At 72.7% G+C, this 55,663-nt stretch carries 53 protein-coding genes and 2 pseudogenes (1 of these 55 cut by a window edge); 12 read left to right on the forward strand and 43 right to left on the reverse strand.

Annotated elements, in window-relative coordinates; genetic code table 11:
- From ACFYE1_RS10850 to ACFYE1_RS10870, 5 genes and pseudogenes are all read right to left on the reverse strand, one after another.
- Window positions 1-185 (reverse strand): annotated as a pseudogene (locus ACFYE1_RS10850) (GTP 3',8-cyclase MoaA); the annotation flags it as partial.
- Window positions 182-1,036 carry a xanthine dehydrogenase accessory protein XdhC gene (gene xdhC / locus ACFYE1_RS10855; protein WP_387742628.1) on the reverse strand — a complete coding sequence of 285 codons (855 nt, stop codon included), beginning with the start codon at window positions 1,034-1,036 and terminating at the stop codon, window positions 182-184. The pseudogene ACFYE1_RS10850 and the gene xdhC, both read right to left, overlap by 4 nt.
- Before the next feature lies 1 nt (window position 1,037).
- The gene (xdhB, locus tag ACFYE1_RS10860; RefSeq protein ID WP_387742630.1) at window positions 1,038-3,413 is read right to left on the reverse strand and encodes a xanthine dehydrogenase molybdopterin binding subunit; all 2,376 of its coding nucleotides are present in this window, start codon (window positions 3,411-3,413) and stop codon (window positions 1,038-1,040) included.
- The gene (locus ACFYE1_RS10865; protein WP_387742631.1) at window positions 3,410-4,921 is read right to left on the reverse strand and encodes a xanthine dehydrogenase small subunit; all 1,512 of its coding nucleotides are present in this window, start codon (window positions 4,919-4,921) and stop codon (window positions 3,410-3,412) included. The genes xdhB and ACFYE1_RS10865 overlap by 4 nt, the downstream gene beginning before the upstream one ends.
- Window positions 4,918-5,601: a hypothetical protein gene (locus tag ACFYE1_RS10870; protein WP_387742635.1), complete on the reverse strand. Its 684-nt coding sequence runs from the start codon at window positions 5,599-5,601 to the stop codon at window positions 4,918-4,920. Before ACFYE1_RS10870 ends, ACFYE1_RS10865 begins: the two co-directional genes overlap by 4 nt.
- Before the next feature lie 396 nt (window positions 5,602-5,997).
- On the opposite strand from ACFYE1_RS10870, the gene ACFYE1_RS10875 reads away from it, so the two are divergent.
- Together ACFYE1_RS10875 and ACFYE1_RS10880 are read left to right on the forward strand one after the other, a co-directional pair.
- Window positions 5,998-6,495 (forward strand): nucleoside deaminase, encoded by a 498-nt coding sequence (locus ACFYE1_RS10875; protein ID WP_387742637.1) that lies wholly within the window; start codon window positions 5,998-6,000, stop codon window positions 6,493-6,495.
- 157 nt (window positions 6,496-6,652) lie between these two features.
- A complete protein-coding gene (locus ACFYE1_RS10880) occupies window positions 6,653-8,254 on the forward strand; it encodes a nucleobase:cation symporter-2 family protein (RefSeq protein ID WP_387742639.1) in 1,602 nt (533 codons plus the stop codon).
- 258 nt (window positions 8,255-8,512) lie between these two features.
- Here ACFYE1_RS10880 and ACFYE1_RS10885 read toward each other — a convergent pair.
- The 10 genes and pseudogenes from ACFYE1_RS10885 to ACFYE1_RS10930 all read right to left on the reverse strand — a co-directional run.
- Window positions 8,513-8,728 (reverse strand): annotated as a pseudogene (locus tag ACFYE1_RS10885) (8-oxoguanine deaminase); the annotation flags it as partial.
- 36 nt (window positions 8,729-8,764) lie between these two features.
- A complete protein-coding gene (allB, locus tag ACFYE1_RS10890; RefSeq protein ID WP_387742808.1) occupies window positions 8,765-10,084 on the reverse strand; it encodes an allantoinase AllB in 1,320 nt (439 codons plus the stop codon).
- 365 nt (window positions 10,085-10,449) lie between these two features.
- Window positions 10,450-11,646, reverse strand: a complete 1,197-nt coding sequence (locus ACFYE1_RS10895; RefSeq protein ID WP_387742641.1) for a glycerate kinase — start codon at window positions 11,644-11,646, stop codon at window positions 10,450-10,452.
- Between the two features lie 45 nt (window positions 11,647-11,691).
- Window positions 11,692-13,467, reverse strand: coding sequence for a glyoxylate carboligase (gene gcl, locus ACFYE1_RS10900; RefSeq protein WP_387742642.1), 1,776 nt, complete (start codon window positions 13,465-13,467; stop codon window positions 11,692-11,694).
- A gap of 76 nt (window positions 13,468-13,543) precedes the next feature.
- Window positions 13,544-14,572 (reverse strand): 2-hydroxy-3-oxopropionate reductase, encoded by a 1,029-nt coding sequence (locus tag ACFYE1_RS10905; protein WP_387742644.1) that lies wholly within the window; start codon window positions 14,570-14,572, stop codon window positions 13,544-13,546.
- A complete protein-coding gene (locus ACFYE1_RS10910; RefSeq protein ID WP_387742646.1) occupies window positions 14,545-15,339 on the reverse strand; it encodes a hydroxypyruvate isomerase family protein in 795 nt (264 codons plus the stop codon). The genes ACFYE1_RS10905 and ACFYE1_RS10910 overlap by 28 nt, the downstream gene beginning before the upstream one ends.
- A 241-nt stretch (window positions 15,340-15,580) precedes the next feature.
- A complete protein-coding gene (locus ACFYE1_RS10915; RefSeq protein WP_387742648.1) occupies window positions 15,581-16,402 on the reverse strand; it encodes a bifunctional allantoicase/(S)-ureidoglycine aminohydrolase in 822 nt (273 codons plus the stop codon).
- Window positions 16,399-17,757 carry a DUF6986 family protein gene (locus ACFYE1_RS10920; protein ID WP_387742650.1) on the reverse strand — a complete coding sequence of 453 codons (1,359 nt, stop codon included), beginning with the start codon at window positions 17,755-17,757 and terminating at the stop codon, window positions 16,399-16,401. The genes ACFYE1_RS10915 and ACFYE1_RS10920 overlap by 4 nt, the downstream gene beginning before the upstream one ends.
- Window positions 17,754-19,370, reverse strand: coding sequence for a malate synthase A (gene aceB, locus ACFYE1_RS10925; protein ID WP_387742652.1), 1,617 nt, complete (start codon window positions 19,368-19,370; stop codon window positions 17,754-17,756). The genes ACFYE1_RS10920 and aceB overlap by 4 nt, the downstream gene beginning before the upstream one ends.
- A 55-nt stretch (window positions 19,371-19,425) precedes the next feature.
- Window positions 19,426-20,868, reverse strand: coding sequence for an NAD-dependent malic enzyme (locus tag ACFYE1_RS10930; protein WP_387742654.1), 1,443 nt, complete (start codon window positions 20,866-20,868; stop codon window positions 19,426-19,428).
- A gap of 190 nt (window positions 20,869-21,058) precedes the next feature.
- Between ACFYE1_RS10930 and ACFYE1_RS10935 the strand changes: the two genes are divergently transcribed.
- Window positions 21,059-21,823 carry an IclR family transcriptional regulator gene (locus ACFYE1_RS10935; RefSeq protein WP_387742656.1) on the forward strand — a complete coding sequence of 255 codons (765 nt, stop codon included), beginning with the start codon at window positions 21,059-21,061 and terminating at the stop codon, window positions 21,821-21,823.
- 122 nt (window positions 21,824-21,945) lie between these two features.
- On the opposite strand, the gene ACFYE1_RS10940 is transcribed toward ACFYE1_RS10935, so the two are convergent.
- The 4 genes from ACFYE1_RS10940 to uraD form a co-directional block, all read right to left on the reverse strand.
- Window positions 21,946-23,517, reverse strand: coding sequence for a nucleobase:cation symporter-2 family protein (locus ACFYE1_RS10940; protein WP_387742658.1), 1,572 nt, complete (start codon window positions 23,515-23,517; stop codon window positions 21,946-21,948).
- A gap of 242 nt (window positions 23,518-23,759) precedes the next feature.
- A complete protein-coding gene (gene pucL, locus ACFYE1_RS10945) occupies window positions 23,760-24,671 on the reverse strand; it encodes a factor-independent urate hydroxylase (protein WP_387742660.1) in 912 nt (303 codons plus the stop codon).
- 86 nt (window positions 24,672-24,757) lie between these two features.
- Window positions 24,758-25,084, reverse strand: coding sequence for a hydroxyisourate hydrolase (gene uraH, locus ACFYE1_RS10950; protein ID WP_387742662.1), 327 nt, complete (start codon window positions 25,082-25,084; stop codon window positions 24,758-24,760).
- Window positions 25,081-25,578, reverse strand: coding sequence for a 2-oxo-4-hydroxy-4-carboxy-5-ureidoimidazoline decarboxylase (gene uraD, locus ACFYE1_RS10955; RefSeq protein WP_387742664.1), 498 nt, complete (start codon window positions 25,576-25,578; stop codon window positions 25,081-25,083). Before uraD ends, uraH begins: the two co-directional genes overlap by 4 nt.
- Window positions 25,579-25,772: 194 nt before the next feature.
- Here uraD and ACFYE1_RS10960 point away from each other — a divergent pair, with 194 nt between their 5' ends.
- Window positions 25,773-26,555, forward strand: a complete 783-nt coding sequence (locus ACFYE1_RS10960; RefSeq protein ID WP_387742666.1) for an SDR family oxidoreductase — start codon at window positions 25,773-25,775, stop codon at window positions 26,553-26,555.
- Window positions 26,556-26,628: 73 nt separating this feature from the next.
- Here the strand turns inward: ACFYE1_RS10960 and bcp are convergent, their stop codons facing one another.
- From bcp to ACFYE1_RS10980, 4 genes are all read right to left on the reverse strand, one after another.
- On the reverse strand, window positions 26,629-27,096 hold the full coding sequence (gene bcp, locus ACFYE1_RS10965) for a thioredoxin-dependent thiol peroxidase (protein WP_387742668.1): 468 nt from the start codon (window positions 27,094-27,096) through the stop codon (window positions 26,629-26,631).
- Between the two features lie 73 nt (window positions 27,097-27,169).
- Window positions 27,170-27,352, reverse strand: a complete 183-nt coding sequence (locus ACFYE1_RS10970; RefSeq protein WP_387742670.1) for a hypothetical protein — start codon at window positions 27,350-27,352, stop codon at window positions 27,170-27,172.
- Window positions 27,353-27,484: 132 nt separating this feature from the next.
- Window positions 27,485-28,315: a RibD family protein gene (locus ACFYE1_RS10975; protein WP_387742671.1), complete on the reverse strand. Its 831-nt coding sequence runs from the start codon at window positions 28,313-28,315 to the stop codon at window positions 27,485-27,487.
- A 4-nt stretch (window positions 28,316-28,319) separates the two neighbouring features.
- Window positions 28,320-28,856: a hypothetical protein gene (locus tag ACFYE1_RS10980; protein ID WP_387742673.1), complete on the reverse strand. Its 537-nt coding sequence runs from the start codon at window positions 28,854-28,856 to the stop codon at window positions 28,320-28,322.
- 188 nt (window positions 28,857-29,044) lie between these two features.
- Between ACFYE1_RS10980 and ACFYE1_RS10985 the strand changes: the two genes are divergently transcribed.
- Both ACFYE1_RS10985 and ACFYE1_RS10990 read left to right on the forward strand, forming a co-directional pair.
- Window positions 29,045-29,308, forward strand: a complete 264-nt coding sequence (locus tag ACFYE1_RS10985) for a DUF3072 domain-containing protein (protein WP_344122979.1) — start codon at window positions 29,045-29,047, stop codon at window positions 29,306-29,308.
- 27 nt (window positions 29,309-29,335) lie between these two features.
- Window positions 29,336-30,367 (forward strand): NAD-dependent epimerase/dehydratase family protein, encoded by a 1,032-nt coding sequence (locus ACFYE1_RS10990; RefSeq protein WP_387742675.1) that lies wholly within the window; start codon window positions 29,336-29,338, stop codon window positions 30,365-30,367.
- A gap of 114 nt (window positions 30,368-30,481) precedes the next feature.
- Here ACFYE1_RS10990 and ACFYE1_RS10995 read toward each other — a convergent pair whose 3' ends face one another.
- From ACFYE1_RS10995 to ACFYE1_RS11055, 13 genes are all read right to left on the reverse strand, one after another.
- The gene (locus ACFYE1_RS10995; protein ID WP_387742677.1) at window positions 30,482-31,822 is read right to left on the reverse strand and encodes an MFS transporter; all 1,341 of its coding nucleotides are present in this window, start codon (window positions 31,820-31,822) and stop codon (window positions 30,482-30,484) included.
- A 69-nt stretch (window positions 31,823-31,891) separates the two neighbouring features.
- A complete protein-coding gene (locus ACFYE1_RS11000; protein ID WP_387742678.1) occupies window positions 31,892-32,782 on the reverse strand; it encodes a hypothetical protein in 891 nt (296 codons plus the stop codon).
- Window positions 32,779-33,483, reverse strand: coding sequence for a response regulator transcription factor (locus ACFYE1_RS11005; RefSeq protein WP_387742680.1), 705 nt, complete (start codon window positions 33,481-33,483; stop codon window positions 32,779-32,781). The genes ACFYE1_RS11000 and ACFYE1_RS11005 overlap by 4 nt, the downstream gene beginning before the upstream one ends.
- A complete protein-coding gene (locus ACFYE1_RS11010) occupies window positions 33,483-34,904 on the reverse strand; it encodes a sensor histidine kinase (RefSeq protein WP_387742682.1) in 1,422 nt (473 codons plus the stop codon). The genes ACFYE1_RS11005 and ACFYE1_RS11010 overlap by 1 nt, the downstream gene beginning before the upstream one ends.
- A 105-nt stretch (window positions 34,905-35,009) precedes the next feature.
- Window positions 35,010-35,483: a hypothetical protein gene (locus tag ACFYE1_RS11015; RefSeq protein ID WP_387742684.1), complete on the reverse strand. Its 474-nt coding sequence runs from the start codon at window positions 35,481-35,483 to the stop codon at window positions 35,010-35,012.
- Between the two features lie 330 nt (window positions 35,484-35,813).
- Entirely contained in the window at window positions 35,814-36,035 is a 222-nt protein-coding gene (locus tag ACFYE1_RS11020) for a hypothetical protein (RefSeq protein ID WP_387742686.1), read from the reverse strand.
- Window positions 36,036-36,192: 157 nt separating this feature from the next.
- Complete coding sequence (locus ACFYE1_RS11025) at window positions 36,193-37,068, reverse strand: urease accessory protein UreD (RefSeq protein ID WP_387742687.1); 876 nt, start codon at window positions 37,066-37,068, stop codon at window positions 36,193-36,195.
- Window positions 37,065-37,718 carry an urease accessory protein UreG gene (ureG, locus tag ACFYE1_RS11030; protein WP_387742688.1) on the reverse strand — a complete coding sequence of 218 codons (654 nt, stop codon included), beginning with the start codon at window positions 37,716-37,718 and terminating at the stop codon, window positions 37,065-37,067. Before ureG ends, ACFYE1_RS11025 begins: the two co-directional genes overlap by 4 nt.
- 53 nt (window positions 37,719-37,771) lie before the next feature.
- The gene (locus ACFYE1_RS11035; RefSeq protein WP_387742690.1) at window positions 37,772-38,494 is read right to left on the reverse strand and encodes an urease accessory protein UreF; all 723 of its coding nucleotides are present in this window, start codon (window positions 38,492-38,494) and stop codon (window positions 37,772-37,774) included.
- Window positions 38,475-38,963 carry an urease accessory protein UreE gene (locus ACFYE1_RS11040; protein ID WP_387742691.1) on the reverse strand — a complete coding sequence of 163 codons (489 nt, stop codon included), beginning with the start codon at window positions 38,961-38,963 and terminating at the stop codon, window positions 38,475-38,477. Before ACFYE1_RS11040 ends, ACFYE1_RS11035 begins: the two co-directional genes overlap by 20 nt.
- A gap of 98 nt (window positions 38,964-39,061) precedes the next feature.
- Window positions 39,062-40,774, reverse strand: coding sequence for an urease subunit alpha (gene ureC, locus ACFYE1_RS11045; protein WP_387742693.1), 1,713 nt, complete (start codon window positions 40,772-40,774; stop codon window positions 39,062-39,064).
- Window positions 40,771-41,133: an urease subunit beta gene (locus ACFYE1_RS11050; RefSeq protein ID WP_387742695.1), complete on the reverse strand. Its 363-nt coding sequence runs from the start codon at window positions 41,131-41,133 to the stop codon at window positions 40,771-40,773. Before ACFYE1_RS11050 ends, ureC begins: the two co-directional genes overlap by 4 nt.
- Before the next feature lie 25 nt (window positions 41,134-41,158).
- Window positions 41,159-41,461, reverse strand: a complete 303-nt coding sequence (locus ACFYE1_RS11055) for an urease subunit gamma (RefSeq protein ID WP_387742698.1) — start codon at window positions 41,459-41,461, stop codon at window positions 41,159-41,161.
- A gap of 143 nt (window positions 41,462-41,604) precedes the next feature.
- Between ACFYE1_RS11055 and ACFYE1_RS11060 the strand changes: the two genes are divergently transcribed.
- Entirely contained in the window at window positions 41,605-42,519 is a 915-nt protein-coding gene (locus ACFYE1_RS11060) for an alpha/beta fold hydrolase (RefSeq protein WP_387742699.1), read from the forward strand.
- A gap of 129 nt (window positions 42,520-42,648) precedes the next feature.
- Here ACFYE1_RS11060 and ACFYE1_RS11065 read toward each other — a convergent pair whose 3' ends face one another.
- From ACFYE1_RS11065 to ACFYE1_RS11095, 7 genes are all read right to left on the reverse strand, one after another.
- Window positions 42,649-43,203 carry a hypothetical protein gene (locus ACFYE1_RS11065; RefSeq protein ID WP_387742701.1) on the reverse strand — a complete coding sequence of 185 codons (555 nt, stop codon included), beginning with the start codon at window positions 43,201-43,203 and terminating at the stop codon, window positions 42,649-42,651.
- A 202-nt stretch (window positions 43,204-43,405) separates the two neighbouring features.
- Entirely contained in the window at window positions 43,406-44,989 is a 1,584-nt protein-coding gene (locus ACFYE1_RS11070; protein ID WP_387742703.1) for a thiamine pyrophosphate-binding protein, read from the reverse strand.
- A 75-nt stretch (window positions 44,990-45,064) separates the two neighbouring features.
- Window positions 45,065-46,468 carry an NAD-dependent succinate-semialdehyde dehydrogenase gene (locus tag ACFYE1_RS11075; RefSeq protein WP_387742704.1) on the reverse strand — a complete coding sequence of 468 codons (1,404 nt, stop codon included), beginning with the start codon at window positions 46,466-46,468 and terminating at the stop codon, window positions 45,065-45,067.
- An 83-nt stretch (window positions 46,469-46,551) separates the two neighbouring features.
- The gene (locus ACFYE1_RS11080) at window positions 46,552-47,208 is read right to left on the reverse strand and encodes a cyclase family protein (RefSeq protein ID WP_387742706.1); all 657 of its coding nucleotides are present in this window, start codon (window positions 47,206-47,208) and stop codon (window positions 46,552-46,554) included.
- Window positions 47,195-48,673, reverse strand: a complete 1,479-nt coding sequence (locus ACFYE1_RS11085; RefSeq protein WP_387742708.1) for a purine-cytosine permease family protein — start codon at window positions 48,671-48,673, stop codon at window positions 47,195-47,197. The genes ACFYE1_RS11080 and ACFYE1_RS11085 overlap by 14 nt, the downstream gene beginning before the upstream one ends.
- On the reverse strand, window positions 48,670-49,134 hold the full coding sequence (locus tag ACFYE1_RS11090) for a YybH family protein (RefSeq protein ID WP_387742709.1): 465 nt from the start codon (window positions 49,132-49,134) through the stop codon (window positions 48,670-48,672). The genes ACFYE1_RS11085 and ACFYE1_RS11090 overlap by 4 nt, the downstream gene beginning before the upstream one ends.
- Window positions 49,131-50,615 (reverse strand): sodium:solute symporter, encoded by a 1,485-nt coding sequence (locus tag ACFYE1_RS11095; protein WP_387742711.1) that lies wholly within the window; start codon window positions 50,613-50,615, stop codon window positions 49,131-49,133. Before ACFYE1_RS11095 ends, ACFYE1_RS11090 begins: the two co-directional genes overlap by 4 nt.
- A gap of 163 nt (window positions 50,616-50,778) precedes the next feature.
- Here ACFYE1_RS11095 and ACFYE1_RS11100 point away from each other — a divergent pair, with 163 nt between their 5' ends.
- The 5 genes from ACFYE1_RS11100 to ACFYE1_RS11120 all read left to right on the forward strand — a co-directional run.
- Window positions 50,779-51,345 carry a helix-turn-helix domain-containing protein gene (locus ACFYE1_RS11100; protein WP_387742712.1) on the forward strand — a complete coding sequence of 189 codons (567 nt, stop codon included), beginning with the start codon at window positions 50,779-50,781 and terminating at the stop codon, window positions 51,343-51,345.
- A 58-nt stretch (window positions 51,346-51,403) separates the two neighbouring features.
- Window positions 51,404-52,465, forward strand: a complete 1,062-nt coding sequence (gene speB, locus ACFYE1_RS11105) for an agmatinase (protein ID WP_387742714.1) — start codon at window positions 51,404-51,406, stop codon at window positions 52,463-52,465.
- Window positions 52,462-53,685: an aminotransferase-like domain-containing protein gene (locus tag ACFYE1_RS11110; protein WP_387742716.1), complete on the forward strand. Its 1,224-nt coding sequence runs from the start codon at window positions 52,462-52,464 to the stop codon at window positions 53,683-53,685. The genes speB and ACFYE1_RS11110 overlap by 4 nt, the downstream gene beginning before the upstream one ends.
- 356 nt (window positions 53,686-54,041) lie before the next feature.
- Entirely contained in the window at window positions 54,042-55,559 is a 1,518-nt protein-coding gene (locus tag ACFYE1_RS11115) for an ABC transporter substrate-binding protein (protein ID WP_387742718.1), read from the forward strand.
- Window positions 55,560-55,602: 43 nt separating this feature from the next.
- A protein-coding gene (locus tag ACFYE1_RS11120; protein WP_387742720.1) for an ABC transporter permease crosses the window boundary here: on the forward strand, window positions 55,603-55,663 show its beginning. The gene runs 881 nt beyond the window's last position; only the first 61 of its 942 coding nucleotides appear in the window; the start codon lies at window positions 55,603-55,605; the stop codon falls past the right edge of the window.

The raw sequence follows: 55,663 nt of genomic DNA on the forward strand, positions 1-55,663 counted from the left end.
GGCAGCCAGGGCAGCCCGTGAGCGGGCATGCAGTAGGTGCAGCGCAGATTGCACTTGTCGATCACCGACAGCCGCAGATCCGTGGCCCGGCGCCCGTACCGGTCCACCAGCCCCGCCCCGGCCGGGGCCGGGCTGGGACCCGGACCGGTGCCGCGGATCTGGGGCAGGCCCAGGGGAATGCTCATGTCACCGCCTCGGTGGTTGCGTCCGGGCGTCGGCCGCCCCGGGTTGCGGGACCCGCTGGGGCACAGAACCTCCCGAGCAGATCGGCGGCGACGCTGATGGCGATCACCGCCGGTGCCTTGCCCGGGATGCCGGGGAGCCCGATGGGGCAGGTGATGCGCTCGAGGGCGGCGTCGCTGTGCCCCTCCTCCCGCAACCGCGCCCGGAACCGCGACCACTTGGCCCGGGAGCCGATCAGGCCCACGCTGCCTAGGTCGTCCCGGCGCAGCGCGGCGTCGCAGAGGATGAAGTCCTCAGCGTGGTCGTGGCTCATGATCAGCACGTGCGCACCGGCCGGCAGGGCGGCGAGCGCTGCCTCCGGTGCGGGGACGGCGTGCACGTGGACCTGCGCGGTCCCGTCGGTGACGTCGGCCAGCCGGGCGGGGTCCAGCTGTCCCGACCGGCTGTCCACCAGGTGCAGGTGCAGGGGCAGCCGGGACAGCACCCGGGCGAGTTCGTGCCCCACATGGCCCACGCCGAACACGGCGACCACCGGCCGGGCGACCTGGGGTTCGAGCAGGACACTGACCACGCCCCCGCAGCACTGCCGCCCGTGCTCCACGGCGGCGTGCTCGTTGAGCGAGAAGGTCATCGTCTCCGGATCCGCGGCCCCCGTCGCGAGGAGAGCCCGCGCCCGCTCGACCACGGTCGCCTCGAGGTTGCCGCCGCCCACGGTGTCCCAGGTGCCGGTCTCGGCCACGACCATCTTGGCCCCGGCCTCCCGGGGGGCGTGCCCGCGCACCTCGGTGACGGTGACGAGCACCCCCGGCGCACCCCCCGCGCGCAGGTGCTGCAACGCGTCCAGCCAGTCCACGTCAGTGCGCCGCCGAAGCGGCCGGAGCGGCGAGGTCCTCCGCGGGCAGGGCGCGGCGCGCCTCCTGGACCGCCCAGAACACGGCCTCCGGAGTGGCGGGACTGTCGAGCTCGGTGCTCCGGCCGCGGGGACCGAACGCGGCGGCCGCCTCGCGCAGCGCCTCGCGCACGCTGAGGGCCAGCATGAGGGGCGGCTCGCCCACGGCCTTGGAACCGTAGACGACGCCGCTCTCGGTGGCCTCCTCGAAGAGGTGCACGGTGAACTCCTCGGGCATCTCCGAGAAGCTCGGGAGCTTGTAGGTGCTGGCGGACTGCGTGGCCAGCCGGCCCCGGTGCGGCCCGTCGGACTCGTCCCAGCGCAGCTCCTCGAGGGTGAGCCACCCGGCGCCCTGGACGAAGCCGCCCTCGATCTGCCCCACGTCGATGAGCGGGGAGAGGCTGTCGCCCACGTCGTGGACGATGTCCGTGCGCAGCAGCCGGTAGGCGCCGGTGAACCCGTCGACCTCCACCTCGGAGACGGAGGCGCCGTAGGAGAAGTACTTGAACGGCTCGCCCTGCATCCGGGAGCTGTCCCAGTGCAGCCCCTCGGTGCGGTAGTAGCCGGCCGCCCACAGCGAGATCCGCTGGAAGTAGGCGTCGTGCGCGAGCTCGGCGAAGGACATCTCCCGGTCGGAGAAGCCGATCCCGGTCACCGTGCCGTCGACGAACCGCACGTCGTCGGGATGGATGTCGAACTTGCGGGCGGCGACCTCGGCCAGCCGGTCACGGATCTGCTCGCACGCGTTCTTGACGGCCCCGCCGTTGAGATCCGCCCCGGAGCTCGCGGCCGTCGCGGAGGTGTTGGGCACCTTGTCCGTGCGGGTCGGCGCCAGCCGGACGGCCTCCAGCGGCACGCCGAGCGCGGTGGCCGCGACCTGGCGCATCTTGGTGTGCAGGCCCTGCCCCATCTCGGTGCCGCCGTGATTGATGAGCACGGACCCGTCCTTGTAGACGTGCACGAGCGCCCCGGCCTGGTTGAAGGCCGTCAGGTTGAAGGAGATGCCGAACTTCACGGGGGTCACGGCCAGTGCTCGCCGGGTGTCGGGGTGCGTCGCGTTGAACGCCGCGATCTCCTCGCGCCGGCGCTCGACCTCGGCCCGGTCGAGCAGCTGCGTCCAGATGGTGCGCAGCCGCTCGGCGTGCCGGACGGGCTGGCCGTACGGCGTGGACTGCCCCGGGACGTAGAGGTTGCGGTGGCGCAGCTCCGTGGGATCCAGGCCGAGCAGCGGGGCGCACCGGCCCAGCACCTCCTCGATCACGAGCATGCCCTGCGGACCGCCGAAGCCGCGGAAGGCGGTCTGGGAGGTCTTGTGGGTCTTCGCGATCCGGCCGTGGACCTGCACGTGGGGAATCCAGTAGGCGTTGTCGATGTGGCACAGCGTCCGCTGCAGCACGGGTTCGGAGAGGTCCAGGCTCCAGCCGCCGTCGCTGGTCACGGTCGCCTCCAGGGCCTGCAGGCGACCGCCCTCGTCGAAGCCGGCCTCCCACCGGGCGTGGTACGGATGGCGCTTGCCGGTCATCGTGATGTCCTGGGTGCGGTTGAGCCGCAACCGGACCGGCCGTCCGGTCAGGACCGCGCCCAGCGCGGCGACGGCGGCGAAGCCGTGCGGCTGCATCTCCTTGCCGCCGAACCCACCGCCCATGCGCAGGCACTGCACGGTGACCTCGTGGCTGTGCAGGCCCAGGACATGGGCGACGATCTCCTGGGTCTCCGTGGGGTGCTGGGTGCTGCAGTGCACCAGGACCTGCCCGCTCTCGTCGACGTAGGCGAAGGACGCGTGGGTCTCCAGGTAGAAGTGCTCCTGGCCGCCGAACTCGAACTCCCCGCTGAAGCGCTGGGCGGCGGCGCCCAGCGCCGTGCTCGCGTCCCCGCGGCTGACGGTGGGCTGACCACCCTGGAAGCTGCCGGCCTTGACGGCCTCCGCCACGGTGACCAGCGACGGCAGCGGCTCGTAGTCGACCTCGACGGCGTCCGCGCCCAGCCGGGCGGCCTCCTGGGTCTCGCCCAGCACCCAGCACACGGTGTGCCCGTAGAACATGATTTCGGAGGGGAACAGCGGCTCGTCGTGCTTGGTGCCGGCGTCGTTGACACCGGGCACGTCCGCCGCGGTGAGCACCCGGACCACCCCCGGGATCTGCAGGGCCGGTGCCGTGCGCACATCCCGCACCCCGGCGTGGGCGTGCGGGGCCTGGACCGGCCAGGCGTGCAGCACGTCCTGGTGGCGCACGATCAGGTCGTCGGTGTACAGGGCCGTGCCGGTGACGTGCAGGGCCGCGCTCTCGTGCGCCACGGGCACGCCCACCACGGGGTCGACGGGGCGGTCGGCGAGGGACTTCATCGGGACACCTCCGGGTCGGGGGTGGGCGCGTTCTGCGCCCAGAACTTGAGCAGGGCCTGCTCGAGCATGGCCGAGCGGTAGCGGGCGCTGGCCCGGTGGTCGTCGATCGGCGTGCCCTCCCCGGCCAGCGCGGCCGCCGCGGCGAGGACCGTGTCGCGGTTCCACGGCGCACCGCTCAGGATCCGCTCCGCGCCGTGCGCCCGGATCGGTGTGGCCGCCACGCCGCCCAGACCGATCCGCACGGACGAGACCGCTCCGGCCTCCACCTGCACGGCGATGCCGACGGCCACGCTGGAGATGTCGTCGAAGCGCCGCTTGGCGATCTTGGAGAACGCGCAGTGCTCGGCGAGCGGCAGGGGGATCCGCACAGCGCGGATGATCTCCCCGGGGCGGCGGACGCTCTGCCGGTACCCCGTGTAGTACTCGTCCAGGGGCACCTCGCGCTCACCCCCGGCGGAGGCCAGCACCACGGACGCGCCCAGGGCCAGCATGGCCGGGGCCGAGTCGCCGATGGGCGAGCCGGTGCCGAGGTTGCCGCCGAACGTCGCGGCATTGCGGATCAGGCGGGAGGCGAACTGCGGGAAGAACTGGTCGAGCAGGGGCACCCGCCCGGCGAGGCCGCGTTCGACCTCGGAGAGGGTCAGGGCCGCACCGATCTCGATCCTCTCCTGATCCACCTCGAGCGTGCGCAGCTCCTCGAGCCGGTCCACGGCGAGGGCCAGCTGCGGGCGGGTGTGGCGGATGTTGACCTCCACGCCCGCGTCCGTCGACCCCGCGATCAGCTGGGCCTCCGGTGCGCGCTCCAGGTGCTCGTAGAGCTCGTCCATGGAGCCGGGACGGACGAACCGTGCGCCGGCGGTCTCCACCCGGGTGGGTGGCGCGGGCTGCGCGGGCCGTTCCTGGCGCTGGAGCAGGGGGTCGGCGTCGGCCGGAGCCCCCAGGGCGTAGGCGGCGTCGCGGATGGGTCGGTAGCCGGTGCAGCGGCAGAGATTGCCGCTCAGGGCGTGCAGGTCGAAGCCGTTGGGCCCGCACTCGTGGTCGGCCGCGTGCTCCTCGCCGGTGACCTCGGTGCCGGTCTGCGCCTCGTCGACCGCGCCGGAGGCGTCGCGCTCGGGGCGGTAGTACTCGGCGGCCATGGAGCACACGAACCCCGGCGTGCAGTAGCCGCACTGAGAGCCTCCCCGGAACGCCATCTCCTGCTGGACGGGGTGCAGCGCTGCCGGCGCGCAGGCCCCGGGGGCGGCCCCGAGCCCCTCGGCGGTGACGACCTCCTGGCCGTCGAAGGCGACGGCGGGGGGCAGGCACGCGTTGACCGAGGTCCACCGGCTGCGCCCTTCCCCGTCCGGCCGGGCGACCAGCACCGCGCAGGCACCGCACTCGCCCTCGGCGCAGCCCTCCTTGGCCCCGGTCAGCCCCTCGCCGCGCAGCCAGTCCAGCAGCCGGGTGTGCGGGCCGGCCCCGTCACAGCTCCGGGTCCGACCGTTGACCGTCACTCGGATGTCACTCATGCCTTGTGCTCCTCCATGCCTTCACGTGCACGGTTGTCCCGACGGGCACGGGACAGCCGCTCCTCGGTGCTCGGGGTCTGCGGATCGTGCAGGGTGCGGGCCGCGCCGGCGGCGTACCGGGTGACCGGGGTGGCGCGGCGGAGACCGGTGGCGCCGCGGGCGGCGTCGGCCACCGCTGGGACCACGGGCCCGAACGGGAATCCGCTCGTCGAGTCGACTCCTCGGGGCTCCGGGGACTCGTCGGTCCCGGCGACGAGCACCCCGCCGCGCGGGACGTCCGCGGGACGCGGGTGCGCGGTCCTGACGGAGGACGTCGAAGCTGACGCGGGCGGTGCCGAAGCCGACGCGGCCGGTGCCGTCACTGCGGATCTGCTCGTGGAACGCCGCGCTGCTCGTCCGGCGGTGTCCGCCCAGGTGGTGCCCGTGGCCCCACGGGCGGCGGCATCGTCGAACCGGTCGGCGGACCCGGACGCGCCGGTGCGGTGTCCGGCGAGGACGGGAGCGGACCGGCACAGGATCACGTGGTGCGCCGTCGTCCGCGGACCGGCGGCCACGAACCGGGGATGCACCGTGGACACGCCGTCGCCGAACTCGGCTGTGCCCACGCACGCCCGGTGCGGACCTCCCGGCAGCAGGTGGACCCGGTTGTGGCGACCACGTGGCGGCTCGATGTCGATCATGGCGGTGAACTCCTCGGTGCGTGCCGTTCGCCGCGACGTGGAGTCAGGTGGTTCCCCGGGTGTACCGGGAGCTCTCTGGCGGCGGACCAGCGCGATTCGTAGTTGCTCGCCCGGTAGATAGTCCGGTGAGGACCCGCCGTAGGCTGAGTCACACCCTAACCACGCCATGACGCGGCCGCAAGAGATCGCTCACCGCCACCGGCTCACACGCCCACGTGGAAGAATTATTCCACAATGTGTTGTACCTCACGTCGAACTGCTCTACGTTGGCCTCAGCCAATGGCGGGTCCCGGTCGGGCGGGGCTATCTACCGGGCATGATCTGACAGCCGGGTGGGCCCGCCGACGGACATCAGCCGTTCTCCGGGTCCCCCACGATCCGTGAGGACTGAGCATCATGTCGACCGTTCACGAAGAATCCACGCACACCCAGACCTACCTCCAACATGCCGTCGACCTCGCGGCGGAGAACGCCGCTGTCGACGGCGGACCGTTCGGCGCCGTGGTCGTGACGGCTGACGGGCGGGAGTTCTCTGCCGTCAACCGCGTCACGGCGGACAACGACCCCACGGCGCATGCGGAGGTCATGGCGATCCGCAGTGCCTGCCGCGAGCTGGGGACCTTCGAGCTCAGGGGGGCCGTGCTCTACACCAGTTGCGAACCGTGCCCGCTGTGCCTCTCGGCCTCGCTGTGGGCCCGGCTGGACGCGGTGTACTTCGCCGCCGACCGGCACGACGCGGCGGCCGGCGGTTTCGACGACGCGGAGTTCTACGAGTTCTTCGCCCAGGGCGCGGAGAAGCGGGACCGGGCCCTGCCGGTCCGCCACGTTCCGCTCGCCACGCGCACGGATCCGTTCGAGGCCTGGGCCGACAACGCCCACCGCACCGAGTACTGACCCGACCACCGCCGCGCCCGGTCGGCTTCCACCGGGACCACAAGATCTGGACACTTCACGGGGGACCCGCCGGCACCGGGCGGACCCGGGAAAAACAGAGGATCGCCGGACCTTGCGCTGCAGAGCCGACGCCTGCGCGCTGAAGGAGGCTTCTTCCATGTCATCGACCACATCTGGCCACCCGACCACAGATCGCACGACCCGCCGTGGACGCCCAGCGCGCCCAGCACGCGCGCCCGGCCCGGAGGACGAGCGGCTTCCCCTGGGACGGACCACCGCCTACGGCTTCCAGCACGTCCTCACCATGTACGGTGCCATCGTCGCCGTCCCCCTCATCATCGGGCAGGCCGCCGGGCTCTCCGGCGAGGAGATCGCCCTCCTCATCAGCTCCTGCTTGCTCATGGGTGGTGTCGCCACCGTCCTGCAGAGCTTCGGGGCCCCCTTCCTCGGCTCCAAGCTGCCGCTCGTGCAGGGCGTGTCCTTCGCCGGGGTCGCCCCGATGCTGGCGATCCTGGCCGGGGGCAACGACCTGACCACCATCTTCGGGGCCGTTCTCGTCTCCTCGGTGGTCGGCTTCCTGCTCGCCGGCGCGTTCTCCCGCATCCTCCGGCTGTTCCCGCCCGTGGTCACGGGAACGGTCATCACGGTCATCGGCATCTCCCTGCTGCCGGTCGCGATCTCCTGGGCCGCCGGTGACGGGGAAGGCGGAGCGGCCGATCCCCGCAGCCTGATGCTGGCGGGGATCACCCTGCTCATCGTGCTGGTGCTGTCGAAGGTGGGCGTCGGGATGATCTCCCGCCTGTCCATCCTGCTCTCCTTCGTCCTCGGCACGGCGATCGCCCACGTGCTGGGGATGGTGGACTTCTCCGGCGTGGGCGAGGGCGGCATCGTCACGTTTCCGACGCCCCTGGCCTTCGGGCCTCCGACCTTCGAGGTCGCCTCGATCATCTCGATGCTCATCGTGGTGCTCGTGACGATGACCGAGACCACGGCGGACATCCTCGCCGTGGGGGAGATCACCGGGGCCCGGGTCGACTCGAAGCGCGTGGCCAACGGCCTCCGGGCCGACATGCTCTCCTCCGCGGGGGCGCCGGTGTTCAACTCGTTCACCCAGACGGCCTTCGCCGCCAACGTGGGACTCGTCGCGGTGACGGGCGTCCGCAGCCGCTTCGTGGTCACCGCCGCCGGGGTCATCATGGTCGGGCTGGGCCTGTTCCCCGTCATCGGGGAGGTCGTCGCGGCCATCCCGACCCCGGTCCTCGGCGGCGCGTCGATCGTGCTCTTCGGCACGGTGGCGTCCTCCGGCGTCCGCACGCTGGCCAAGGTGAACTTCAGCAACTCCATGAATCTCGTCATCGTGGCGGTCGCCTTCGCCTTCGGCCTCATCCCCGTGGCCGCACCACAGTTCTACGCCGGTTTCCCGTCCTGGACGCAGACCATCCTCGGCTCGGGGATCAGCGCCGCGGCGCTCGTGGCCATCGCCCTCAACCTCCTGTTCAACGAGCTGACCGTCGGCAACTCCCGGAACCAGTCCGTCATGGCGGCGGCGCCGGTGCGGGTCGTCCGGGCGGACGTGCTCGCGCACCTGGAGGAGGGCGACCGGATCCAGGACGGTGCCGTCGTGAACAGCGACGGGGGCGAGGTCGCGGTCGTTCCGGGGCACCGTTTCGACGACGTCCGGAAGATGATCGACTCCGGGGAGATCACGCACACGGGCCAGATCCTGCAGGTGATCGGACAGAAGGACGAGGCCTCCTGAGACCCCGCACGTCCGGGGAATCCCCCGGGGGTCCGGTCAGGGGCGTCCTCCGCCCGCTCCGGCGACACGCCGGAGCGGGCGGAGGACGCCCCTGCATCGTCGTGCTCGCCGCGGGGAGCGGCCGGCGCCCGGGGCACCGATGCGTTCCCGGGCACCGGCTTCTCCCGCGAGGACGGAGAAGCGGCCGGGACGGTGTCTCAGGCGTTCACCAGGCGGTGGGGCCGCCGCGGAGTGCTCGGCAACGAGCCTCCACGTCCGGACCGGTGATCGCGCCGTGTTGGAGGCGGACCCCTCCACCCCCGAGCCCCACGGGGATCCCGCGTCCTCGAGCTCGACGGCACGGCATGTCCGGGATGCCGGGCGCATGGTGGGCGTGGGGCAGTGGGCCACGCCCACCCCGGCCGCACCCGGGCGGGCCACCTCGGCGTCGTCGAAGTGGATGCCGTGGGCTAGCCATGTCCGGGCGGCGTCCCACGGACCCGTCCGTCGGCGAACCCGCACGGCGTCCGGTCAGCTCTCCCCGCGCCGGACGAGCCGGCCCCGCGGCGTCTCGAAGTCCACGGCGGTGCCCCGCACGAAGGTCTTGCGCACCTTTCCCGACAGCGCCTTGCCCTGGTACGGGGTGATGGGGTTCCGGTGGTGCAGCCGCCCGGCGTCGACCACGAACGCGTCGTCGGCCGCGAAGACCACCAGGTCCGCGTCGTAGCCCAGGGACAGCTTGCCCTTGGTGCGCAGGCCGGCCCGCTGGGCGGGTTTCGTGGACATCCACTCCACCACGCGGCCCAGCCCGACACCCCGGCGGCGGGCCTCGGTCCAGATGAGGGAGAGCCCCAGTTGCAGGGAGGACACCCCGCCCCACGCCACGCCGAAGTCCCCGTTGTCCAGGTCCTTCAGGTCCAGGGTCGAGGGGGAGTGGTCGGAGACGATGAAGTCGATGGTGCCGTCGAGCAGTCCCTCCCAGAGGAGCTCGCGGTTGCCGACCTCCCGCACGGGCGGGCAGCACTTGAAGGCGGTGGCCCCGTTGGGCACCTCCTCGGCGAGCAGGGTGAGGTAGTGCGGGCAGGTCTCCACCGTGATGTCCAGGCCGTCCCGCTTGGCGGTGGCGAGCATGGGCAGGGCGTCCGAGGAGGACAGGTGCAGGATGTGCGAGCGCGCCCCGGTCCAGCGGGTGCGTTCGATGACCTCGGCGATCGCCAGGTTCTCCGCCCCGCGCGGACGGGAGGCCAGGAAGTTCTCGTAGACGTCCCCCTCCGGGTGCGGGGCGCGGTCGATGGCCCGGGAGTCCTCGGCGTGCACGATCATCAGCGAGTCGAAGGTCTTGATCTCGGCGAGGTCCTCCTCCATCTCGTCGGCCTCGAGGTGCGGGAACTCGTCCACGCCGGAGTGCAGCAGGAAGCACTTGAAGCCGAAGACGCCGTCGTCGTGCAGCTCGCGCAGGTGGGGCTTGTTGCCGGGGATCGCCCCGCCCCAGAAGCCGACGTCCACGAAGACGTGGTCCTGGGCGAAGAGCCGCTTGTACTCGAGGGCCGGCACGTTGACCGTCGCGGGGATCGAGTTGAGCGGCATGTCGAGGACCGTGGTCACGCCCCCGGCCGCGGCGGCCCGGGTCGCGGAGGCGAAGCCCTCCCACTCGGTGCGGCCGGGCTCGTTGATGTGGACGTGGGTGTCCACCAGCCCGGGCAGCAGGGTCTCGTCGTCGGCGAGTTCCAGGACCTCGCGGCCGGTCAGGCCGGCGCCGAGAGGCTCGACCGCCACGATCCGACCGTCTCGCACGCCGATCTCCCGGGAGAAGAACCCGGTGCCGCAGGAGACGTTCCTCCCGCGCACCACGAGATCCAGGTCCCGGTCGTCGCTTCCGCGTGCGCCGTCCCGGCTCGCCCTGGGGGCGGGCTGCGGGAGCCCGTGCTCCTGCCGGTACGCCTCGATCATGCGGCGCACGCGCTCGGGGTCGTTGACGTCGTCGCTGACGTGCAGCCGGCGCTCGTGCTCCGCCTCGAACGCCTGCTGGGCGCGCTCCGCCTTCGTCACCGAGCGCGCGGAGTCCTCCTGCGCGATGCTCCGGGCGGTCTCCTCCGGGCTCTGTGCCGCCGTCGGCTCAGCGGCCGGGTCCGCGGCGGGTCCCGTCTGCGGGGAGCCCGCGCGGTCGGTCCGCCGCCGGTCCGCGGGGTCCTGGTCGTCCGGCTTCTTCTGGTCGGTCACGAAGGGTCCTTCCGGTCGTCGTCGGCGTCGTCGGTGCCGGGCGCGGAGAGCAAACCGGGGAGCTCACGGGCGAGCTGGGCGCCCACCTGCTCCAGCAGCCGTCCGGCCTCCCGCATGCACGTGCGCGGATCCGGCTCGAGGTCGGTCAGCGCGTAGGTCCGCAGGAACCCCGCCTCCCGCAGGACGCGCGGGGCCAGCGTGGTCCGTCCGCACACCGCCACGGCGGGCACATCCGCGGCCCGGGCGGTGTCGAGCACCCCGAGCGGGGTCTTCCCGCCGAGGGACTGCTCGTCCAGGCTGCCCTCGCCGGTGACCACGAGGTCGGCGCCGGCGAGCCGGTCCGAGAGGCCCACGAACTCGAGGACCACCTCGACGCCGGGGCGGCGGCGGGCGCCGAGCACGGCGAGCGCCGCGAAGCCGACGCCCCCCGCCGCGCCGGCGCCCGGGGCGTCGGCCGCGCGCCGGGCGGTCTCCCCGAGGGCGTCGGCCAGCCGGTCCCGCAGAACGGTCAGGGCGGTGTCGAGCTCGCGCACCTGAGCGGGCCCCGCGCCCTTCTGGGGTCCGAACACCGCTGCGGCGCCGCGCCCGCCAAGCAGCGGGTGGTCGACGTCGGCGGCCAGGACGAACTCGGTGCCCGCCAGCCGCGGGTCGAGGCCGGCGACGTCCACACGGTCCAGGCGGGCCAGGGCGGCTCCGCCCCGGCCCAGCTCCTCGCCCGCGGCGTCCAGCAGCCGGGCCCCCAGAGCCTGCAGCAGCCCGGCCCCGCCGTCGGTGCAGGCGCTGCCCCCGACGCCCAGGACCACGCGCTCGGCGCCGGCGTCGAGCGCGGCGCGGACGAGCTCGCCGGTGCCGCGGCTGGTCGCGCCGCCGGCGTCGAGGACGGGCTCCCCGCGCTCGTCCACGGGCAGGGCGGCGAGCCCGGAGGCGAGGGCCATCTCCACCACCGCGGTGCGGTCCCGCAGGGCGAACTCCGCCTGGACCGGCCGGCCCACGGGACCGGTCACCGTGACGGGCCACGCGGTGAACCCGGCGCCGAGGGCGGCCTCGAGGGTGCCCTCGCCGCCGTCGGCCACGGGCAGCCGGACCACCTCGGCCGAGGGATCCACCGCATGGATGCCTGTCTCGAGGGCCGCGGCCACGTCGGGGGCCTCGAGCGAGCCCTTGAACTTGTCCGGGGCAACGACGATGCGCACGTCGGTCCTCCTGTCCTGGTCGGGTGCCGGCACGGGGCCGACGGGTCAGTCGAGCAGGGCGATCGCGGTGGGGGCGTCCTCGCCGCGTTCGGCCAGCTCCTCGAACTCCACCACGCCGTCGATCTCCGTGCCCATGGAGATGTTGGTGACCTTCTCCAGGATGACCTCCACCACCACGGGCACGTTGAAGCGCTCCAGCATCTCGTGGGCCTCGGCGAAGGACTCCTGCAGCTTCTCCGGGTCGGTCACCCGCACTGCCTTGCAGCCCAGCCCCTCGGCCACCTTGACGTGGTCCACACCATAACCCTCCGTCTCGGGCGAGTTGATGTTCTCGAACGCCAGTGACACGTTCTGCTCCATGGAGAACCCGCGCTGGGACTGGCGGATCAGGCCCAGGTAGGAGTTGTTCACGACCACGTGCAGGTACGGCAGGTTGAACTGGGCGCCCACGGCCAGCTCCTCCACCATGAACTGGAAGTCGTAGTCCCCCGAGAGGGCCACCACGGTCTGTCCCGGCTTGCCGCGCACCACGCCGAGGGCCGCGGGGGCGGTCCAGCCCAGGGGACCGGCCTGGCCGGCGTTGATCCACTGCCGGGGGCCGTAGGCGTGCAGGAACTGACCGCCGGCGATCTGGGAGAGCCCGATCGTGGAGACGTAGGTGACGTCCTTGCCGAAGGCGGTGTTCATCTCCTCGTACACGCGCTGCGGCTTGATCGGGACGTCGGGGAAGTGGGTCTTGCGCTGCAGGGCGCCCTTGCGCCGGGCGCAGTCCAGCACCCAGCGGTCCCGGTCCGGGACCGCACCGCGGTCCTTGCGCTCGCGGGCCACCTCCAGCAGGACGTCGAGGGCCGCGCCGGCGTCGGAGACGATGCCGAGGTCGGGGGAGAACACGCGCCCGATCTGGGTGGGCTCGATGTCGATGTGCACGAACCGGCGGCCGGCGGTGTAGGTGTCCAGGCCGCCGGTGTGGCGGTTGGCCCACCGGTTGCCGATGCCCAGCACGAAGTCGGACTCCAGGAACGTCGCGTTGCCGTAGCGGTGGGAGGTCTGCAGTCCCACCATGCCCGCCATCAGGGGGTGGTCGTCGGGGATGGCGCCCCAGCCCATGAGGGTCGGGATCACGGGGACGTCGAGCAGCTCGGCCAGCTCGACCAGCTGCGCCGAGGCGTTGGCGTTGATGATGCCGCCGCCGGCCACGATGAGCGGACGCTGCGCGGCGAACATCATGTCCAGGGCCTTCTCGGCCTGGATCCGGGTGGCCGCGGGGCGGTCGGGACGCATCGGCTCGTAGGCCTCGATGTCGAACTCGATCTCGGCCAGTTGCACGTCCAGGGGCAGGTCCAGCAGGACCGGTCCGGGGCGGCCGGAGCGCATCAGGTGGAACGCCTTCTGGAACGCCCCCGGGACCTGGCCGGGCTCCAGGACGGTCATCGCCATCTTGGTGACGGGTGCTGCGATGGAGGAGATGTCCACGGCCTGGAAGTCCTCCTTGTGCAGCTTGGCCACCGGCGCCTGGCCGGTGATGCACAGGATCGGGACGGAGTCCGCCCACGCGGCGTAGAGGCCGGTGATCATGTCGGTGCCGGCGGGACCGGACGTGCCGACGCAGATCCCGATGTTGCCCGGCGCCGCGCGGGTGTAGCCGTCGGCCATGTGCGAGGCGCCCTCGACGTGCCGGGCGAGGGTGTGCCGGATGCCGCCGTGGGCGCGCATCGCCGAGTAGAACGGGTTGATGGCGGCGCCGGGCAGGCCGAAGGCCTCGGTGGCGCCCTCCTTCTCGAGGATGGCGACGACGGCGTCGACCGTGCGCATTCTGGCCATGATGAACTCCTTGTTCAGGTCTTCAGATGTTACGGGTGCGGGTGCAGGTGCGGCGGGGCCGCCGGGGCGGAGAGGACTATCGGCCCGTGCGGCCGGAGAGCTCCTCGGTGAGCTTGAAGAGACCCGAGTGGTCGAGCCCGCCGTCGCCCTTGTTGACGGTGGCGGCCACGAGCTGGGCGACGATGGCGCCGAGCGGTACGGCCACGCCGGCCTCGCGGGCCGCGGAGGTCACGATGCCCATGTCCTTGTGGTGCAGCTGCAGGCGGAAGCCCGGGTCGAAGTTCCGGTCCAGCATCTTCTGGCCCTTCTGGTCCAGGACCTTGGAGCCGGCCAGGCCGCCGCCGAGGACCTTCAGCGCGGCGTCCGTGTCCACGCCGTAGGCCTCGAGGAAGACGACGGCCTCCGCGAGGAGCTGGATGTTGCCGGCCACGATGAGCTGGTTGGCGGCCTTGACGGTCTGCCCGGATCCGGCGGGGCCCACGTGCACGACGGTCTTCCCGACGGCCTCGAGCACCGGGCGGGCCGCCTCGAAGTCGCTCTCCTCGCCGCCGACCATGATCGACAGCGCGGCGTCGATCGCGCCCTGCTCGCCGCCGGAGACGGGGGCGTCCAACGGGCGCAGACCCTTGGCGGCGGCCTGCTCGGCGAGGCGGGCGGCGACGTCGGGGCGGATGGAGCTGGCATCGATCCAGATGGTGCCCTGCCGGGCGTGGGCGAGGACGCCGTCCTCGCCGGTCACGACGGCCTCGACATCGGGGGAGTCCGGGACCATCGTGATCACGACGTCGGCGTTCTGCACCGACTCGGCCACGCTGGACGCGCCCCTCCCGCCGGCCCCGACGAGCTGGTCGATCTTGTCCTGGGAGCGGTTGAAGCCGACGACGTCGTAGCCGGCCTTGACGAGGTTCTTGGCCATGGGCAGGCCCATGATGCCGAGGCCGATGACGGTGACGGTGGTGGTGTCGGTGCGGGTGGCCATGGTGCTGTCCTCACTGTCCTGCGGGAGATCGTGCTGCGGGCGTTCGTGCTGCGGGGAACCGGGTTGGGCGGAGCCGTGGTGCGGGGCCGCGGTGGTGCTCATGCCGAGGCCACTGCGGACAGCCACGCGAAGGGGTCCTTCTGGGACGCCTTGTACTCGAGGCCCACGGGCCCGGGATAGCCGAGCTCGCGGCTGCGGGCGGTCCAGCGCTGCAGCGGCAGCTCGCCGGTGCCGGGCTCGTTGCGCCCGGGGGCGTCGGCGATCTGGAGGTGCCCGAACTCGGCGGCGTGGGCCTCGATCACGGCGTCGACGTCGTCGCCGTTGACGGCCAGGTGGTAGAGGTCGGCGAGCAGCCTGACGTTGTCCGGTCCGGCCGCTCTGACCGTCGCGATGACGTCCAGGGCGTCCTGGGCGGTCTTCAGCGGGTACGCCGGAGCCCCGGAGACCGGCTCGAGGAGCACGGTCCCGCCGATTCCGGCCACGCCCTCGGCGGCGGCCACGAGGTTGCGCACGGCGAGCGCGTCCTGGGCCTCGGGGGCGTGCTCGGGCTGCCGGTTGCCGTAGAGGGCGTTGAAGGCCCGGCACCCCGTGCGCTCGCCGATGGCGGCGACCACGGCCACGTTCTCGGTGAACTCCGCCTCGCGGCCGATCCAGGACACGAGACCGCGGTCGCCGCCCGGCATGTCGCCGGCGTTAAAGTTCAGCCCGGTCAGCTGCACCCCGGCGTCCCGGATCGCGTCCACGAAGGCGTCCACCTCGCGGTCGGCGGGGACGGAGGCCCCGAAGGGCCACCAGAACTCGACGGCGTCGAAGCCGGCCGCCCTGGCCGCCGCGGGGCGCTCCAGCAGTGGCAGATCGGTGAGCAGGATGGAGCAGTTCACGGTGTACGACATCGGGTCCTCCTGGGTGGGGGTCGATGCGCGGTGCGCATCTTTCGTATCGTGGAATTTGTATTCTGTTCTACGAAAATGCTACGACGATGTGTGACGCAGGTCAACGTCTGGGCGAAAACTTTATTTCATCCTGCGGAAGTGGGGGATCGATGGCCGACCGGCCCCGGGCGTCGAAGGACCCCGCACCACCACGGCGAGGAGGTGGTGCGGGGTCCGGTCGGGTGGGGCGCGAGCCGACGGGTCAGCGCAGCTTCATCTGCCGGTTGACGTCCTTGTAGAGCAGGTACCGGAACCGCCCCGGGCCGCCCGCGTAGCAGGCCTGGGGGCAGAACGCCCGCAGCCACATGAAGTCGCCGGCCTCCACCTCGACCCAGTCCTGGTTGAGCCGATAGACGGCCTTGCCCTCGAGGACGTAGAGGCCGTGCTCCATGACGTGGGTCTCGGCGAAGGGGATCACCGCGCCCGGCTCGAAGGTCACGATCGTCACGTGCATGTCGTACCGGACGTCATCCGGGTCCACGAAGCGCGTGGTCGCCCACTTGCCGTCGGTCCCCGGCATGGGGGTCGGGGCAACCTCCTGCTCGTTGGTGACGAACGGCTCCGGGACCTCGATGCCCCGGACGTACTCGTAGGCCTTGCGGATCCAGTGCAGGCGGGCGGGCTCGTCACCGGTGTTGCGCACGGTCCACTCGCACTCCGGGGGGAGGAACGCGTATCCGCCGGGCACGAGCTCGTGCTCCTCCCCGTCGACGGTCAGGACGAGCGCCCCCTCCATGAGGAAGAGCACGCCCTCCACGCCGGGCTCCGTCTCGGGCCGGTCGCTGCCGCCGCCGGGGGCGATCTCCACGATGTACTGCGAGAAGGTCTCCGCGAACCCGGACAGGGGCCGGGCGAGCACCCAGACCCGGGTGTCCTCCCAGAACGGGAGCCGGCTGGTCACGATGTCCCGCATGGTCCCGCGCGGGATCACCGCGTAGGCCTCCGAGAACATCGCCCGGTCCGTGAGCAGCTGGGTCTGGTCGGGGTGGCCGCCGTGCGGCGCCCAGTAGGTGGGTTCGGTCATGGTCGGTGGTCTCCAGGGGTCGGGGTGCGCACGGGGGTGCAGGGGTGGGCGAGGGTGGCCAGCTCGAGCGCGCCGAGACCGGCCTCGGACTCCAGCTCCTCCTCGCCGATCGCCCCGCACAGCACGCCGCGGTGGACGAAGCGGGCCAGGGCGCGGGCGGTCGCGGGTTCGTCGGCGACGTCGGCGGCCTCGATGCCGGGCACCGAGCGGTTGCGATACACCCGCAAGCGGTGCGCGGCCGCGTCGAACGAGCCGCGGTAGAAGGCGTAGTTCGCGAGGAACCGGGTGGGCAGCTGGTGCGCGTGCAGGTCCCAGCCCTGGTACAGGGCCCGTTCCAGGGAGCGCCGGACGAGGCGCGCGTGCAGGGCCCAGGCCTCGCGCCGCTGGGCCGGGTCCCCCACGGGCAGCCGGTTGGTGGAGCCGTCGGACAGGCGCACACCGGTTCCGGCCACGGCCACCTGCATGACCTGCTTCGCGTGGTCGGCCACGGGGTGCTCCATCGACTGGAACTCCGCGGCCACACCGAGAGAGGCGGAGTAGTCGTAGGTGCCGTAGTGCAGGGCCGTGACCCGGCCCTCGGCCACACGCAGCATCGCCGGGATCGGGCAGGTGCCGTCCAGCCCCAGGACCATCGGGGCCGTCTCCATCTGGATCTCGAAGCGCAGGCGACCGCTCGGCAGCCCCAGGGCGTCCTCCAGCGCACGGCACGCCTCGACCATGACCTCCACCTGCGCCACGGTCGAGACCTTCGGCAGGGTCAGCACCAGGCCCGGCGGCAGACCGTCCTCGGCCACCCCGGCCTCCGCGAGACCTCCCTCGCGCACCAGCGTGCTCACGAACAGGTCCAGCGTCCGCAGCCCCCGGTCGCGGGTCGCGGCCTCGAGGCTCTTGAAGCGGATACCGGCGAACGCCGGCTGCGGGGAGCTCCCGCGGTGCCGGGCCAGGGCCATCGCGGCGACGGTGCGCGCGGCGCCGACGGCGGCCTCGTCCTCCTCGGCGCCGGGGCGCTCGCCGTAGCCGTCCTCGAGGTCCAGGCGCAGATCCTCGACCGGCTCCTCGCGCAGCTTGCGCTCCGTGCGGGCCACGAGCTCCCCGCGCAGCGGCTCCTCGACCCCCGCCAGCTCGGCGAGGGCGGCCAGCCCGCCGGCCGCCTCGGCCGCGGCCAGCGCCGCCCCGCCCCACTCGCCGGCCGTGGCCGGCGTGACGAGGTCCGCGGGGACGTAGCAGGTGTGCAGCGGCTGCCGCGACCCGTCGTCGCCGGGGAAGCAGCGCTCCAGTGCCGCGTCGGTGTCCTCCAGCAGCAGTCCGGCGCGCCGGCCGAACGCGGCGGGCAGGCTCGTGGTCGTGCCGCTCACCGGCCCTCGATGAGGTCGTATGCGGGCAGGGTGAGGAAGTCGACGTACTCCTCGTCCAGGACGAGGTCGGCGATCAGCCGCGCGGCCGGCTCGAAGTAGGACTCGAACGACTCCTGGTCCACCTCGGCCCGCAGCACTTCCTGCTGCCGCCGGAGCTCCTCGGCGACGAGCTCGCGGGTCGCGGTGTTCCCGGTGTCCTCGTAGACCACGCCGTTGCGGATCTGCTGCCAGATCTGCGAGCGGGAGATCTCGGCGGTCGCGGCGTCCTCCATGAGGTTGTGGATGGCCACGGCTCCGTTGCCGGACAGCCACACGGCGGTGTAGCGGACGGCCACGTAGAGGTTGGCCGCAAGCTCCTGCTGGGTGCTCACGCGCCCGGCGCTGGGGACGTCGAGCAGCTGCTCGGGGCTCACCTGCACGTCCTCGCGCAGCCGGTCCACCTGGTTGGGCCTTCCGTCGAGGACCCCGTCGAAGACCTCCCGGCAGGTGGGCACCAGGTCCGGGTGGGCCACCCACGATCCGTCGAAGCCGTCCTGGGCCTCGCGGGTCTTGTCCGCGCGCACCTTGGCGAACGCGGCCTCGGTGGCCTCCTGGTCCCGGCGGTTCGGGATCACGGCGGCCATGCCGCCCATGGCGAAGGCCCCGCGGCGGTGACAGGTCTTCACGAGCAGCTCGGTGTAGGCCCGCATCAGCGGGGCCGTCATGGTGATCGTGGAGCGGTCCGCCAGGACGAACCGCTCGCCCGCGTCGCGGAAGTACTTGATGATGCTGAAGAGGTAGTCCCAGCGCCCCGCGTTGAGCCCGGAGGCGTGCTCGCGCAGCTCCCAGAGGATCTCCTCCATCTGGAACGCCGCGGGGATCGTCTCGATGAGCACGGTCGCCCGGACGGTGCCGTGCTCGATGCCCAGGTGCTCCTCGGCGAACGTGAACACGTCGTTCCACAGCCGCGCCTCCTGGGCGGACTCCAGCTTCGGCAGGTAGTAGTACGGTCCGTGCCCGTTGTCGATCAGCACCTTCGCCGTGTGGAAGAAGTGCAGGCCGAAGTCCACGAGCGCGCCGGAGGCGGGCTGCCCGTCCACGGTGACGTTGTGCTCGGGCAGGTGCCAGCCGCGGGGCCGGGTGACCACCACGGCGAGCGGGGCGTCCTGGCGCAGCGCGTACTGCTTGCCCTCCGGGGAGGTGAAGCTCAGGGTGCCCCGCGCGGCGTCGCGCAGGTTGAGGATGCCGTCCACCTGGTTGTGCCAGGTGGGGCTCGAGGCGTCCTCGAGATCGGCGAGCCACACCTTCGCCCCGGAGTTCAGGGCGTTGATCGCCATCTTGGCCGGGGAGGCCGGCCCGGTCATCTCGACCCGGCGGTCCTGCAGGGCCGGCGGTGCCGGGGCGACCTTCCAGTCCCCCTCCCGGATCTCCCGGGTCTCCGGGAGGAAGTCCAGGGTGCCGGTCTCGGCCGCGCGGCGGCGGTGCTGCTCGCGCGCGCCGAGCAGCTCGGTCCGGCGCGGGCCGAAGCGGCGGTGCAGCTCGGCGACGAACTGGAGGGCCTCGTCGGTGAGGATCTCTCCGGCGCGCTCGAGGTCCTCAGGAAGGGTGTGCTCGACGGTGCTCGTGGTGGTCATGGGGATGCCTCCTGGCAGCTGGTGGGTCCGTGGACGGTCCGGTGCGGGTCGGGGATCAGGGGCGGGCGGCGGCGGCGCCGGTCGTGGGGCCGGTGGTGGCATCGACCGTGGCGCCGACGGCCTCCGCGGTGGCGCGCACGGCCTCGGCCACGGCGGGGGCCACGTGCTGGTCGAAGACGCTGGGGACGATGTAGCTCGCGTTGAGCTCGTCCTCGGCCACGCAGTCGGCGATGGCCCGCGCGGCGGCGACCAGCATCTCGGTGGTGATGTCGGAGGCCCCGGCGTCGAGGAGGCCGCGGAACAGGCCCGGGAAGGCCAGGACGTTGTTGATCTGGTTCGGGAAGTCCGAGCGTCCGGTCGCGACCACTGCGGCGTGCTCGGCAGCGACGCCCGGGTCGACCTCGGGGTCGGGGTTGGCCATGGCGAAGACGATCGCGCGGTCGTTCATCGCGGCGATGTCCGCCTCGTCGAGCAGGTTGGGGGCGGAGACGCCGATGAAGACGTCGGCGCCGACGACGGCCTCCTTGAGCGAGCCGGAGAAGGCCTGCTCGTTCGTGTTCTCGGCGATCCACTGGCGGTGGGCGTCGTCGTAGCTCTCCCCGCGGTGGATGGCGCCCTTGCGGGAGCAGGCGACGATGTTCCGCACGCCCTGAGCCTTGAGCAGCTGGATGATGGCGTGGCCCGCGGCGCCGACCCCGGAGACCACGATCCTGACGTCCTCGATCTTCTTGTCCACCACGCGCAGGGCGTTGAACAGCGCGGCCAGGGCGACGATCGCGGTGCCGTGCTGGTCGTCGTGGAAGACCGGGATGTCGAGCTCCTCGCGCAGCCGGGCCTCGATCTCGAAGCAGCGCGGGGCCGCGATGTCCTCCAGGTTGATCCCGCCGTAGACGGGGGCCATGGCCTTGACGATCCGCACGATCTCGTCGGTGTCCTTCGTGTCGAGGCACACGGGCCACGCGTCGACGCCGGCGAAGGCCTTGAAGAGGGCGGCCTTGCCCTCCATGACCGGCAGGGCGGCCGCCGGGCCGATGTCGCCCAGACCGAGCACCGCGGTGCCGTCGGTGACCACGGCCACCGTGTTGCGCTTGATCGTCAGCCGCCGGGCGTCCTCGGGGTTCTCGTGGATGGCCATGCACACGCGGGCGACGCCGGGGGTGTAGGCGCGGGAGAGGTCGTCGCGGTTGCGCAGCGAGACACGGGGCGTCACCTCGATCTTGCCGCCGAGATGGATGAGGAACGTGCGGTCGCTGATCTTGCGGACCTCCACGCCCTCGAGCGTCTCGAGGGCGTCCCGCACCTCGTCGCGGTGGGACGCGTCCGAGACGTTGCAGCTGACGTCGACGACGACGTGGCCGGCGTGGGACTCCACGACGTCGAGGGCGGTCACGGCCGCACCGGCGCGCGCGGCGGCGGTGGCGAGCTCACTGGTGACCGTGAGGCCGGCCGGCGCCTGGACGCGCAGGATCATCGAATAACCGGGACTGGGCGTGGCCATGGTTCCTCCGTGGGGACTCGGGCTGTCGATTTCAAACGAATAATGGAATGAAACTTTCGTATTATGGATATTATGGGAGACTGCAGGGGATGGCAAGGCATGTCGGTGACGCCCGTCACGGGGCACCGGGCCAGTGCTGATCGTGCGGTGCCCGCCGCCAGAACGTCGACGACCAAGAGATCGGAAGACCATGACCACACGACCTGCCTCGGGCGGTGTGCAATCGGTGGAGCGCGTGTTCGAGCTCCTCGAAGTGATCACCGCGGCCGGTGGAGAGATGTCGCTCAGCGAGCTCTCCGCCGCCGTCCAGCTGCCGCTGCCCACCATCCACCGGCTGCTGCGCACCCTGGTGCCCTCCGGCTACGTCCGCCAGCTCCCCAACCGCAACTACGCGCTGGGCCCGCGGCTGATCCTGCTGGGGGAGGCCGCCGGGCGCCAGTTCGGCTCCGCGGCCCGCAGCCGGCTGGACCAGCTCGTGGCCGAGCTCGGCGAGTCCGCGAACATGGCCGTGCTCGACGGCCAGGAGGTGGTCTACATCGCCCAGGCGCAGTCCAGCCGGTCGATGCGCATGTTCACGGAGGTGGGCCGCCGGGCCGACACCCACGACACCGGTGTGGGCAAGGCGATGCTCGCCTCCTTGCCGGACGATCGGGTCCGCACCATCGTGGGCGCTGCGGGCATGCCCACGCCCACGCCCAAGAGCATCGGGACCCTCGAGGAGCTCTTCGCTGACCTCGACCGGATCCGGGAGCGCGGCTACGCGATCGACGACGAGGAGACCGAGCTCGGCGTGCGCTGCTACGCGATGGCGGTGCCCGGGGCGCCGACGCCCACGGCCATCTCCGTCTCCGGGCCCGTGTCCCGGGTGGACGAGGAGTTCGGCCGCCGGGCGGTGCCCGTGCTGCGCCGGGCCGCCGAGGCGATCGCCGCGGAGCTGATGCCCGCCACGGCCTGAGCCCCGCGCGCGCCGTGGACGCCCGCCCGCCCCCGAGGGGCCGGCGGGCGTCGTCGTCGCCCCGGAGGATCGTCGCCGTCGAGCCAATCGGCGGGACGGGCGTGCCATGGGTCCGATGGCTGTCAGTGCGAGGCGTGCCCGCCCGGGGAGCCGGGGGTGTCCTCCCGGCCGCGGCAGATCCTCGTGTCGACGATCTCGCCGGCGGAGGTGATGACCGGCACCTCGTTGCCGTCGCAGTCCATGAGCTTGCCGTTCTTGACGGTGTCGCCCTCCTGCAGGTGGTCCTGCAGGTGCTCCAGGCTCTCGTAGCGCACGGCGCGCACCGGGGCGTTGGCGAAGACCGAGCCGGTGCCCCGCGGCGGGTTGCCGGCGTGGAACTCGTTGAAGAGCAGGTTCAGCAGGACGGCCATCACGGCCGCGGAGCTGATGCCCGAGTGGAAGATGGTCTCGAACCAGCCCGGGAAGTTCGCGTAGATCTCCGGGACCGCGATCGGCAGCATGCCGAAGCCGATGGACGTGGCCACGATGATCAGGTTGAAACCGTTCTTGTAGTCCACCTTCGCCAGCGTCCGGATGCCGAAGGCGGCCACGCTGCCGAAGAGCACGATGCCCGCACCGCCCAGCACGGGCGGCGGGACCGCGGCGACGACCCGGCCGAGGACGGGCAGCAGGCCGAGGACCACGAGGATGAAGCCGCCGGCCGTGACCACGAAGCGGCTCTTGACGCCGGTGATCGCCACGAGTCCCACGTTCTGGGCGAAGGCGCTCTGGGTGAAGCCGTTGAAGAGCGGGGCGATCGCGGAGGCCGCCATGTCGGCGCGCAGGCCGTCGCCGATGCGCTTCTTGTCGACCTTGGTGTCCACGATCTCGCCGACGGCGATGATGTCGGCGGTGGTCTCGGTGAGGATCACCAGCACCACGATGAACATGGACAGGATGGCGGCCACCTCGAAGACCGGGGGCCCGAAGGCCAGCGGCTCCGGAAAGGCGAAGATGTTGCCCTCGAGCACCTGGCTGAAGTCGGCCTTGCCCAGGAGCACCGCGGCGACCGTGCCCAGCACCAGGCCCAGGAGGATGGACAGCCGGGAGATGACGGCGCTGCCCACCTTGGACAGCAGCAGGATGATCAGCAGGGTCAGGCCTGCCAGTCCGAGATTGCCCACCGAGCCGTACTCGGGGGACTGCGCGTTGCCGCCCATGGCCCAGCGGGCGGCCACCGGGAACAGCGTCAGGCCGATCGCGGTGATCACCACGCCGGTGACGACCGGCGGGAAGAAGCGCACGATGCTGGCGAAGAAGGGCGTGATGAGGAAGCCGAGGACCGCCGAGGCGATCACGGCGCCGAAGACGGCCTGGATGCCGCCCTCGCCCTGGGCGATCGCGGTCATGGTGGCCACGGACGCGAAGGAGGTGCCCTGCACGAGTGGCAGCTGGGAGCCGAAGAACTTGATGCCCCACGACTGCAGGATCGTGGCGAGGCCTCCCACGAAGAGGCAGGCCGCGATGAGCAGGCCCTGCTCCTGCGGGGTCACCCCCGCCACGCCGCCGATGATGAGCGGGGGCGCGATGATGCCGCCGTACATGGTGAGCACGTGCTGCAGCCCGTAGCCGAGGCTGCTGCCCACCCCGAGGTACTCGTCCTCCGGGCGGGTGCGGGTGGTGGTGGGCGGCTCGGCGGTGCGTGACCTGGCCATGGTGGTCTCCTAGGAATCCTGGTGACGGGAGAGGTCCGGTGCCGACGTCGGAGCGGGACCGGGGCGGAGCGAGGAGGTGGAGCGAGGACGGGAAGGGCCGCGCGCTGCGCAGTGGGCGCGGCAGGGGCGCCGGACGGGTGGTGGAGCGAGTGCTCCGCCCGCAGGAGGGTGGAACGAGGGGTCCGTCGTCGTCGTGCGCGGACGGCGACGACGGACCCCGGCGGCGCCGGGTGGTGCGCTGCTCAGCAGAAGCCGTTGATGCCCATCCAGGCGGACTCGTTCTCCGCGGCGCCCTTGCGCTGGATCGTCGCCTCGATGAGGCCGTAGGGCCGGTCGGCCGCGTAGTGGGTCTCCTTGTCGTTCTCCAGGCCGCAGAAGTCCAGGTCGTAGACGAAGTGGTGCTTGTTCGGGCAGGAGAACTTGATCTCGTCGATCTCCGGGTGGGCCTCGATGACGGCTTTGCCCATCAGGTACAGGGTCTCCTGCAGAGCCTTGGAGTAGTGGTCGGTGAACTTGCTCAGGATGATCTTCTTGACGTCCTCGTAGACGGCGTCGAAGTCCACGTCGGTGGTGTTGTAGCGCCACCGGGTGGCGATGTCCGTGGACATGATCCGGTCCTCGGTCTCGGGCAGGACTGTGTACTTGTCCTTCGGGTAGCCCGTGAAGCCGGACTGCGTGGACTTCAGGACCGTCAGGCCCTCGAACCCGGAGATCACCGTGCGCTCCTCGCCGTCGGCGACGACCACCGCGGTGCGCACTTCGTCCTTGTGCTGCACGAAGCAGTGGTCGTGGTCGTCGATCCGGTTCCAGGCGTGCTCCTGGGCGGCCCAGCGACCACCGGTGATCCACTCGAACTCGCCGGTGAAGTGGTCGGCGAGCTTGAGCAGGAACTGCTCGGGGGAGTCGATGCCGTACTGCTGGGCGAAGGCGAACACGGTCTGCTTCTGCGTGTCGGTCGGCACGCAGTGAGCGTTGTCGCCCTCGGTGTGCACGGCCTCGAGGTCGCCGCGCAGCTGCGAGGTGACCACGAGGTCGCGGATCTCGTGGCGGTCGGTGTCGCGGTTGATCCGCACGACGTGGTTCTCGGCCTTGCCGTACTGGTTGGCGCCCAGGACGACGGTGTCCGTGGCGGCCCGGGTGGTGACGTCGGTCATGACGTTTCTCCTTGGAGTGTGGAGTGTGGAAGGCGGTTTCTGCTGATCGGGGCGGTCGAAGACGGGCGGGCCCGTCAACTCCTGGGTCAACTGCCCCGGTAGGTGGAAAAGGCGAACGGGCTCAGCAGGAGCGGCACGTGGTAGTGCCTCTCCGCGGCCTGCACCGTGAAGTTCACCGTCACGAACGGGTAGAACGTCGGCTGGTTCCTGCCGGCGAAGTACTGCCCCGTTGCGAAGGTGATCCGGTAATCGCCGGATTCCAGGGTCTCTGGGCCCAGTTCGGGCACGCGGCCGTCGGCGTCGGTCTCGGCGGTCGCGATGGAGGTGCCGTCGGCGGCCTCGAGGGTCACAGCGATCCCGCGGGCGGGGGTGCCGGTGACGGAGTCGAGGACGTGGGCGGTGACGTAGCTCATGGGGTGACGAGTCCTTCGAGACGGAGGAGCGCGATCTGGCGCAGCTGGTCGGCGACCACGGCCCGTTCCGTCGCGGGGTCGTTGGTCATGCGGGCGGAGAGCTGCTCGAGGATCTCCTCGGGGGTGCGGCCCGCGGCGCGGATGAGGAACACCCGGCCGAACCTCTCCTCGTAGGCGAGGTTGCCCTCGCGCAGGCGCTGCTGGACGTGGCTGTCCGACGGGTCGACGGCGGACTGCTCGGCGCGGGAGAAGCCGGCCTCCCGGTGCGAGCCCTCGGCGCGCTCACCGATGCGGGGGTGGTGCGAGAGCGCGTGCTCGACCTCCTCGGCCGTGAACGGCTGCGCTGCGCTGCGGGCCATCCCGAGCAGGGCATCATGGTGCCAGTAGGGCCGGGCGTCGACCACCGCCTCCAGCCAGCGCGGGATGTCGAGCGCGGGACGGATGACCTTGACCGCCTGGGCCCTGCTGAGGGAGTTGAACTCGGTGAGATGCATCTGCTCCGCCTTCAGCCCTTCTATGATTCCGTAATGTGGAATAAAACTTCCGATATGTATAGTGAAGTGGATCACTAGGACGAAGTCAATGGTTCCACCCTCCTGTTACCAAAATTTTGCAGAGAGGTGCCGCGGGTGAAACTTCGGTTTCACAGCGGGGCAGGAGCTTTGCGGCGCGGTCGAAGGAGCACAGGATGGACGGAACAGGGGGCCGGCGCGGAGATCCGGGCGCTGAGGAGAAGGTGCTCGTGGTGACGGGAGCCGGCTCGGGGATCGGCCGGGCCGTGGCGCGCACCTTCCTGGCGGCAGGGTGGGTGGTGGTGCTGACCGGCCGGCGGCGTGCCGCGCTGGTGGAGACCGCCGCGGGGGCACCGGGGGCACGGATCGTCCCGGTGGACGTGGCCGACGCCGAGAGCGTGTCCTCGGCCTTCCGGGAGATCGAACGGCTGACCGGGCGGATCGACGTGCTGTTCAACAACGCAGGAACCTTCGGGCCCCGCGGCGCGGCGGACGAGATCGACCCCGAGGAGTGGCAGCGCACCCTGCAGGTCAACCTCACCGGGACGTTCCTGTGCTCGGCCCAGGCCGTCCGGATCATGAAGGAGCAGCGCCCCCGGGGCGGGCGGATCATCAACAACGGATCGATCTCCGCGCACGCGCCCCGGCCGCTGTCGGCGGCCTACACCGCGAGCAAGCACGCGGTGACCGGCCTCACCCGGTCCCTGGACCTGGACGGGCGTCCCTACGGCATCACCTGCGGGCAGATCGACATCGGCAACGCGGCCACGGAGCTGCTGGCGGGCCTGGGGACGGACGGCGGCGCGCTGCAGGCCGACGGCTCGCTCCGCCCGGAGCCCAGCTTCCCCGTCGAGGAGGTGGGGCGGGCGCTGCTGATGATGGCCGAGCTCCCTGCCTCCGCCACGGTGAACTCGCTCGTGCTGACCGCCTCTGGGATGCCGTTCGCCGGACGCGGATGACGACCGGGAGCAGGTGGTCCGAAGGGCTCCTCCGCGCCGTGCGGAGGAGCCCTTCGTCCCGTGGGGACGGTCGTCAGCCGGCGAGCCGGCCCCGGAGGTCGGCCACGTGGCCCTCAGCCCGGACGTTGTGCTCCGCGGAGCTCACGGTGCCGTCCCGCTCGATCACGAACGTCGAGCGGAGCGGGCCGACCACGGTCTGCCCGTCGACGGTCTTCTCGCCCCAGGCGCCCCACGCCCGGGCGGTCGCCGAGTCCGGGTCGGAGAGCAGCCGGTAGGAGAGCTGGTGCTCCTCGGCGAACCTCCGCAGCGTCGCGGGGTCGTCCCCCGAGATCCCGAGCACGGTGGCCCCGAGTGCCTCGAGGGACGCGAGGTTGTCCCGGAAGTCGCACGCCTCGGTCGTGCAGCCGGGGGTGAAGGCCTTCGGGTAGAAGTAGACGACCACCCGGCGGCCGCGCAGCTCGGAGAGCTGCACCTGCCGCTCCTCGTGGTCGGTGAGCGTGAAGTCGGGGGCCTGCCGGCCGGTCCGGATCTGCGGGGCCATGGGTGCTCCTGGGTGTGGGGGTCGGGGCGGATCGGCGCGGTGCCGTAGGTGACGTGCGGTGGGCGGGGCGGCGCTACGGGTGCCGGGCCGAGAGGCGTCCCACCGCGGCTCCGAGGCAGGCCGAGGACACCGCGAGCACCCACAGCGGCGTGCTGCGGGCGGCGGTGTGTGCGGGCAGCGTCAGGTCGGGATCGCAGTCGGTGCCGGTGTAGCTGTAGAAGGACGCGTGGGCGGTGGAGGCCGGGCTGGCGTTCATGGTTGCTCCTTCGAATTCATGATGCGGAATCTCGATTCCGTATCATGAAATATATCGGCGACATGACGAAGCGTCAAGAGAGAGGGGTGCCCATGGCCCGGGGGTGGGCGCCCGCCCGGCGGCGGGCGGAGCTCAGGGGCGGAAGGTCAGCTCCGTGCAGAGGTCGTCGCCCAGCTTGAACCGGCGCACCGGGGCGCGCAGGGCCCCGGAGAGGCGGGCGGCGCCGGCGAACCGGATGCCGGGCACCCCGTCCCCGATGAGCATGGGCGCGGTGGTGAGGTAGAGGCGGTGCAGCGTCCCGGCCGCGAGGAACCCGGAGACCGTGCGTCCGCCGCCCTCCACGAGCACCCGCTGCAGGCCTCGCCGGGCCAGCGCCTCGAGCACGGTCCGGAGGGCCATCCCGTACTCGCCCGCGGGCACGCGCAGCACCGTGACGTGCGGGGCCGGTGCCACGGGGGCGTCGGCGTGCTCGCCCACGACCCACAGGGTGGGTGCGGCGCCGTCCGAGAGCACGGCCGAGGCCGTCGGGGCCCGCGCCGAGGGGTCCAGGACCACCCGGGTGGGATGGGGGCCGGGCACGGCGCGGACCGTCAGCCGGCAGTCGTCGGCGACGACCGTGCCGACGCCCACGACCACGGCGTCCACGAGCGCGCGCAGCCGGTGCAGGTGCTCCCGGTCCTCCGGGCCGGTCACGAACTCGGCGTGCCCGGTGCGGGAGGCGATGAACCCGTCCAGGCTCTGCCCCAGCTGGGCGAGGACCAGGGGGCCCCGGTGCGCCACGAGCGGTCCGTAGCGCTCGACGAGCTCCGCCCCCGGGGGCGGCACGGACCGGGTCCGGCCGGCCAGCAGCGCCTCCCAGGCGGCGGCGGAGTCAGCGGCACCGGGGGCGGCCGGGCCCGAGACGTCGTCGTCCGGGGACGGAGGGGCGCCCCCGGTGCCACGGGGCGCGGAGCTGTCGGTCACCGGATCAGTCCCAGGCCAGGAACCGGTCCCGTGCCGTCTCCTCGGCGATGGTCCGCAGGCGGTCGTACTGGTCGGCGGCGTCGGCCTCGAGCTTCCTCAGCTCCTCGGCGTCGAGGCGCGGCTCGGCGGGTGCGAGCTCCAGGAGCGTGACCCACATGCTGCGCTTGGCGACCACCAGGGACTGCAGCATCTCGAGCTCACCGTGGGCGGCGATGCCGGTCCGCTCCCGGATCCGGCTCAGCGGATTGAGCCGGGAGGCGATGCCGGTGACGGTCCCGAGTCCCTTGGCCACCGTGCGCCGGCCCGAGCCCAGGCGGTCGATCATCGCCTCGAGGTGGCCGATGTCGTTCTTGATCTCGTCGACGAACGTGGCGAACCGGTCCCCGTACGAGGTGCCGGCCCACGTGGCGGCCGCCTCGTCGAAGAGCCGCACCCCGGAGAGCGCGCCCACGTAGTGCCCGAGCATGTAGGCCTCGAGCTTGTCGGACTGGACTCCTGCGCCCGCGGTGCCGTTCGGGCCGGTGCGCGGCTGCTCGCTCATCTGCTTCTCCTCGCTCGTGGGACGGGCCTCGCGGGGGCGCTCGCCAGGTCTCCCGGCGCCCCGCGCGGATCTCCTCGGTCCTCCAGCCTACTGATTCCGTCCCCGCCGCGGCAGGAGCGGTGGAGCGGGGCCGGTTCGGGGGGCGACCGGGGGCGGAGAAGATAAGGGGTGTGACTATCATGGGGCGCATGACTGAGAACGCGAGCGGATCCCCGGATCCCGACGAGCAGCAGACCATCGGCGCCTCCAGCCCCGAGCCGGGCAGCGGGCTCGACCGCGACCCGGACGACTGGGCCACCGGTGAGGAGCCGATGACCAGTGCGCAGCGCAGCTACCTCGACACCCTGGCCCGGGAGGCCGGCGAGGAGCTGCCGGCGGACCTCACCAAGGCCGAGGCGTCCAAGCACATCGACCGTCTGCAGGGCGAGAGCGGCCGGGTCCAGGACCAGTAGGTCCTGCACCGGCGGAGGGGGAGCACCGTGAAGATCGTCGTCCTGGGGGCCACCGGCAATGTGGGCACTGCGGTGCTCCGCCGGCTGCACGCCGCGCCGGAGGTCACGCACGTCGTCGGGGTCTCCCGCGAGGGGCCCGAGCGGGACGGGGAGCCCTACGACGGGGTGGAGTGGCACACCGTCGACATCGCCGCGAAGGAGTCCACCGCGGCGCTGGCGGAGATCCTGGCCGGCGCGGACGCCGTGATCCACCTCGTGTGGCTCATCCGCCCCAACCGTGACTTCGCGCTCATGCACGAGACCAACGTGGACGGCCTCGTCCACGTGCTCGACGCCGTGCTGCTCGCCGGCGTGCCGCAGATCGTCTACCCCTCCTCGCTCGGCGCCTACAGCCCCGGGCCCAAGGACCGGGCCGTGGACGAGTCCTGGCCCGTCGGCGGGGTCGAGACCTCGCACTACAACGTGCAGAAGGCCGAGACGGAGGCGGTGCTCAACCGGTTCGAGGAGGCCCACCCCGGGGTCGTGGTGACCCGGCTGCGCCCCGGCTTCCTGTTCCAGGCGGACGCCGCCCCCGAGATCGGGGACTACTTCTTCGGCGCCCTCGTGCCCAAGGGGCTCATCGCCCGACTGCGCCTGCCCGTGCTGCCGTTCCCCGAGAAGTTCCGCTTCCAGACGCTGCACACCGACGACGTCGCCGACGCGTTCTGGCGGGTCATCCAGCACCGTGCCGGCGGCGCGTTCAACGTCGCGGCCGAGCCGGTGCTCGGCGCCGACGGCGTGGCCCAGGTGCTCGGCGCCCGGCGTGTCCTGCCCGTGCCGCCGGCCCTGGTCCGTGCGCTCGTGGCGATCACCTACCGGTTGCGGCTGCAGCCCACCGACCCCGGCTGGATCGACCTCGCCGACGCCGTGCCGATCATGGACACCACGCGCATCCGCGAGGTCACCGGCTGGTCGGAGACCGTGAGCTCGCTCGAGGCGCTCCGGCAGCTCGTGGACCACCTCGACGGCAGCGAGGGCCTCGGCAACCGGGAGCACCGGCCCAAGTCGCCGCTGGTGTAGCCGGACCCGGTCACAGGTCGGGGCGCAGGGAAGCGGCCGGCGCGGTGGTCCAGGGCCGGCGCCACCAGGACACAGGTGCCGAACACCCCGGTCGCGGCGGGGCGGTGCCGCCGGTCAGCGCTCCCGGCGCTGGAGCAGGGCCAGCACGGCGCTGATCAGGACCATTGCGCAGGCCGCGCCGACCGCTGCGGCGAACGCGCCGCGGTGCCCGGTGCTCTCGGCCAGGAGACCGGCCAGCGCGGCGCCCACGGCGGAGCCGAGCACCACGCCGCTCGCGAGCATCGTCATGACCGTGCCCAGCCGTTCCGGCCGGGCGACGTCCCCGCCGATGGTGTAGATCGTGACCATGACGGGCCCCAGGGGCAGACCGGCGAGCAGCAGCACCACGAGCATCGGCCCGATCCCGCTCGGGAGAAGGAACAGCAGGCTCAGGGCGGCCATCGCGCCGGAGCCGGCCACCCAGCGGGAGGCGGGCCGGAAGCGCTGCGGCCACCACGCCACGGACAGCGCCGCGGCCGCCGAGCTGATGCCGAGCACGGCGTAGAGCAGACCCGTCGCGCTGCGGATGCCGTGCTCGCCGCCGAAGGCGTTGAGGCCGTTCTGTACGGCGCCGAAGAACGCGCCCATGGCCACCATGCCCAGGACGGGGAGCAGCACGAGGAGCCGTTCGCCGCCGGTGACGGGACGGGCCGCCGCCCGCCGTCGTTCCTCGCGCGAGACGGCCGGCACCGCCAGTCGGGTGGGATGCCCCGCGAAGGTCGTGACCATCGTGAGCGTCAGGACGGCCGCGAGGACGAAGGGGGACCAGGGGGCGACCAAGGAGGCCAGAAGACCCACCAGGGCCGGGCCGAGCACGAAGGTCAGCTCGTCGGCGGTGGACTCGTAGGACAGGGCGGTGTCCAGCTCGCGCCGGTTCCCGCCGACCAGTCCCCGCCACCGCACGCGGGCCAGCGGGCCCACCTGGGGGCAGGTGGCACCCACGAGCAGGGACGCGCCGACGAGCAGCGGCACGGCCGGTGCGCCCGGCCCCGCGGGGGCGTAGGCGGTGATCAGCAGCAGCCCGATGGCCACGGCGTGGGCGAGGGCGGAGACCAGCAGCACGGCCCGCTGGCCCACGCGGTCGGCCAGGTGGCCCATCAGGGGCCCGCCCAGCGCCGACCCGATCCCGACGGCGCCGGCGGCCAGCCCGCCGACGACGTAGGAGCCGCTGACGGTGGTGGCGAGGGTGAGCGCCCCGACGGTGAGCATGGCCAGGGGCAGGCGGGCCACGAAGGCGATCGGCAGGAAGCCGCGCCCGGCGAGCTGCACGAGCCGGGCGTACCGGCCGCCGGACGAGGGCGTCGTCCGGCGGCCGGTGTCGTGCTGGGGGACCGCGGGGTGCTCCGCGAAGGGGACCGGGGCGGCGGGGACGCGGGCAGCGTGCTCAGCCGTGGCAGAGGTGGTCAGGGGGTTCACAGGGGTCCTCGGAGGAAGTGCGCACCGTCCCCCCTCCCGGTGCGCCCGACCCGGACAACAGGGTCCAGTCTACCGCCCGGTCGCCCCGCCGCCAGGGGTGGAGGACCGGCCGCCGTAGGTGATCTCCGCCGCGCCCACGGCCGAGGAGACGTACAGGCAGGGGCGGTCGCCGGGGACGGCGGCGCAGACCGTGGCCGCCGTCAGCCCCTCCGGGTCGCGCTCGTCCGCGCCGGCCACCGCGGGAGTCCACCACTCGGCGTCCGGGACCGCGGCCTCGATGGCCCCCGCGCGGGTCGTGACGGACACGCGCTGAGGGGCCTCGCCGACGAGCCGGACCTCGGTGGCCCCGACCTCGGTGTGCACGTCCAGGTCCTCGCGCACCCGGACCCCGTCGAGGTCGACGGCGCCCACCTCCGAGGCCGCCCACAGGGCGCGGGCGCTGCCGCTCACCTCGATCACGCCGGCCTCGGTGTCGAGCCGGACGTCGCCGAAGTCGCCCTCGACGCTCAGGGCGCCGGCGTCGCCGGAGAGCCGCAGGTCCACGGGCTCGTCCTCGGCCGGGACGGTGATGCGCACGTGCATCCCGCTGCCGGCGCCCGGCCAGGAGTGCGACGGGAGGGCGTCGATGCTCAGCCGGCCGTCCTCGAGTCGGGGCTCGGGGGCGCTCTCGAGCTGGAACCCGGCGTACACGGACTCCACCCGCAGGTCCTGGACGTCGGCCGTCACGACCTCGATGACGGCCGAGCGCCCGTCGACCACGACCGTGTCCACGGACTCGGTCACGGTGGTGTTCACCCGGTGCTCCTGGACGGACAGGGACGCGGCCGCGGTCGCGCCGCCGGCGCCCAGCAGGAGGAGGGCGCCGAGGCCGCCGAGCACGGCGGTGGGGACGAGCCAGGCGGCGCGCTCGTTCTCGCTGAGGACGTCCTGGGCGGCGGGGTGCTCGGGGTGGGTGCTCATGGCCGGTGCTCCTGGTGGGACGGGTGGGCGGACGGGGTGTGGCCGGGCCCGGGGTCGGGATAGCCGAGGTAGCGCAGGACCGCGCGGACGCGGCGGTTGCCGCCGTCCTCGTGGGCGAGGCCCAGCTTGGTGAACAGGGAGCGGATGTGCTTCTCCACCGAGGACTCGGTGAGGAACAGGTTCGCGGCGATCGAGGCGTTGGAGAGCCCCTGGGCCATGAGCCCGAGCACCTCGTGCTCCCGCGGGGAGAGGAGGTCCAGGTCCTGGCGGTGCCGCGAGCGCACGAGCAGCTGGGAGACGACCTCCGGGTCGAGGACGGTGCCGCCCGCGCCCACGGTCTCCACGGACTCGAGGAACTGGTCGACGTCCGCGACCCGGTCCTTGAGCAGGTACCCCAGCCCGTCCCGGCGGGACGCGATGAGCTCCGAGGCGTAGCGCTCCTCGACGTACTGCGAGAGCACGAGCACCGCGATCCGCGGGTGCTGGGAGCGCACGAGGACGGCGGCGCGGATGCCCTCGTCGGTGAACGTCGGCGGCAGCCGCACGTCCACGAGGGCGAAGTCCGGTTCGTGCTGCTCGACGGCCTTGAGCAGGTCCTGCGCGGTGTCGACGTCGGCGACCACCTCGTGGCCGGCCTCGGTGAGCAGACGGACGAGGCCCGCGCGCAGGAGAACGGCGTCCTCGGCGATGACGATGCGCATCAGGAGCCCGCCCCTCGGTAGACCGGCAGCTCGACGGTCAGCTCGGTCGGCCCGCCCGCGGGTGAGTCGAGGAAGAAGTGCCCGCCCGCGGACCGGATCCGGTCGGCGATCCCGGACAGGCCGCCGCCGGGGACCACCACGGCGCCGCCCCGGCCGTCGTCGGCGATCCGGGCGACCACGCGGGTGCCTCCCGCGGGGTCGGTCTCGAGGCCCACCCGCACCGACGCGGCGCCGGCCTGGGCGTGCTTGACCATGTTGGCGATGCCTTCGGAGACCGCGAAGTACACGGCGGCCTCGGTCTCGGGCGCCAGCCGCGGAACCCGCACGTCCACGGCGACCGGGACGGGGGACTGGGCGGCCACGGCGGAGAGGGCGGCGTCGAGGCCCCGGTCCTCCAGGACCGCCGGGTGGAAGCCCCGGGCCAGGCGGCGCAGCTCCGCGATCGCGGCCTTCGTGGTGGCGTGCGCCTCCCCGACGAGGTCCTTGGCCCCGGCGGGGTCGTGGTCGATCCGCCGCTGGGCCATCGACAGGTTCATGGCCACGGACACGAGCTGCGGCTGCACGCCGTCGTGCAGGTCCCGCTCGATCCGGGAGCGCTCGGTGCGGGCGCCGCGGACGGCGGTCTCGCGGGCGGCCGCGGCCTCGGCGGCCCGGCGGCGCAGCTCCACCGCCTCGTCCACCCGCAGCAGCAGCCGGGACAGGCCCCGGTGGGCGGCCACGGCGAGGACCACGACGAGGAGCCCGAGGAGGGCCAGGGCGATCCCGGTCAGGACCACGGCCCAGTCCGGCCACGTCCCGACCACCTCGGAGGGCCAGAGCGGGTTGTTCGGTGCCGCGTAGAGCGGCGCGAAGGTCAGGGCCACGGCGGCGCCGGTGGCGGCCAGGGCCGCCACCGCGACCCAGCCCAGGACCGTGGTGAGGAGCAGGTGCAGCAGTCCCGTCCAGAACGCGGCGTCGGAGACGTCCAGCCACCACTGGTGGGCGATCCGCCAGCCGTCGGTGCGCGGTGAGCGGCGCCGGTGCGGGGCGGGCAGGTGCAGCCCGAACGCGGCCTGCGTGCGGCGGCGCTCGACCCACTCGATCCCGCGGACCGCGTAGATCGCGGCCACCAGCAGGACCACGCCCACCAGGGCGGCGAGCGACGCGAAGCCCGCGGAGACCAGGGAGACGAGGGCGGTCAGCCACAGCGTGCCGAGCGCGGCGTCCACCACGAGGTCGGTGGTGCCGAAGAAGAGGGTCTTGGGGGACCACGGTCCCCACTCCCGGAACCGGGGGCCGGTGGCGGGGCCGGCGGGGCGGGAACCGCCCGCGGGGCGGTAGGGGTCGTCGGGGCCCTCGGTGCCGGGGCCGTCCTGGGGCTCGCGGCCGGGGCTGCTCCACGGTGCGGGTGGCAGGGGCCGGGTCTCGTGCGGTGTGCTCATGCCCCTCACGCTACGGTCGCGCGGGCCCTCTCCACTGCGACGTTCTCCACCTGTTGCCGCTGCGGTTTTCCGCACCCGGCGCGGCGCCTCCCGTGCGGGCGCGGCTCATCCGGCGTCCAGCAGGCCCACGCCCATGGCCGCCAGCGTGCCGAAGGCGACGCCCCACAGGACGATGGAGACGATCTGCCACAGGATGACGGCGTTGCGGTCCGCGCCGAAGGAGACCATGGCCGTCGCCGTGATCTGGCTCGGGAGCATGGTCTGGCCGAGCAGGCTCACGCCGGCCACGCCGTACCTGTCGAAGGCCCGGCGCAGTCTCTGCCGCTTGGGCGAGGGCTCCCGGGGGTCGCCGGCGAACCTGCGGCGGAGGCCGTGCGCGCCCAGGACCAGCACCAGCATGGAGGCCACGTTGCCGACGACGGCGGCCCCGACGGCGACCGCCGGGTCGAGGCCGGCCAGGACGCCGATGACGGACCCGAAGTAGGACTCGACGAACGGGATCGCTCCTGCCAGCACCACCCCCAGCCACTGGAGCAGCGGCGGCAGGGAGGAGGTGAAGTCCTGCAGGGCGTCGATCATCGGGGTCCTTCCGGGAGTCGGCGGCACGGCCGGCCCGCGTCCGTCGCCGGGGCCGCTCCCAGCACGCTACCCGTGGGGCCTGCCTCGGGGCTTCCCCCGGCAGGTGGAGCGTCGGGCGGTCCGACGGAGGGAAGGGTCAGCCGTCGCCTGCCGGCTCCGCCCCGGGGCGGAGCCGGCAGAGCAGGACCGGATCCGGTCCACGGTCTGCGCCAGGCAATGGTCGCTGCCCGGGTCGAACGTGGAAGCCTCTGGCACGGTGTCCTCCCCCGGCCGTCGCGTGCGGCTGCGGGGCCTCCGGAGCCACCTCCACGCGCTGTGGGCCCCGGGCCGTCAGGCGGCGGTCACCGGCTCGGACCGGCGCAGCCGGTGGCTGCGGATCGAGACCAGCCGCCGGAGCCCTGTGCGGTCCTCGAGGACCCACGCGATCCCCAGCTGCGGAACCACCTCGCTGACCGTGCCGGTGAAGCACGGCTGCCGGTGCTCCCGGGCCTCGATCCGGTCGCCCGGCCGCACCCGGGCCAGGCCCAGGATCCATCTGCTGCTCGCGGTCACGGAGAGCTCCTTCCACATCCTGCACCCAGTTCCTCCATCCTTGTCCGGACATGTGGCCGCGGCGTTTCCGGAGGGTTGAGTTCGCATGACTTCTCCTCGAGGTCGAGGTCGCGCCCGGTCCGTGCCGGCCGGTGCACGGCAGGAGGTCCGGCGGGGCTCAGTACTTCCGCAGGGCCACGCGCGGCTGTCCCGTCCACCGCGCGCGCAGCAGTGCCGAGACGTCGAGGAGCAGGTCCGTGAGCTCCGCGGAGCCGGGGCCCAGGGCGCGGACCACGAGGCCGGGCACCGGCAGCTCCGAGACGCCGCACCGCAGCCCGGGCACCCGGATCTCGGCCGCAGTGAGCAGGTCGTGGACCTCCTCCACCAGCTCCCGGTCCGCCCGGGGGTCCACTACCAGCAGGGACCCGAGGTGCGTGCGGCCCTCCAGGAAGCCGAGCTCGGCCACGGCGTCCTCCCCGGGGCGCAGGCGGAGGTTGTCGAGGACCACCGTGCGCCCGCCCATCAGCACCTCGGTGCGCAGCACCACGCCGCGGTAGCGGAAGACGGTGCCGTCCGGCGCCCACCCGGGGGTGACCACCTCTCCCGCCACGAGGCAGGCCGAGGGGTCCATCGCCACGGTCGTGGACTGCACGTAGTCGGCGTCCTCGTAGGCGATGAGCTGGTCCGGCAGGTGCTCGAGCACCGCGCCGGGGCCGAGCTCGAACCGCACGTCCTGGCGCGCGGGTGCGGCCGGGGTGCGGTACACCTTGGTCGCGGACTGAGTGGTGACCAGGGCGGTGCCGGCGGCCCCGACCGTGACGTCCAGCTCGTAGCGGTCCCCGCCGAGGTAGCCTCCGCCGGGATTGACGACGACGAAGCACGGCTGCCCCGACCCGTCCAGGTGGTGCGGGCGCAGCACGCGCAGGGCACCGGCGTGGAACTGGTGGGCGGCCACGGTCCGCTCCCCGCGGGGCACCAGGACGAGCTCGAGCCGGCCGGTCGGGGCGGCGGCCGGCGGAGCGGCCTGCCCGGCGGCGGGTGCGGCGGCGGTCACGGGGCCATGTCCAGCAACAGCACGTCGTGCCGGATCCACGCGAGGATCCGTTCGAGGCCCTCGTCGGTCCGGAGGTTGGTGAAGCAGAACGGCCGGTCCTTGCGGAACACGGCGGAGTCCGCGGCCATGACGTCGAGGTCGGCGCCGACGTGCGGGGCGAGGTCGATCTTGTTGATCACGAACAGGTCGGACTTGATCATGCCCTGCCCGGCCTTGCGGGGGATCTTCTCGCCCTGGGCCACGTCGATGACGTAGATCGAGAAGTCCACCAGCTCCGGGCTGAACGTGGCGGAGAGGTTGTCCCCGCCGGACTCGACGAACACGATCTGCAGGTCCGGGTGCTGGGCGCACAGCTTCTCGATCGCGGCCTCGTTCATCGAGGTGTCCTCGCGGATCGCCGTGTGCGGGCAGCCGCCGGTCTCGATGCCCACGATCCGGTCCAGCGGCAGCACGCCGTTGCGCGCAAGGATCCTGGCGTCCTCGATCGTGTAGATGTCGTTGGTGATCGCGGCCATCGAGACCTCGTGGACCAGGGCCCGGGTGACCCGTTCCACGAGCTGGGTCTTGCCGGCGCCCACGGGCCCGCCCACGCCGATGCGCACGGGGCCGCGGCCGGTCGGTGCGGAGGGGACGGGGGAGACGGTGGTCATGGTGAGCTCCTGGGTCGGTGCGGTCCGGTGGTGTGACCGGACCGGTGGTGGGGTCAGGACATGAACATGCGGGCCCGCTGCCAGGCGTGGCGCATCTGGGCGATCTCCAGGCCGGGGCTGGCCGCCCCGGTCTCGTGGTCGGCCATCCGCCCGATCCGGTCGACGCCGCGGGCGACGTCCTCGTGCAGGGCGCGCAGCACGCGCTGGCCCGCGTTCTGGCCGATGGGGATGCCGCGCACGGCGTTCTGGGTCAGGGAGGTCACGGTCGAGAAGAGGTACGCGCCGGCGAGCTGATCCCAGGCAACGCCGAGGCCGGAGCCCACGAGCGCGAAGGCCACGGCGGGGTTGCCCCGGCTCGTCCCGGCGCGCTGCCGCTCCGCGTAGGCGAGCAGCCGGGGCGAGGGGAAGTTCTCGGCGCCGATGCCGGTCATCCGCCGGCCCATCGCGGTCGCGGCGTCCCGCACCTGGAGCGGCAGGGCCTGGGCGGCCAGCAGGTCGTCGGCGCGCCACACGGTGTCGTCGTCGGCCGCCGTGGCAACCGCGCGCACCGCCCAGCCCTCCGCGGGCACCACCTGGTGGTGCAGGCAGTGCCGGACCCACGCCAGGAAGCTCGGCTCGTCACGGACCGTGCCGTCGTCCACGTAGGTCTCGAGTCCCAGGGAGTGGGCGAACGCGCCGGTGGGCAGGGCGGAGTCGGCCAGCTGCAGCACGGCGAGCGTGCCGGCGAGCGTTCCGGCGGGGCCTCCCGGGGAGCGCTCAGTGGGTGTGCTCGGCATGGCGGAAGGGGACCTCCATCTGCCGCTCGACGCGCGCGAAGCGCACCCCGGCCTCCCGCAGGAAGGCCTCGGCGGTGTGGTCGTACTGGAGCACCATGACCCCGTCGTGGCCGGGCAGCTCGGCGACCTCGGCCGCGGGGCCGAGGAACTGGGCGGGCAGGTGCCGGTTGCCCAGGGAGTGGGCCACACAGCCCATCTGCTCGATCGTGGCGGGCGCGACGACCAGGACGTCGGTGGGCAGGGTCGAGACGACCACGGCGTGGTGGCCCTCCCGGTGCAGGATGTCGCCGTCCTTGAGCTCCCGCCGCGCGGTCAGGCGGATCCCCACCTCCGTCCCGTGGTCGGTCACGACCCGCTGGACGCGCCTGCGCAGCTCGGGCCCGGAGAGCGCGACCCGCTCCAGGTGCAGGCCGGCGCGCTCCGGCTCGGTGAGCTCGGCCAGGTTGCCGAGGACGGCTTCGACGATCACGGGTGCGGGTCCTCTCGGGATGCCTTGTCATGCTGCGGGAAGTGCAGGAAGTGCGGGAAGTGCGGGAAGTGCGGGGTCGTCCGGGGGCCGGCGGACGGTCAGAACAGGAAGTAGCGCTGGGCCATGGCCAGCTCCGCGGCGGGCTCGCACGTGGCGAGCTCGCCGTCCACCCGGACCTCGTAGGTCTGCGGGTCCACCTCGATCTCCGGGGTGGCGTGGTTGTGCCGCATGTCCCGCTTGGTCAGGCCGCGGATCCCGCCCACGGGCAGCACCCGCTTGCGCAGGCCCAGGCGCTCGCCGACGCCCGCCTCGACGGCGGCGCGGGACATGAAGGTGATGGAGTTCGCGTGCGGAGCGGCGCCCTTCGCGCCGAACGCGTCCCGCAGGAGCTGCGGCTGCGGGGTGGGGATCGAGGCGTTGGGATCGCCCATGAGCGAGTGCGCGATCTGCCCGCCCTTGAGCACGGCGTGGGGCTTGACCCCGAAGAACACCGGGTCCCACAGCACGAGGTCGGCGAACTTCCCCGGTTCGACCGAGCCCACCACGTCGGCGATCCCGTGCGCGACCGCCGGGTTGATCGTGTACTTGGCCACGTAGCGCTTCAGCCGGGCGTTGTCCCCGCGGCCCGTCTCCTCGGGCAGGGGCCCGGTGCGCCGCTTCATCTGGTCGGCGAGCTGCCAGGTGCGCAGCACCACCTCGCCCACGCGGCCCATGGCCTGGGAGTCGGAGGAGGTCATGGAGAACACTCCGAGGTCGTGCAGCAAGTCCTCGGCGGCGATCGTCTCGGGCCGGATCCGGGAGTCCGCGAACGCCACGTCCTCCGGGATGTCCGGGTTGAGGTGGTGGCAGACCATGAGCATGTCCAGGTGCTCCTCCGCCGTGTTCCGGGTGAAGGGCAGCGTGGGGTTCGTCGAGGACGGCAGCACGTGGGGCAGGGCCGCGATGCGGATGATGTCCGGGGCGTGGCCACCTCCGGCGCCCTCGGTGTGGAAGGTGTGGATGACCCGTCCGTCGATCGCGGCCACCGTGTCCTCGAGGAACCCGCACTCGTTGAGGGTGTCGGTGTGGATGGCCACCTGCACGTCGAACTCGTCGGCCACGGTCAGGGCGGTGTCGATCGCGGCCGTGGTGGCGCCCCAGTCCTCGTGGATCTTCAGCCCCACGGCGCCGGCGCGGATCTGCTCCGCGAGGGGCTCGGAGGCACTCGCGTGGCCCTTGCCGAGCAGCCCGAAGTTCATGGGGAAGCCGTCGAGGGCGCGGAACATCCGGTCGAGGTGCCACGCGCCGGGGGTGACCGTGGTGGCGTTGGAGCCCTCCGCGGGACCGGTGCCGCCGCCGAACATCGTGGTGATCCCGGAGGACAGGGCCGTGCCGATCTGGTCGGCTCCGATGAAGTGGATGTGGGAGTCGATCCCGCCGGCGGTGAGGATCCGGCCCTCGCCGGCGATCACCTCGGTGGAGGCGCCGATGAGGATGTCGACGCCGTCCATGACGTCCGGGTTGCCGGCCTTGCCGATCCCGCTGATCTGCCCGTCCCGGATGCCGACGTCCGCCTTGTAGATCCCGGAGGCGTCGAGGACCACGGCGTTGGTGACCACCGTGTCGACCACGCCGTCGTCCCGGGTCAGCCGGCCGTTGTGGCCCATGCCGTCCCGGATCACCTTGCCGCCGCCGAAGACCACCTCCTCCCCGGGGACCGTGCGATCGTGCTCCACCTCGAGGAACAGCTCGGTGTCCGCCAGACGCACCAGGTCCCCGGTGGTGGGCCCGTAGAGGCTCGTGTACTGGGCGCGGGACATCTCCTGGCTCATGCCTGCTCCTCCTTCCCGGGAGCGCCGGTGCCGGGAGCGCCGGTGCCGGGGGCGTCGAGGGGTCCGTTCACCCGGTTCGCGAGGCCGTGGACCTCGCGGCGGCCCGCCAGGGCGACGAGCCGGACCCGCTTGCGGTCGCCGGGCTCGAAGCGCACCGCCGTGCCGGCGGGGACGTCCAGGCGGAAGCCACGGGCCGCCGCCCGGTCGAACTCGAGCCCGGGATTGGCCTCGGCGAAGTGGAAGTGCGAGCCCACCTGGACGGGGCGGTCGCCGCGGTTGACCACGTCCACCTCCGCGGTGGGCCGGCCGGCGTTGATTACGACGGGCTCGGGCCGCAGGACGTACTCTCCGGGGATCACGGGCGCTCCTTCGGGGACGGGCGGGTCAGCGGATGGGGTCGTGGACGGTGACGAGCTTGGTGCCGTCCGGGAAGGTCGCCTCGACCTGGACGGAGTGGACCATCTCCGGCACGCCCTCCATCACGTCCTCGCGGGCCAGGATCGTGGAGCCCCAGGACATGAGGTCGGCCACGGTGCGGCCGTCCCGCGCGCCCTCCAGCAGCTCGGCGGTGATCAGGGCGACGGCCTCCGGGTGGTTGAGCCGCAGCCCACGGTCCCGGCGACGGCGCGCGAGGTCGCCGGCCACGACGATCAGCAGCTTCTCCTGCTCACGGGGCGTCAGGTGCACGGCTCTCCTCGGGGCGGCGGGTGCTCGGGGTCAGTCGTCACCGTAGGGGATCCGTGTTTCGGCGAGGTGCACCGGGTGTTTCCGGCACGTGCCGTGGTCCGCGTGCGGGCCCCGGCGCCGCACACCGCCCGTAGGGTGAGGCCATGACGCCTCCCCGCAGCCCTGGACGCGACCGGTACGAGGGCTTCGCCCCGCGCCCGCCCGCCGGGACGCCGCGCACCTCGTCGTGGTGGTCGTGGCGGGGCTGCGAGGTCCACCTGGAGCACGTGGGGGATCCGGACGCCGCCGTGCGGATGCTGCTCGTCCACGGGGGCGGGGGCAACGCCGCCGCGCTGTGGCCCTGGGCCGCACACCTGGCCGCGACCGGGGCCGTGGTCACGGTCCCGGACCTGCCCGGCTACGGGGAGACGGGGGTGCCCGATCCCGGCGGGGTGCGGTATCCGGACTGGCAGCGGCTGCTGATCGACCTGGTGCACGCCGAGCACGACGGGCGCCCCCTCGTGGTCCTCGGCGCGAGCATGGGCGGCCTGCTGGCCTGGGACACGGTGGCGGCCACCGGACTGGCCTCCGCCCTGGTGGCCACGTGCCTGCTGGACCCGCGGGAACCTGCCGTCCGGGCCCGCCTGACCCGGATCCCGCTCCTGGGCCGAGCGGCCGTCCCCGTCCTGCGCGTGGCCGCGGGACCCATGGCGCGGGTCCGGGTCCCGGTCCGGTGGGTCGCGGACATGCGACACGTCGCCAACGACCCGGCTCTGGTGGCCGCCGTGCTGCGGGACCGGCAGGGCGGCGGCGGGCGGGTCCCGCTGGGCTGGATGCGCAGCTACCTGGAGGCGTCCCCGGTGCTCGAGCCGGAGGAGTTCACCGGGACACCCGTCCTGCTGGTCCACCCCGCCGAGGACCGGTGGACACCCGTGGGCGTCAGCCGCCCGTTCTACGACCGGATCGCCGCCCCGAAGGACCTGGTGCTGCTCGAGGGCTGCGGGCACTTCCCCGTGGAGCAGCCGGGCTTCCGGCAGATGATCGAGGCGGTCGCCGGGCTGGTCCGCGATGTCCGCTGATCGCCCGGTCCCGCTCGCACAGGCCGAAGTCGTGCCCGGCCGGAGCGCGCATCACGTCCCGGCCGGGCACGACCTCTCCGTGCAGCGGCCGTCCGGTCGCACCACCCGGGCCCGGCCGGACGCCCGTACCTACTCGGCCGCCTCGGTGGGGGTGACCTCGGTGGCGTGCAGCCAGGGGTCGCCCTCGTAGTCGGTGTAGACCTCGTCCTCGAGCTCCACGCCGAGCTCCTCCTCGACGGTGGCCAGCTCGAAGGAGGTCATGACCGTGCCGACGACCTCCACGGTCTGGTCCTGCTCGAGTCCGGTCGCGCCGAGGTCGTGCATCACGAGCAGAGGATCGAGGTTGATGTCGCCCGGGTCGCCGATCTCCAGGGCGTTGTCGGAGACGACCTCCACGATCTCCGCCGACAGGGTGACCTCCTGGCCCTCGTAGACCGCCTGGTCGTCGGCGAACTCCTGGTTGTACGCACCGCCGTAGGGGGTGCCTCCGGGGAGGACAGTCCCCCCGTCCGTGGGAGTGGTCCCCTCGGCGGGAGGCGTCTCCGCGACCTCGCCGCCGGTGATGTCGTCGACCTCGGTTCCGGCCTCGTCCTCGCCGCCACCGCATCCTGCCAGGGCGAGTCCGGCGGCGGCGAGCAGGCTCGCGGCCGCCTTGCGGGTGGTGTGGGGTTCACGCGTTCTCATGATGTGCCTCCTGGTGTTGGCCATGGTCACCGGGGCGGCGCATCGGTGGTGAGGCACCGGGATCCGGCTGCGTGCCCCTTCACGGTAGGCAGGCTTTCTGCACGCTCACAAGGCTCGACGCCGGACTCTGCGGATCTTCCCCCAACCCTTCCGGAGCACTCTCCGCAAGTCGTGACCCGCGCGTGATGCGCCGGCCGGGGGCTCAGATCCTGAGGTGCACGAGGCTCGGCCCCTGCACCGCGAGCGCCTCGACGATCTTCTCGGCGAGGTTCTCCGGGGTGGCCTCGAGTCCGACCGCGCCGAAGGCCTCCGCGAGCGCCGGCCAGTCCGGCTGCCGCAGGTCCACGGCGAGCGGGTCGATGTCCCGGTCGGTCATGTTCTGCCGGATCTCGCCGTAGCCGCCGTTGTCCACGCACACGATCGGCAGGTCCACGCCGAGCTCCACGGCGGTCATCAGCTCCTGGATCGAGAACATCAGGGCGCCGTCGCCCACGAGGCACAGCACGGGTCGGTGCGGGGCGGCGAGCTTCGCCCCGATCGAGGCGGGCAGACCGTAGCCCAGGGTCGCGTAGGTCCCCATGTAGAGCAGGGAGTGCGGGAGCTGGGCGCGGAAGAACGTGGTGGAGCCCAGATACGTGACCTGGGAGGAGTCGCCGCCGATGATCGTGTCCTCCGGAACCACGGCCATGATGGTCTCGTTGAGCGCCGCGAGCTCGGGCGCGGTGCGGCGGCCCTCGTCGTCGAGCCGGGCGAAGACCTCGGTGAGGTCGCACGGGGGGCGCGGCGCGAGCGGGCCGATCGCCTCGAGGAGCTGCGGGACCACGGCCGCGGAGTGGCCGGGCAGCTCGATGTCCGGGTCGAGGTTGCACAGCATCTGGTCCCGCATGATGTCCACGCGCACGACCGGCCCCCGGGGCGTGATGTCCCCGCCCCACAGCTCGGCCTCGCCGACCTTCGATCCGATCACCAGCAGGGCGTCGGCGGAACGCAGGAACTCGTGCGCGGTGGACAGGCGCAGGTCGGCGCCCAGCGAGAGCCGGTGCCGCTCGGGAATGGCGCCCTTGCCGTTGGTCGTGGTGATGACCGGCGCCTCGAGCCGCTCGGCGAGCTCGAGCAGTCGCGCGCCGGCGGTCAGCGAGCCGCCGCCCGCCAGGATGACCGGGTGCTCGGCGGTCAGCAGCACCTCGGCGGCGCGGCGCACGTCGTCGACCGGGGCCGGCTGCGGGGCCCCGAGCCGGCGCGGGGCGACCTGCCGGTCGGTGTAGTCGAGCTCCGCCTCCAGCACGTCCAGCGGGATCTCGATGTGCACCGGCCGGGGGCGGGAGTGGGCAAAGTCCCGGAAGGCGTCGTGGACCATGGTCACGGCCTCTGCCCCGCTGGTGACCCGGCGGCTGTGTCCGACGATCGCGTCCACGGCCGCGGACGGGTTCTTCGTCTCGTGCAGCGAGCCGATGTCCCGGAAGTCGTGGCCCACGGGACGCCCGGGGGACAGGATGATCATCGGGCGGGACTCGGCGTAGGCCGTGGCCGCCCCGGACAGCGAGTTGAGCAGGCCGGGCCCGGACGTGGTGATGACGACGCCCGGCAGTCCGGAGACCTGGCTCCACCCGTCCGCGCCGTACGCGGCGCCCTGCTCGTGGCGCGGGGTGACGGCGCGGATGCCCAGCTCGCGCAGCGGGCGGTAGAACTCGAGCGAGTGGGTGCCGGGAATGCCGAAGACGGTGTCGACGCCGTAGCCCCGGAGCGTCTCGAGTACGGCACGGGCGGTGGTCCTGCGGGCGGTCATGAGCGGTCCTCCAAGGAAGCGGGGGTGGGATGGAGCGGGTCGGGTGGGATCTCGTGCGGCGGGCTCGCCGGCGGGTCAGTCCTTGACGTAGAGCAGGCGCTTGTTGACGAACTCGTCCATGCCCAGTGGTCCCAGCTCCCGGCCGTAGCCGGAGCGCTTGACCCCGCCGAAGGGCATCTCGGCGCCCTCGGCCTCGGCGGCGTTGACGTTGGCCATGCCCGCGTCGAGGCCCTCGGCGACCCGTCGGGCCCGGTCCGGGTCGGTGCTGAAGACGGCCCCGCCCAGGCCGTAGGGGGTGTCGTTGGCCAGGGCGAGGGCTTCCGCGTCGTCGGCGACCCGGTAGACCACCGCCACGGGACCGAAGAGCTCTTCGTGGTGGGCGGCCATGCCCGGGGCGATCCCGGTGAGCACGGTCGGCTCCAGGTACGCCCCCGGGCCCTCGAGCAGCCGCCCGCCGGCGTGCAGGGTGGCCCCGGCGTCCACGGCGTCCTGGATCTGGCGGGCCAGCCCTTCGGCGGCGGCCCGGGAGGACAGGGGGGCGAAGGTCCCGGGGGCGTCGTCGGCCGGGTCGCCCGGGGTCAGCGCCGCGGCCTGGCGGGTCAGCTCGGCCACGAACTCTTCGTGGACGTCTTCCATGACGATCATCCGCTTGTTGGAGTTGCACGCCTGGCCGGTGTTGGCCATGCGCGTGGCGAAGGCCGCCCGGGCAGACTCCTTGACGTCGGCGGTGTCCAGCACCACGTAGGGGTCGGAGCCGCCGAGCTCGAGGACAACCTTCTTCAGGTTCCGCCCGGCGATCTCGGCGACCTTTGCCCCGGCCCGCTCGGACCCGGTCAGCGACACCCCCTGGACCCGCGGATCGGCGATGATCTCGGCGACCTGGTCGTGGTCGGCGAAAACGTTGACGTAGGCCCCGGCCGGCACCCCGGCGTCGTCCATGAGCTGCTGCAGGGCAAGTGCCGCCCGGGGGCAGCTCTCGGCGTGCTTGAGCACGATCGTGTTCCCCAGGACCAGGTTGGGGGCGGCGAAGCGGGCGACCTGGTAGTAGGGGAAGTTCCACGGCATGATCCCCAGCAGCACCCCCACGGGCCGCTTCTGGATCACCGCCCGTCCACCGCCGGAGGCGGTGATGGGCTGGTCCGCGGCCAGGGCCGGGCCCTGGTCGGCGAAGTATTCGAAGATCTCGGCGCAGAACTCGACCTCGTCCCGGGCCTCGGCCAGCGGCTTGCCCATCTCCTCCGTGATGGTCGCGGCCAGCTCCTCGGCGCGTTCGGCGAACAGCGCCCTGACGCGGGCGACGACGGCGGCCCGCTCCTGGATCGGCCGGGACCGCCAGGCGCGGAACGCGGTGTCGGCGGCGGCGAGGGCGTCCTGGACCTGGGGGTCGGTGGCGGTGGGGTACTCGGCCAGCACCTGGCCGGTGGTCGGGTTGACGGACCGGTAGGGGGACGAGGTGGTGGGTCGGGAATCAGTGGTCATGTCAGGGTCTCCTCTTCTGGCGTGGGATGTCGTCGACGGCGTCGTGGCGCTCGGGGTGGGGAACGGTCAGGGCGGCGCGGCGCTCACAGCTGCATCGCCACCGCCCGCACCGGGGAGCCGTCCAGTCCGCGCAGCCGCAGCGGCAGGGCGCTGAGCAGCGGGTCCTGCCAGTCGACGGCGTGCAGGTTCGTCAGGTTCTCGATGATCGCCCCGCCCGCTCCCAGGACCGCCGCATGCACCGGCAGCTCGAGCGGTCCGGCCGAGGCGTCGTCCGGGGTCCGGTCCGGGTTGAGGGTGTCCACGCCGAGCACGCGCACGCCCGCGGACAGCAGGTGCTCGGCGACCTCCACGTGCAGCACCGGGTGCGCCAGGTAGCGCGGCGAGCCGAAGTGCCGGGACCAACCGGTGCGGAAGAGCACGATCGTGCCGGCCCGGACGTCCGCCAGCTGCGCGCGGACGTGCTCCCAGCGGACCACCTCGTGCTCCTGGAGGTCCGGCACGTGCACGATGCGCGCCGTCCCCACCAGGCGGGAGAGGTCGAGCTCGTCCACCGGCGAGCCCCCGTCCACGGTGTGCAGGGGTGCGTCCACGTGCGTCCCGCTGTGCGTGCCGAGGTGCAGCGCGGCCACCTGGAAGCCGTCCCGCGGAACGGACGCCGCGAGCCGGGAGTCCACGGGCGGGTCCCCGGGGAAGACCTGCATGCCGGCCTCCACGGGGTGGCTCAGGTCAACGAGGCGCATCGGCGGTCTCCTCCGGCTCGCCGGACGCACTGAACCGCACCGCGTCTCCGGCTCCGGCCCCGGCCGGCGTGTCAGCGAGGTGGCGCTGCACCGGGCGTCCCGCCACGACCTTCCGGGTCGTGAGGGCCCAGCCCAGGTAGAGCGCCGCGGAGACGACGAACGTGGGGATGGTCCCGCCCACGGAGCTCGGCAGCACGTAGGTGAGCACGAGCGAGGAGGCCGCGCCGACGACCCACACGACCACGGCGGCGGAATTGACCCCGCCCCGGTACCAGTAGCGGCCCCCGCGCCCGCGCAGGATGTCCGCCGCGTAGGCGCCGCGCTTGACCAGGTAGTAGTCCACCAGCATGATCGCGAAGACCGGGATGAACAGCGAGCCGATCAGGACCAGAAAGCTGGTGAACTGGTCGAGCAGACCCAGCCAGGTCGACCCGAGGATCGACACGGCGCCCAGCACCAGGGCGGTGGGCAGGAACCGGAGCTTCCGCGACGGCGTGAGGTTGACCACCGAGGACACCATGCCGTAGACGACCATGGTGTTGGTGGCCATTACCGACAGAAAGACCACCACCGCCAGGGGAGCCCCGAAGGCGGCCACGAGCACGGTCGGGTCGAACCCGACCGCCTCGCCGCCGTCGAGCACCACGTAGGCGATGGCGGTGGCCCCGAGGCTCATGGCCGTGACCGTGGACAGGACGTACCCCGTGCCGGAGCCGATCATGCCCGCTGACTGTCTCCGGGCGAGGCGGTTGAACTCCGCGGAGAGCACGGTCCAGGAGATGGCCGTGGCGATGACGACGTCGAGGACGGCGATGGAGGACCAGCCCGCCCCGGGATCCAGGGGCAGGGCCGCGAAGTCGGCCACCGGGTAGGAGGTGAACGCCACCGTGAAGACCCAGGCCATGATGCCCAGGATCACGACCGCCAGCCACGGTTCCACGCGGGCGATGCCCTCGTGGCCGAGGACGGCCAGCGCCACGACGAGCGCCTGGCAGAGCACCGAGAAGAGCACCGGGTTGGAGAAGCCGGTCGCCTGCGCCACGAGGAAGTTCACGGTGACGCCCGCGAGCATGGCCTGCACCCAGCTCCAGCCCATGAGGATGACCACGTTCGCGGCCACCGGGAGGTAGGACCCGCGCAGCCCGAAGGAGCCCTTGGTCAGGGACATGGTGGCGAGGCCGGTGCGCGTGCCCATGTTCCCCACGAGCACCAGCACCGCCCCGCCGATCAGCGTGCCCAGGACGATCATGCCCAGAGCCGTGGGCCAGGACACCCCGGGCACGAACAGCGTTCCCGTCAGGAGTGTGGTGACCACGAGGTTCGCCGCGAGCCAGATCATCCCGATCCGGCCCGCTCCCAGCGTGCCCCGCAGCGGGCCGTAGCCCTCGGAGTTCTCGTCGAGGTGGTCCGAGAGCCGGGTCCAGGCGGACCTGGGCCCGCCGGAGGCGTGGCGTGCTTCTGTCATGTGGTTGCCTCAGCGGTCGGCGGGACGGGAGAAAGGTGTTCGTGGACGGCGGTGACGGATCCGTCCGCGGTCCGGTGGAAGACGATGGTCTCGCGCTCGGCCGTGGTCTCGGCCACGCCGTCGGTCTCCGTGGTGGTGCGGACGTCGTGGACGAACACCGCGGCTTCCCCGCACAGTCGGACGACGCCGCCGCTGCTCTCGCAGGAGAGCACCCGCCAGCCCGCCGCGAGCCATCCTGCCCAGAGCCGCTCGTAGCTCGCACGGTCCGCCAGGCGGCCGGGCTCGCTGTGGAAGACGAAGTCGGCCTCCGGGGCGAAGGCGTCGAAGTAGGCCTGCGTGTCGGTGGCGGCGAACGCCGCGACCAGGGCGCCGGCGGCCCGCTCCACCTCCTCGCGGGTCAGCGGAGAGGGTGTCCGCTCCGGTGCCGCGTCCGCTCCGCCGGCGCCGGGTGCCCCGGTCATGGGCGGATCTCCGTGCGGTCGTCACCGGCGGGGCGGGAGCCCGAGAGGCGTTCGTTCCAGTGCTGCAGCACACCTTGGTGGGTGGGCCGGGACAGCAGGGAGACGATCACGTAGACGACCGCGGAGCTCACCAGGCCCAGGTAGATGGGGGCGTTGGCCAGCACACCGAAGAACAGCATGGAGACCAGCACGACCACGGAGCCGACGAGCATCGACAGCGCGGCGCCCAGCCCGGTGCCCCGCTTCCACACGAGTCCGCCGAGGATCGCGACGAGCAGGCCGCCGACCAGGATGTCGTAGGCGATGGTCAGGGCCGTGACGGTGTCGGAGATGAAGATCGAGATCGCGGTGATCACCACGCCGAAGACGAGCATGTAGAGCCGGTCGGTGCGCAGCTCCGCGGCTTCGTCCGCCGCGGTCGCGTCCTGCCCGGCCAGGGCGGGCCTGCGGCCGAACAGGGCCTTCAGGGTGGGGACGACGTCCACCCGCGCCACGGTGGCCGAGGCGATGAGCGCGCCGGAGGCCGTGGACATCATGGCCGCCACCCCGGCAGCCAGCACGACGCCCCCGAGACCGACCGGGACGTACTGCTGGGCCATGGTGGCGAAGGCGTCGTCGGGGGAGGCGAGGTTCGGGGCGAGGACCGCAGCCGCCATGCCGATCACGGCCCCCGCGAACCCGTAGAGGCCCACGTAGACCGCGGCCGTCAGCCCGCCCCAGCGTGCCACCTGCGGAGAGCGGGCGGTGAACACCCGCTGCCAGATGTCCTGGCCGATGAGCATGCCGAAGCCGTAGACCACGAACATGGTGATGATCGCCTGCGTGCCCATGCCGTTCCAGGTGAAGAACGAGGCGTCGAGGCGCTCTGTGAGCCCGGACCAGCCGCCGGCGGCGGAGAGGGAGAACGGCAGCAGGATCAGGAAGATGCCGACCGTCATGAACACGAACTGCATCATGTCGGTCAGGGTGATCGACCACATCCCGCCGAGCACGGAGTAGGCCACGACCACCACGCCGCCGAGCAGGATCGCCCAGGTCCGGTCGATCGGGAACAGCACCGAGAAGATCGCGGCATAGGCCGAGGTCGAGGTCACGGAGAGCATCACGGTGTAGGCGAGCATCACGAACGACGATGCCTTCGTCCCACCGCCCTCGCCGTAGCGAAGGTGCAGCATCTGGGAGACGGTGAAGACCTTCAAGGACTGGATGCGGCCGGCGAAGAACAGGCTCAGCGCGGCGAGGCCCGTGGCGATGGCCACCACCAGCCACATGCCGGAGAGGCCGTACCGGAAGCCGAGGCCCACTCCGCCCACGGTGGAGGCGCCGCCGAGGACCACGGCGGCCATCGTCCCGGTGTAGAAGCCGGGACCCAGGCGGCGGCCGGCCACCCGGTAGTCCTCGGCGTTGTGCGCCCGGCGGCTGGCCCACAGCCCGATGCCCACCATGGCCACCAGGTACAGCACGATGATCAGCAAGTTCATGGGTGACTCTTCTTCCCTCGGGTCCGCCGGCCCCGGGGGGCACACAGCTGGTTTTCTCTCAGGCAACAAAAGTTGCATTGCCCATGGTATGGTGGAAATCACATTTTGGGAATAGGCCCGGGTCGGGGCGGTCGTGGAAGACCGTCCGGGAGGAGTCGACGTCGTGAAAGCACTGCCCATCGAGAGCTCCGGGCACACCGCCGCCGTGGGGTCGCGGCTGCGCAACCACCGGCGGCGCAGCCACATGACCATCGACCAGCTCGCCTCCGCCGCGGGTCTCACCAAGGGCTTCGTCAGCCGGGTCGAGCGGGACATCACCTCCCCGTCCGTGGACTCGCTGGTGCGGATGTGCCAGGTGCTGCGGATCGACGTGGGCGCGCTCTTCGCCGGGCCCGCCGACGTGGAGCTGGTCCGGCTCGAGGACGCCCCGTACATCGACCTCGGCGGCGAGGGGATCGAGGAGCAGCTCGTCACGCCGTCGGCCCAGCGCCAGGTCCAGGTCATCCGGGCCCGCGTGGCCGCCGGCGGCCGGGGCGAGGACGCGATGTACAGCATGGACTGCGAGAACGAGGTGCTGCACCTGATCAGCGGCCGGTTCCGGCTCCACGTCCCGGACCGCACCTACGACCTGGAGGCCGGGGACACCGTGACGTTCCCCGGCTCGGAGCCGCACACCTGGGAGAATCCCGGCACCGAGGAGGCCGTGCTGCTGTGGATCCTCGGCTCCTGAGCTCCCCGCCCGACCCGGCCACCACCTCCGTCAGCACCCACCGAGAGGACCGCACACCATGAACCCCGAGCGCATCACCGGTTCTGCCCCGGACGGCACCCCCGTCGTCGGACCCGTCAACGCCGCCCTGACCCCGCGCTGGGCCGGGCTGGGCACGTTCGCGCGCCTGCCGCGCACGGACGAGGTCGGGCACACGGACATCGCGGTGGTGGGCGTGCCGTTCGACGCCGGCGTCTCCTACCGGCCCGGCGCCCGGTTCGGGGCCAACCACGTCCGGGAGTCCTCGCGCCTGCTGCGCCCCTACAACCCCGCTCAGGACGTCTCGCCGTTCGCCGGGGTGCAGGTCGCCGACGCCGGAGACATCGTGGCCAACCCCTTCGACATCCCCGAGGCGATCGCCTCCATCGAGGCCCAGGCCAAGGAGCTCATGGGCGAGCGCACCCGGCTCGTGGCGATCGGCGGCGACCACACCATCGCCCTGCCGCTGCTGCGCGCCGCCCACGCGCGCCACGGGAAGGTCGCGCTGCTGCACTTCGACGCCCACCTGGACACCTGGGACACCTACTTCGGCGCCGAGTACACCCACGGCACCCCCTTCCGCCGCGCGTTCGAGGAGGGTCTGCTCGACACGGACGCCGTGTGCCACGTCGGCACCCGCGGACCGCTCTACGGCACCGAGGATCTCGACGACGACGCCCGCTTCGGCTTCGGCATCGTCTCCTCCGCCGACGTCATGCGGCTGGGGGTGGACGCCGTCGTCGCGCACCTGCGGGAGCGCGTCGGCGACCGCCCGCTCTACGTCTCGCTGGACATCGACGTCCTGGACCCCGCCCACGCCCCCGGCACCGGGACCCCCGAGGCCGGCGGGATGACCAGCCGGGAGGTGCTCGAGATCCTGCGCGGGCTGCGCGGGACGAACGTGGCCGGCTGCGACGTCGTCGAGGTCGCCCCGGCCTACGACCACGCCGAGATCACCGGGGTGGCCGCCGCCCACGTGGCCTACGAGCTCATCAGTCTTCTCGCGCTGGGCCCCGGCGCGGCGCCGGGCGGGCCCGCCTACGGGCTGGCCGGGCACGTCTACGGGGACGCCGCCCCGGAGCCGGCGCCGGAGGGCCGGTGACCGGGGGCGCGGCCGTGACCCCCCGGCCCGACCACACCTCGCTGTTCGCCCACCGCTCCGAGGAGTTCCGGCCCTCCCCGGTCCGGGCCGTGTTCGAGATCGCGATGCGCCCCGGGATCATCTCCCTGGCCGGGGGCAATCCGGACATGAGCGTGCTCCCGCACGACGTCGTGGCCGCGATGACGGCGCGGATCCTGACCGAGCGCGGGCCCGAGGTGCTCCAGTACGGCTCCGGAGCGGGGATCGATCGTCTGCCCGGCCTGGTCGTGGAGCTCATGCGCCTGCAGGGCGCGGAGACCGCGCCCGACACGATCCAGATCACCGCCGGGTCCCAGGCCGGTCTCGACCTCGTGACCAAGCTGTTCTGCGACCCGGGTGACGTGGTCGTGGCCGAGGGCCCCACCTACGTGGGTGCCTTGGGCGTGTTCGGCAGCTACGAGGTCGAGGTCGCCCACGTGGACGTCGACGACGACGGGCTGGATCCGGAGGCGGTCGCCGAGCGGATCGACGGGCTGCGGGCCGCCGGCCGGAGCGTGAAGTTCGTCTACACGGTGCCGAACTTCTCCAACCCCACGGGTGTGACGACCACCGAGGAGCGGCGCCGCCGGCTCGTGGAGGTCTGCGCGGAGCGGGGCGTGCTGATCCTCGAGGACGACCCGTACGCGCTGCTCGGCTTCGACCGCGCCCACCGGCTCCCGTCCCTGTACTCGCTGGACCCCGGCACCGTGATCCACCTGGGCAGCTTCTCCAAGATCTTCTCCCCGGGCCTGCGGGTCGGCTGGATCGCGGCGGCCCCGGCGGTGCGGTCCCGGCTGCAGATCGCGGCCGAGGCCGTGACCATCCACCCGTCCGTGCTCGGCCAGGAGCTCGCCGTCGAGTACGTGGGCAGCGAGCACTGGCGCCCGGCCCTGGACCGGGCGGTGGAGCGGTACCGCTCGCGCTGCGCCGCCATGATGGCCGCCCTCGGGCAGTACATGCCCGAGGGGGTGCGCTGGACGCGCCCCGCCGGAGGCTTCTTCACGTGGTTGGACCTCGACCCGGTCCCCGACCACGGGGACCTCCTGGGCCGGGCCGTCGCCCACGGGGTGGTGCTGGTGCCCGGCGGCGCCTGCTACGCGGACGGGCGCGCCTCCACGAGCCTGCGCCTGGCGTACTCCGCGGCCTCGGAGGAGGACATCACCGAAGGCGTCCGGCGGGTCGGGGAGATGCTGCGCGGGTGAGCCCCGGTGCCGCAGCCGCCGGGGCGACCGGCCCCGACGGCGGACCCCTGGGCCCCGCGCCGCTCCGGTGCGGCGCCCCGGCACGGCGCCGCCCGGGACCCTGACGGGGAGCCCGGCGGGTGTGGCGCCACAGGGCAGGACGGCCCGCAGCGGAGCACTAGCACATCCGTGGCGGAAGCCGAATTCCTGTCGGTTCATGACGATGTCCAGGGGTCGAGTGGACCCGTGGACTGAGGTGAGCCTAACCTCTCCTGCGGGGGATTTCCCGATCATTCACATGCCGTCGGCGGACGCTCCGTCCGGGGACGACGAACCGAGGTGGTTTTGTGCGCGCTGGGCTCCGGGCATCGGCATCGATGGGTGTCGTCACCGTTCTCACACTGTCAGGTTGCGGCTTCAGCGGCGGGGACGGGGAGAGCGAGCAGGCGGCAGACCTGGACCAGCGGATCGTGGTGGACAACTTCCGCGCCCCGGTGGCCGACTGGGCCCTGGAGAGCGACGCCGCCTACATCCTGTCTCTGTCCGGGTGCCTGGAGACCTTGACCCGATACGACGAAGCCCGGGGTGAGATCGTTCCGTTCCTGGCCACGGAGTGGAGCCAGGTCTCGCCCACGGAGTGGGACTTCACCCTGCGGGACGGCGTGCGGTTCCAGGACGGCACCCAGCTCACCGCCGATGCGGTGGCGACCTCGTTGCAGGACGTCCTGGACGCGGAGGTCCCGGCGCGCGCCTTCAGCCCGGCCGTCGTCAGCGGCGTCGAGGCCGTCGACGAGCGCACGCTGCGGGTCACCACTCCGGACGAGAGCCCTCTGGTTCCTTACCGCCTGGCCAGTGTCAACACCGGGGTGCTGGCCGCCGCCGCCTTCGAGGGCGGGACGGTGGACCCGTTCGGGCACTGCACCGGGCCGTTCACCCCCGTCTCGGAGCAGCCCGAGCAGTCCCTGAGCCTGGACCGGAACGAGGACTACTGGGGCGGCCCGGTGCAGCTGGCCGGGGCCGAGGTGCGGTTCATCACGGACGGGGCGACACGTGCCACGCAGGTGCAGACCGGTGAGGCCGATGTCTCCCTGTCCATTCCCGTCGCCAACCTGTCCGCACTCGAGGCCGATCCCGATGTCGAGGTCCTCAAGGCCGAGTCCCCGCGGACCGCGACGCTGTACATGAACAACAGCAGGGCGCCCTTCGACGACGTCGACTTCCGCAGGGCCGTCCGCTCGGCACTGGATCTGGAGGCCCTGTCCGGCAGTGTCTACGAGGGCGCGGCCCTGCCGAGCACCGGGCCCTTCGCCTCGTCCGAGCCCTGGGCCCTCGAGGAGGCCGGGACGCCGCAGCAGGACGTGGAGGCGGCGAAGGAGCTGCTGGCCGCCGCCGGCTACACCGCCGAGCGGCCGCTGGAGGTCATCGCGATCGTGGAGCGGGCGGAGTTCGCCGACGTGGCGGCGGTCATCCAGGAGAACCTGAAGAGCGTCGGCGTCCCGGTCACCATCACGACCAAGGAGTATGCCGCGGTGGAGCCGGACCTGCTGTCCGGGGACTACGACATGGTGCTGAGCCAGCGCAACCGCCTGATCGACATCGCCGACCCGATCGGGTTCCTCACCGCCGACTACACCTGCGACGGCAGCTACAACCTCAGCCACTTCTGCGACGAGGACTACGACGAGCTCATCGCCCAGGCCGCCGGGACCGCCGACACCGAGCAGCGCTACCAGCTGTACGCCCGGGCGGGACAGATCCTCGAGGAGCAGGCCGTGAACGTCTGGCTGGTCAACGAGCAGGCCATCGACGCGGTCCGCGCCGACCTGCAGGACCATGTGCAGGATCCGCTGTCGCGGTACGTGCTGCGCGCGGAGACCACGAAGCCCGGCTCGTGAGCACGATCAGCACCTGCGGGGCCCCGCGAGCACGGGGGCGTCGATGACGGCGTTCCTCGCCAGGAGGACGGCGACCCTGGGGGTCTCCGTCCTGCTGGCCTCCT

The sequence above is a fragment of the Kocuria nitroreducens genome (assembly GCF_042879195.1).
GTDB classification, from domain to species: Bacteria; Actinomycetota; Actinomycetes; order Actinomycetales; family Micrococcaceae; genus Kocuria; species Kocuria nitroreducens.

What these genes read in the sequence shown, in the direction of transcription:
- xdhB (WP_387742630.1), bottom strand. Translation starts at nt 3,413, where the DNA reads ATGAAGTCCCTCGCCGACCGCCCCGTCGACCCCGTGGTGGGCGTGCCC.
- ACFYE1_RS10865 (WP_387742631.1), bottom strand. Translation starts at nt 4,921, where the DNA reads ATGAGTGACATCCGAGTGACGGTCAACGGTCGGACCCGGAGCTGTGAC.
- ACFYE1_RS10870 (WP_387742635.1), bottom strand. Translation starts at nt 5,601, where the DNA reads ATGATCGACATCGAGCCGCCACGTGGTCGCCACAACCGGGTCCACCTG.
- ACFYE1_RS10875 (WP_387742637.1), top strand. Translation starts at nt 5,998, where the DNA reads ATGTCGACCGTTCACGAAGAATCCACGCACACCCAGACCTACCTCCAA.
- ACFYE1_RS10880 (WP_387742639.1), top strand. Translation starts at nt 6,653, where the DNA reads ATGTCATCGACCACATCTGGCCACCCGACCACAGATCGCACGACCCGC.
- gcl (WP_387742642.1), bottom strand. Translation starts at nt 13,467, where the DNA reads ATGGCCAGAATGCGCACGGTCGACGCCGTCGTCGCCATCCTCGAGAAG.
- ACFYE1_RS10910 (WP_387742646.1), bottom strand. Translation starts at nt 15,339, where the DNA reads ATGTCGTACACCGTGAACTGCTCCATCCTGCTCACCGATCTGCCACTG.
- ACFYE1_RS10915 (WP_387742648.1), bottom strand. Translation starts at nt 16,402, where the DNA reads ATGACCGAACCCACCTACTGGGCGCCGCACGGCGGCCACCCCGACCAG.
- aceB (WP_387742652.1), bottom strand. Translation starts at nt 19,370, where the DNA reads ATGACCACCACGAGCACCGTCGAGCACACCCTTCCTGAGGACCTCGAG.
- ACFYE1_RS10930 (WP_387742654.1), bottom strand. Translation starts at nt 20,868, where the DNA reads ATGGCCACGCCCAGTCCCGGTTATTCGATGATCCTGCGCGTCCAGGCG.
- ACFYE1_RS10935 (WP_387742656.1), top strand. Translation starts at nt 21,059, where the DNA reads ATGACCACACGACCTGCCTCGGGCGGTGTGCAATCGGTGGAGCGCGTG.
- ACFYE1_RS10940 (WP_387742658.1), bottom strand. Translation starts at nt 23,517, where the DNA reads ATGGCCAGGTCACGCACCGCCGAGCCGCCCACCACCACCCGCACCCGC.
- pucL (WP_387742660.1), bottom strand. Translation starts at nt 24,671, where the DNA reads ATGACCGACGTCACCACCCGGGCCGCCACGGACACCGTCGTCCTGGGC.
- uraH (WP_387742662.1), bottom strand. Translation starts at nt 25,084, where the DNA reads ATGAGCTACGTCACCGCCCACGTCCTCGACTCCGTCACCGGCACCCCC.
- uraD (WP_387742664.1), bottom strand. Translation starts at nt 25,578, where the DNA reads ATGCATCTCACCGAGTTCAACTCCCTCAGCAGGGCCCAGGCGGTCAAG.
- ACFYE1_RS10960 (WP_387742666.1), top strand. Translation starts at nt 25,773, where the DNA reads ATGGACGGAACAGGGGGCCGGCGCGGAGATCCGGGCGCTGAGGAGAAG.
- bcp (WP_387742668.1), bottom strand. Translation starts at nt 27,096, where the DNA reads ATGGCCCCGCAGATCCGGACCGGCCGGCAGGCCCCCGACTTCACGCTC.
- ACFYE1_RS10970 (WP_387742670.1), bottom strand. Translation starts at nt 27,352, where the DNA reads ATGAACGCCAGCCCGGCCTCCACCGCCCACGCGTCCTTCTACAGCTAC.
- ACFYE1_RS10980 (WP_387742673.1), bottom strand. Translation starts at nt 28,856, where the DNA reads ATGAGCGAGCAGCCGCGCACCGGCCCGAACGGCACCGCGGGCGCAGGA.
- ACFYE1_RS10985 (WP_344122979.1), top strand. Translation starts at nt 29,045, where the DNA reads ATGACTGAGAACGCGAGCGGATCCCCGGATCCCGACGAGCAGCAGACC.
- ACFYE1_RS11000 (WP_387742678.1), bottom strand. Translation starts at nt 32,782, where the DNA reads ATGAGCACCCACCCCGAGCACCCCGCCGCCCAGGACGTCCTCAGCGAG.
- ACFYE1_RS11005 (WP_387742680.1), bottom strand. Translation starts at nt 33,483, where the DNA reads ATGCGCATCGTCATCGCCGAGGACGCCGTTCTCCTGCGCGCGGGCCTC.
- ACFYE1_RS11010 (WP_387742682.1), bottom strand. Translation starts at nt 34,904, where the DNA reads ATGAGCACACCGCACGAGACCCGGCCCCTGCCACCCGCACCGTGGAGC.
- ACFYE1_RS11015 (WP_387742684.1), bottom strand. Translation starts at nt 35,483, where the DNA reads ATGATCGACGCCCTGCAGGACTTCACCTCCTCCCTGCCGCCGCTGCTC.
- ureG (WP_387742688.1), bottom strand. Translation starts at nt 37,718, where the DNA reads ATGACCACCGTCTCCCCCGTCCCCTCCGCACCGACCGGCCGCGGCCCC.
- ACFYE1_RS11035 (WP_387742690.1), bottom strand. Translation starts at nt 38,494, where the DNA reads ATGCCGAGCACACCCACTGAGCGCTCCCCGGGAGGCCCCGCCGGAACG.
- ureC (WP_387742693.1), bottom strand. Translation starts at nt 40,774, where the DNA reads ATGAGCCAGGAGATGTCCCGCGCCCAGTACACGAGCCTCTACGGGCCC.
- ACFYE1_RS11060 (WP_387742699.1), top strand. Translation starts at nt 41,605, where the DNA reads ATGACGCCTCCCCGCAGCCCTGGACGCGACCGGTACGAGGGCTTCGCC.
- ACFYE1_RS11065 (WP_387742701.1), bottom strand. Translation starts at nt 43,203, where the DNA reads ATGAGAACGCGTGAACCCCACACCACCCGCAAGGCGGCCGCGAGCCTG.
- ACFYE1_RS11070 (WP_387742703.1), bottom strand. Translation starts at nt 44,989, where the DNA reads ATGACCGCCCGCAGGACCACCGCCCGTGCCGTACTCGAGACGCTCCGG.
- ACFYE1_RS11075 (WP_387742704.1), bottom strand. Translation starts at nt 46,468, where the DNA reads ATGACCACTGATTCCCGACCCACCACCTCGTCCCCCTACCGGTCCGTC.
- ACFYE1_RS11080 (WP_387742706.1), bottom strand. Translation starts at nt 47,208, where the DNA reads ATGCGCCTCGTTGACCTGAGCCACCCCGTGGAGGCCGGCATGCAGGTC.
- ACFYE1_RS11085 (WP_387742708.1), bottom strand. Translation starts at nt 48,673, where the DNA reads ATGACAGAAGCACGCCACGCCTCCGGCGGGCCCAGGTCCGCCTGGACC.
- ACFYE1_RS11090 (WP_387742709.1), bottom strand. Translation starts at nt 49,134, where the DNA reads ATGACCGGGGCACCCGGCGCCGGCGGAGCGGACGCGGCACCGGAGCGG.
- ACFYE1_RS11095 (WP_387742711.1), bottom strand. Translation starts at nt 50,615, where the DNA reads ATGAACTTGCTGATCATCGTGCTGTACCTGGTGGCCATGGTGGGCATC.
- speB (WP_387742714.1), top strand. Translation starts at nt 51,404, where the DNA reads ATGAACCCCGAGCGCATCACCGGTTCTGCCCCGGACGGCACCCCCGTC.
- ACFYE1_RS11115 (WP_387742718.1), top strand. Translation starts at nt 54,042, where the DNA reads ATGGGTGTCGTCACCGTTCTCACACTGTCAGGTTGCGGCTTCAGCGGC.